This is a genomic window from Streptomyces sp. NPDC002754 (assembly GCF_053592315.1).
Genome location: NZ_JBSFVM010000001.1, coordinates 676,174 through 732,906, shown reverse-complemented (window position 1 = coordinate 732,906; position 56,733 = coordinate 676,174). Strand labels below are relative to the sequence as shown.

The 56,733-nt window shown below is 71.3% G+C and carries 50 protein-coding genes, 1 pseudogene and 1 riboswitch (2 of these 52 cut by a window edge); of the genes and pseudogenes, 25 read left to right on the top strand and 26 right to left on the bottom strand.

Annotation, left to right across the window (positions count from 1 at the left end):
* The 4 genes from ACWD2L_RS03550 to ACWD2L_RS03535 form a co-directional block, all read right to left on the bottom strand.
* Positions 1–275, bottom strand: partial view of an aspartate/glutamate racemase family protein gene (locus ACWD2L_RS03550; protein ID WP_351330931.1) — the 5' end (the start) only. 379 nt of this gene lie to the left of the window's left edge; only the first 275 of its 654 coding nucleotides appear in the window; it begins with the start codon at positions 273–275; its stop codon lies beyond the left edge, outside the window.
* Positions 276–319: 44 nt separating this feature from the next.
* On the bottom strand, positions 320–664 hold the full coding sequence (locus tag ACWD2L_RS03545; RefSeq protein WP_351330932.1) for a GNAT family N-acetyltransferase: 345 nt from the start codon (positions 662–664) through the stop codon (positions 320–322).
* A gap of 33 nt (positions 665–697) precedes the next feature.
* Positions 698–1,120: an aspartate 1-decarboxylase gene (gene panD, locus ACWD2L_RS03540; protein WP_351330933.1), complete on the bottom strand. Its 423-nt coding sequence runs from the start codon at positions 1,118–1,120 to the stop codon at positions 698–700.
* Between the two features lie 63 nt (positions 1,121–1,183).
* The gene (locus ACWD2L_RS03535; protein ID WP_351330934.1) at positions 1,184–2,116 is read right to left on the bottom strand and encodes a LysR family transcriptional regulator; all 933 of its coding nucleotides are present in this window, start codon (positions 2,114–2,116) and stop codon (positions 1,184–1,186) included.
* A 123-nt stretch (positions 2,117–2,239) separates the two neighbouring features.
* Here ACWD2L_RS03535 and ACWD2L_RS03530 point away from each other — a divergent pair, with 123 nt between their 5' ends.
* The 3 genes from ACWD2L_RS03530 to ACWD2L_RS03520 all read left to right on the top strand — a co-directional run bounded on the left by ACWD2L_RS03530 (position 2,240) and on the right by ACWD2L_RS03520 (position 5,686).
* Positions 2,240–2,851 carry a hypothetical protein gene (locus ACWD2L_RS03530; protein WP_351330935.1) on the top strand — a complete coding sequence of 204 codons (612 nt, stop codon included), beginning with the start codon at positions 2,240–2,242 and terminating at the stop codon, positions 2,849–2,851.
* Positions 2,852–2,861: 10 nt separating this feature from the next.
* On the top strand, positions 2,862–4,253 hold the full coding sequence (locus ACWD2L_RS03525; RefSeq protein ID WP_351330936.1) for an MFS transporter: 1,392 nt from the start codon (positions 2,862–2,864) through the stop codon (positions 4,251–4,253).
* A 170-nt stretch (positions 4,254–4,423) separates the two neighbouring features.
* Positions 4,424–5,686 carry a hypothetical protein gene (locus tag ACWD2L_RS03520; RefSeq protein WP_351330937.1) on the top strand — a complete coding sequence of 421 codons (1,263 nt, stop codon included), beginning with the start codon at positions 4,424–4,426 and terminating at the stop codon, positions 5,684–5,686.
* A 10-nt stretch (positions 5,687–5,696) separates the two neighbouring features.
* Here the strand turns inward: ACWD2L_RS03520 and ACWD2L_RS03515 are convergent, their stop codons facing one another.
* Entirely contained in the window at positions 5,697–6,560 is an 864-nt protein-coding gene (locus ACWD2L_RS03515; RefSeq protein WP_351330938.1) for a fumarylacetoacetate hydrolase family protein, read from the bottom strand.
* Positions 6,561–6,651: 91 nt separating this feature from the next.
* Between ACWD2L_RS03515 and ACWD2L_RS03510 the strand changes: the two genes are divergently transcribed.
* From ACWD2L_RS03510 to ACWD2L_RS03500, 3 genes are read left to right on the top strand one after another with little or no spacing between them, the layout of a single operon-like run.
* Positions 6,652–7,374 (top strand): FadR/GntR family transcriptional regulator, encoded by a 723-nt coding sequence (locus ACWD2L_RS03510; RefSeq protein WP_351330939.1) that lies wholly within the window; start codon positions 6,652–6,654, stop codon positions 7,372–7,374.
* Between the two features lie 24 nt (positions 7,375–7,398).
* Positions 7,399–8,649, top strand: coding sequence for a DUF3500 domain-containing protein (locus ACWD2L_RS03505; RefSeq protein WP_351330940.1), 1,251 nt, complete (start codon positions 7,399–7,401; stop codon positions 8,647–8,649).
* A gap of 16 nt (positions 8,650–8,665) precedes the next feature.
* Positions 8,666–9,865: an FAD-dependent monooxygenase gene (locus ACWD2L_RS03500; RefSeq protein WP_351330941.1), complete on the top strand. Its 1,200-nt coding sequence runs from the start codon at positions 8,666–8,668 to the stop codon at positions 9,863–9,865.
* A 220-nt stretch (positions 9,866–10,085) separates the two neighbouring features.
* On the opposite strand, the gene ACWD2L_RS03495 is transcribed toward ACWD2L_RS03500, so the two are convergent.
* From ACWD2L_RS03495 to ACWD2L_RS03485, 3 genes are all read right to left on the bottom strand, one after another.
* Positions 10,086–12,860: a helix-turn-helix transcriptional regulator gene (locus ACWD2L_RS03495; RefSeq protein WP_351330942.1), complete on the bottom strand. Its 2,775-nt coding sequence runs from the start codon at positions 12,858–12,860 to the stop codon at positions 10,086–10,088.
* Between the two features lie 213 nt (positions 12,861–13,073).
* Entirely contained in the window at positions 13,074–14,963 is a 1,890-nt protein-coding gene (locus ACWD2L_RS03490) for an ABC transporter ATP-binding protein (RefSeq protein ID WP_351330943.1), read from the bottom strand.
* 61 nt (positions 14,964–15,024) lie between these two features.
* Entirely contained in the window at positions 15,025–15,618 is a 594-nt protein-coding gene (locus ACWD2L_RS03485) for a TetR family transcriptional regulator (protein WP_351330944.1), read from the bottom strand.
* Positions 15,619–15,781: 163 nt separating this feature from the next.
* Between ACWD2L_RS03485 and ACWD2L_RS03480 the strand changes: the two genes are divergently transcribed.
* The 5 genes from ACWD2L_RS03480 to ACWD2L_RS03460 all read left to right on the top strand — a co-directional run bounded on the left by ACWD2L_RS03480 (position 15,782) and on the right by ACWD2L_RS03460 (position 21,090).
* On the top strand, positions 15,782–16,603 hold the full coding sequence (locus ACWD2L_RS03480) for an NAD(P)H-binding protein (protein WP_351330945.1): 822 nt from the start codon (positions 15,782–15,784) through the stop codon (positions 16,601–16,603).
* Positions 16,604–16,754: 151 nt separating this feature from the next.
* Positions 16,755–19,037, top strand: a complete 2,283-nt coding sequence (locus ACWD2L_RS03475; RefSeq protein ID WP_351330946.1) for a glycoside hydrolase family 3 N-terminal domain-containing protein — start codon at positions 16,755–16,757, stop codon at positions 19,035–19,037.
* Positions 19,038–19,053: 16 nt separating this feature from the next.
* Positions 19,054–19,821 carry a crotonase/enoyl-CoA hydratase family protein gene (locus ACWD2L_RS03470; RefSeq protein ID WP_351330947.1) on the top strand — a complete coding sequence of 256 codons (768 nt, stop codon included), beginning with the start codon at positions 19,054–19,056 and terminating at the stop codon, positions 19,819–19,821.
* A 133-nt stretch (positions 19,822–19,954) separates the two neighbouring features.
* A complete protein-coding gene (locus tag ACWD2L_RS03465) occupies positions 19,955–20,779 on the top strand; it encodes an SAM-dependent methyltransferase (RefSeq protein WP_351330948.1) in 825 nt (274 codons plus the stop codon).
* Positions 20,780–20,913: 134 nt separating this feature from the next.
* Positions 20,914–21,090, top strand: a complete 177-nt coding sequence (locus tag ACWD2L_RS03460; protein WP_351330949.1) for a hypothetical protein — start codon at positions 20,914–20,916, stop codon at positions 21,088–21,090.
* 138 nt (positions 21,091–21,228) lie between these two features.
* Here ACWD2L_RS03460 and ACWD2L_RS03455 read toward each other — a convergent pair whose 3' ends face one another.
* Positions 21,229–21,960: a hypothetical protein gene (locus tag ACWD2L_RS03455; RefSeq protein ID WP_351330950.1), complete on the bottom strand. Its 732-nt coding sequence runs from the start codon at positions 21,958–21,960 to the stop codon at positions 21,229–21,231.
* Between the two features lie 53 nt (positions 21,961–22,013).
* Positions 22,014–22,925 (bottom strand): YceI family protein, encoded by a 912-nt coding sequence (locus ACWD2L_RS03450; protein ID WP_351330951.1) that lies wholly within the window; start codon positions 22,923–22,925, stop codon positions 22,014–22,016.
* Between the two features lie 279 nt (positions 22,926–23,204).
* On the opposite strand from ACWD2L_RS03450, the gene ACWD2L_RS03445 reads away from it, so the two are divergent.
* The 3 genes and pseudogenes from ACWD2L_RS03445 to ACWD2L_RS03435 all read left to right on the top strand — a co-directional run.
* Complete coding sequence (locus ACWD2L_RS03445; protein WP_351330952.1) at positions 23,205–24,422, top strand: hypothetical protein; 1,218 nt, start codon at positions 23,205–23,207, stop codon at positions 24,420–24,422.
* Positions 24,419–25,579 carry a hypothetical protein gene (locus tag ACWD2L_RS03440; protein ID WP_351330953.1) on the top strand — a complete coding sequence of 387 codons (1,161 nt, stop codon included), beginning with the start codon at positions 24,419–24,421 and terminating at the stop codon, positions 25,577–25,579. Before ACWD2L_RS03445 ends, ACWD2L_RS03440 begins: the two co-directional genes overlap by 4 nt.
* A pseudogene (locus ACWD2L_RS03435) lies at positions 25,516–26,309 on the top strand (mechanosensitive ion channel family protein); the annotation flags it as partial. The gene ACWD2L_RS03440 and the pseudogene ACWD2L_RS03435, both read left to right, overlap by 64 nt.
* Positions 26,310–26,315: 6 nt before the next feature.
* On the opposite strand, the gene ACWD2L_RS03430 reads toward ACWD2L_RS03435, so the two are convergent.
* Positions 26,316–27,209: an aminoglycoside phosphotransferase family protein gene (locus ACWD2L_RS03430; protein WP_451187142.1), complete on the bottom strand. Its 894-nt coding sequence runs from the start codon at positions 27,207–27,209 to the stop codon at positions 26,316–26,318.
* Positions 27,210–27,284: 75 nt separating this feature from the next.
* On the bottom strand, positions 27,285–29,399 hold the full coding sequence (locus ACWD2L_RS03425) for a phosphocholine-specific phospholipase C (protein WP_351332597.1): 2,115 nt from the start codon (positions 29,397–29,399) through the stop codon (positions 27,285–27,287).
* A 166-nt stretch (positions 29,400–29,565) separates the two neighbouring features.
* On the opposite strand from ACWD2L_RS03425, the gene ACWD2L_RS03420 reads away from it, so the two are divergent.
* Together ACWD2L_RS03420 and ACWD2L_RS03415 are read left to right on the top strand one after the other, a co-directional pair.
* A complete protein-coding gene (locus tag ACWD2L_RS03420) occupies positions 29,566–30,315 on the top strand; it encodes a DeoR/GlpR family DNA-binding transcription regulator (protein ID WP_351332595.1) in 750 nt (249 codons plus the stop codon).
* Positions 30,312–31,655, top strand: a complete 1,344-nt coding sequence (locus ACWD2L_RS03415) for a 6-phospho-beta-glucosidase (RefSeq protein ID WP_351332593.1) — start codon at positions 30,312–30,314, stop codon at positions 31,653–31,655. The genes ACWD2L_RS03420 and ACWD2L_RS03415 overlap by 4 nt, the downstream gene beginning before the upstream one ends.
* On the opposite strand, the gene ACWD2L_RS03410 is transcribed toward ACWD2L_RS03415, so the two are convergent.
* From ACWD2L_RS03410 to ACWD2L_RS03380, 7 genes are all read right to left on the bottom strand, one after another.
* Complete coding sequence (locus tag ACWD2L_RS03410) at positions 31,643–33,034, bottom strand: amino acid permease (protein ID WP_351332605.1); 1,392 nt, start codon at positions 33,032–33,034, stop codon at positions 31,643–31,645. The two genes, ACWD2L_RS03415 and ACWD2L_RS03410, sit on opposite strands and share 13 nt — an antisense overlap.
* Positions 33,035–33,141: 107 nt before the next feature.
* Positions 33,142–34,143 (bottom strand): proline racemase family protein, encoded by a 1,002-nt coding sequence (locus ACWD2L_RS03405; RefSeq protein WP_351332590.1) that lies wholly within the window; start codon positions 34,141–34,143, stop codon positions 33,142–33,144.
* Positions 34,143–35,114, bottom strand: coding sequence for a dihydrodipicolinate synthase family protein (locus ACWD2L_RS03400; protein WP_351332587.1), 972 nt, complete (start codon positions 35,112–35,114; stop codon positions 34,143–34,145). Before ACWD2L_RS03400 ends, ACWD2L_RS03405 begins: the two co-directional genes overlap by 1 nt.
* The gene (locus ACWD2L_RS03395; protein WP_351332585.1) at positions 35,111–36,604 is read right to left on the bottom strand and encodes an FAD/NAD(P)-binding oxidoreductase; all 1,494 of its coding nucleotides are present in this window, start codon (positions 36,602–36,604) and stop codon (positions 35,111–35,113) included. Before ACWD2L_RS03395 ends, ACWD2L_RS03400 begins: the two co-directional genes overlap by 4 nt.
* Positions 36,605–36,676: 72 nt before the next feature.
* The gene (locus ACWD2L_RS03390; protein WP_351332583.1) at positions 36,677–37,009 is read right to left on the bottom strand and encodes a (2Fe-2S)-binding protein; all 333 of its coding nucleotides are present in this window, start codon (positions 37,007–37,009) and stop codon (positions 36,677–36,679) included.
* Entirely contained in the window at positions 37,006–38,199 is a 1,194-nt protein-coding gene (locus tag ACWD2L_RS03385) for an NAD(P)/FAD-dependent oxidoreductase (protein WP_351332580.1), read from the bottom strand. Before ACWD2L_RS03385 ends, ACWD2L_RS03390 begins: the two co-directional genes overlap by 4 nt.
* 103 nt (positions 38,200–38,302) lie before the next feature.
* Complete coding sequence (locus tag ACWD2L_RS03380) at positions 38,303–38,935, bottom strand: helix-turn-helix domain-containing protein (protein WP_351332578.1); 633 nt, start codon at positions 38,933–38,935, stop codon at positions 38,303–38,305.
* A gap of 241 nt (positions 38,936–39,176) precedes the next feature.
* Between ACWD2L_RS03380 and ACWD2L_RS03375 the strand changes: the two genes are divergently transcribed.
* From ACWD2L_RS03375 to ACWD2L_RS03365, 3 genes are all read left to right on the top strand, one after another.
* On the top strand, positions 39,177–39,344 hold the full coding sequence (locus ACWD2L_RS03375) for an ABC transporter ATP-binding protein (protein WP_351332575.1): 168 nt from the start codon (positions 39,177–39,179) through the stop codon (positions 39,342–39,344).
* Positions 39,341–40,783: an aminopeptidase P family protein gene (locus ACWD2L_RS03370; protein ID WP_351332572.1), complete on the top strand. Its 1,443-nt coding sequence runs from the start codon at positions 39,341–39,343 to the stop codon at positions 40,781–40,783. Before ACWD2L_RS03375 ends, ACWD2L_RS03370 begins: the two co-directional genes overlap by 4 nt.
* Positions 40,784–40,946: 163 nt before the next feature.
* Complete coding sequence (locus ACWD2L_RS03365; protein WP_351332569.1) at positions 40,947–42,371, top strand: MFS transporter; 1,425 nt, start codon at positions 40,947–40,949, stop codon at positions 42,369–42,371.
* Between the two features lie 21 nt (positions 42,372–42,392).
* Here ACWD2L_RS03365 and ACWD2L_RS03360 read toward each other — a convergent pair whose 3' ends face one another.
* Complete coding sequence (locus tag ACWD2L_RS03360; RefSeq protein ID WP_351332566.1) at positions 42,393–43,028, bottom strand: PAS domain-containing protein; 636 nt, start codon at positions 43,026–43,028, stop codon at positions 42,393–42,395.
* 182 nt (positions 43,029–43,210) lie between these two features.
* Between ACWD2L_RS03360 and ACWD2L_RS03355 the strand changes: the two genes are divergently transcribed.
* Together ACWD2L_RS03355 and ACWD2L_RS03350 are read left to right on the top strand one after the other, a co-directional pair.
* Positions 43,211–46,390, top strand: a complete 3,180-nt coding sequence (locus ACWD2L_RS03355; protein ID WP_351332563.1) for a cytochrome P450 — start codon at positions 43,211–43,213, stop codon at positions 46,388–46,390.
* Between the two features lie 54 nt (positions 46,391–46,444).
* Positions 46,445–46,666 (top strand): superinfection immunity protein, encoded by a 222-nt coding sequence (locus tag ACWD2L_RS03350; RefSeq protein WP_351332560.1) that lies wholly within the window; start codon positions 46,445–46,447, stop codon positions 46,664–46,666.
* On the opposite strand, the gene thiD is transcribed toward ACWD2L_RS03350, so the two are convergent.
* From thiD to ACWD2L_RS03330, 4 genes are all read right to left on the bottom strand, one after another.
* Positions 46,667–47,488, bottom strand: a complete 822-nt coding sequence (gene thiD / locus ACWD2L_RS03345; RefSeq protein WP_351332557.1) for a bifunctional hydroxymethylpyrimidine kinase/phosphomethylpyrimidine kinase — start codon at positions 47,486–47,488, stop codon at positions 46,667–46,669. It abuts the gene before it with no gap.
* Complete coding sequence (gene thiE / locus ACWD2L_RS03340) at positions 47,485–48,222, bottom strand: thiamine phosphate synthase (RefSeq protein ID WP_351332554.1); 738 nt, start codon at positions 48,220–48,222, stop codon at positions 47,485–47,487. Before thiE ends, thiD begins: the two co-directional genes overlap by 4 nt.
* Complete coding sequence (gene thiM / locus ACWD2L_RS03335) at positions 48,219–49,040, bottom strand: hydroxyethylthiazole kinase (RefSeq protein ID WP_351332551.1); 822 nt, start codon at positions 49,038–49,040, stop codon at positions 48,219–48,221. Before thiM ends, thiE begins: the two co-directional genes overlap by 4 nt.
* A 46-nt stretch (positions 49,041–49,086) precedes the next feature.
* Positions 49,087–50,487: a purine-cytosine permease family protein gene (locus tag ACWD2L_RS03330; RefSeq protein WP_351332548.1), complete on the bottom strand. Its 1,401-nt coding sequence runs from the start codon at positions 50,485–50,487 to the stop codon at positions 49,087–49,089.
* A riboswitch (TPP riboswitch) is annotated at positions 50,477–50,572 on the bottom strand. Its footprint overlaps the gene before it by 11 nt.
* Positions 50,573–50,948: 376 nt before the next feature.
* Here ACWD2L_RS03330 and ACWD2L_RS03325 point away from each other — a divergent pair.
* The 4 genes from ACWD2L_RS03325 to ACWD2L_RS03310 all read left to right on the top strand — a co-directional run bounded on the left by ACWD2L_RS03325 (position 50,949) and on the right by ACWD2L_RS03310 (position 55,900).
* Entirely contained in the window at positions 50,949–52,367 is a 1,419-nt protein-coding gene (locus ACWD2L_RS03325) for a family 2B encapsulin nanocompartment shell protein (protein ID WP_351332545.1), read from the top strand.
* A gap of 55 nt (positions 52,368–52,422) precedes the next feature.
* Positions 52,423–53,721, top strand: a complete 1,299-nt coding sequence (locus ACWD2L_RS03320; RefSeq protein ID WP_351332542.1) for a family 2 encapsulin nanocompartment cargo protein terpene cyclase — start codon at positions 52,423–52,425, stop codon at positions 53,719–53,721.
* A gap of 35 nt (positions 53,722–53,756) precedes the next feature.
* Complete coding sequence (locus ACWD2L_RS03315; protein ID WP_351332539.1) at positions 53,757–54,644, top strand: geranyl diphosphate 2-C-methyltransferase; 888 nt, start codon at positions 53,757–53,759, stop codon at positions 54,642–54,644.
* A gap of 158 nt (positions 54,645–54,802) precedes the next feature.
* The gene (locus tag ACWD2L_RS03310) at positions 54,803–55,900 is read left to right on the top strand and encodes a hypothetical protein (RefSeq protein ID WP_351332537.1); all 1,098 of its coding nucleotides are present in this window, start codon (positions 54,803–54,805) and stop codon (positions 55,898–55,900) included.
* Positions 55,901–55,982: 82 nt separating this feature from the next.
* On the opposite strand, the gene ACWD2L_RS03305 is transcribed toward ACWD2L_RS03310, so the two are convergent.
* Positions 55,983–56,330, bottom strand: coding sequence for a hypothetical protein (locus tag ACWD2L_RS03305; protein ID WP_351332534.1), 348 nt, complete (start codon positions 56,328–56,330; stop codon positions 55,983–55,985).
* A protein-coding gene (locus ACWD2L_RS03300) for an Asp23/Gls24 family envelope stress response protein (RefSeq protein WP_351332531.1) crosses the window boundary here: on the bottom strand, positions 56,327–56,733 show its 3' portion. Its footprint extends 217 nt past the window's final position; 407 of the gene's 624 nt are visible here — the last part of the coding sequence; the start codon falls outside the window, past its right edge — the gene reads right to left on this strand; the stop codon is at positions 56,327–56,329. Before ACWD2L_RS03300 ends, ACWD2L_RS03305 begins: the two co-directional genes overlap by 4 nt.

Here is a 56,733-nt window from a genome sequence, read left to right as displayed (position 1 = left end):
CGCAGTACGGGCACTCCGGCGTCCGCGGCGAGCCCTTCCGCTACGGCGCCGAGCGTGGAGCACGTGCACAGCACGGCGTCCGCCCCGTCGGCGACGGCCGCTTCGAGCAGCGCCCGGACCTCGTCGGTGACGGCGGCGGGCCCCTCGACGCCGGCCCGCACGAGCAGTTCCTCGCGTACGACGTGACGCAGTTCAAGGCCCGGGTGGTCGCTGTCGCGCAGGGCGTCGAAGACCGGCACGTGGACGGGCGAGGTGTGCACGAGCGTCAGGTTCATGGCCAGGACCCTACGCGCGGATGATCACCGCGCGCAGGGCCGTCTCACCACTTGTCCGGGTCGGCCTCGATGGCGGCCTTCGCGGCGAGCAGCAGGTCGGCGGAGGCCTCGGGCGCCTCGCCGGGGTGCCGCTCGGCCCACCGGACGACGAACGGGCACAATGGCGCGACGGCCACCGACTCGGCCGCGGCGATGGCGTACAGCTCGCGGGCGAGGGAGCCCGCGATCCCCTTGCCCTCGTTCTCCGGCTCCACGATGGTGTGCACCGGGACGAGCGCCCGCTCGGGTTCTTCCAGTACGAAGTACTGGATGTGGCCGACGACTTCGCCGCCTGAGCGGGCCCGCAGCAGCCCGTGCTCACGGTCGTCGCGGATCTCGATGTCACTCATGGGCTCTCTCCTGCGTCGTGGGCGGACCGGGTCTCATCCTGCGGGTACCGCGTGCGGGCCGCGTGTCACGTCCCCGCCGGGGATCGGCTCCGAGGCATCGGCGCCGAGCGCCGCGATCCGGTTGTCCCGGTCGACGTGCACGATCCTCGGCCGCAGGGCACGCGCCTCGGCGTCCTCGATCTGACAGTAACCGATGATGATCACGAGGTCGCCCGGGTGCACGAGGTGGGCTGCCGCCCCGTTGATCCCGATGACACCGGACCCGCGCTCGCCCTCGATGACGTACGTCTCCAGGCGGGCCCCGTTGTCGATGTCGACGATGTGCACGAGCTCGCCGGGCAGCAGATCGGCGGCGTCGAGCAGGTCGGCGTCGATGGTGACGGAGCCGACGTAGTGCAGGTCGGCGTGGGTGACGGTGGCGCGGTGGATCTTGGACTTGAGCATGGTGCGCAGCATGGAGGCACTCCTCAACTTCGGCTCCCTGCCCGCGGCCTGCGGGTCAAGGGCTGGTGAGCGAGTTTACAGCGGTGCGGCGGAGCGCCCGGTGGGCACCAGGTTCGACGCCGATGCCTTGATGAGGTCGAGGGCCTGCGCCACCACCGGGTGCCGCGCGCCGCCCTTGCGGGTGGCGGCGAGGATGCGGCGGGCGGGGGCGGGTTCGCCGGACAGGGGGATGCGGGCGACGGGCCATTCGGTGTCGATGCGGGCGAGGCGCGGCACCAGGATCACGCCCAGGCCGTGCGCCACCATCGCCGTACCGGTGTCCCACTCGTCGCACTGGTGACCCATGTCGGGCATGAACCCGGCGGCCATGCAGGCCGTGACCAGCAGGTCGTGGTACGTGGTGCCCGGTGTGCCCACGATCCACGTCTCGCGGGCGGCGTCCGCGAGGACCACCCGCTCGCGCGCCGCCAGCGGATGGTCGGCCGGGACGACCAGGTCGAGCGGGTCGTCGAGGAGCGGCTGCTGTTCGAAGCGCTCGTCGGTCAGGGGTGGCGAGTCGGCCGTCACGACGACCAGGCCGAGGTCGGCCTCGCCCGTGAGCAGCAGCTCGAAGCAGCGCGCCGGCTCCGCCTCCACCAGGCGGACCCCGAGCTGGGGGTGGCGCTCGTGCAGGGTCGCGGCGGTGGACGGCAGCAGATGCGTGGCGGCCGTGGAGAACCCGCAGAGCGTGAACGAGCCGGTCTGTACGTCGGCCATCGCGGCGAGGTCACTGCGCGCCCGCTCCCACTGCGCCTCCAGGACGGCCGCGTGCTGGAGCAGCGTACGGGCGGCGGCGGTCAGCTTGATGCCGCGGCCCGCGGGCTCGATGAGCACCACGCCGACCTGCTCGGCGAGCTGCCTCAGCTGGTACGAGACCGTGGACGGCTTGAGCCCCGTGGCCTCGGCGGCCGCGGTCACTCCGCCGTGCGCCTCGACCAGCTGCAGCACCTTGAGCTTGGGATCGATCATCCAACTATCCTGCACGGTCACATGCAAGATCGTGTAATTGTGTCGATGAGTTACGCCTGGCACTCTTCCCGGGTGCTGTCCAAGAGTCCTTTCCCGCGCCGGAATCGGATCGTCCCGACGGGAATGCGCGACCTGTTCGCCATGGTCTGGGCCGTCCGCTTTCTCGCCTGGGCCACGGCGGGCCTGTTTCTCGCCGTCGTTCCCGCTGTCCTGATCGTCTCGGGGCAGAGCGGCCCTGCCGTCGTCTGCGGTGTTCCGCTGTCCGTTCTCGTCTGCTCGACGCTCGCGCAGCCGCTGGCCGCCGAACTCGGCAGCCGCTGCGCGCAGTTCGCCGGTCTCACCGCCTTGCTGGTGAGCCTTTCCGCGCTGTCGCTGACGGTGGGAACGTCGACCTGGGCGACTCTGGGCGCCGCCGTGTTCGCCGGACTCGGGCACGGGCTCGGCCGCGCCGGAGCGAGCGCCGCCCTCGGTGTGCACACACCTGCCGCCACCTGTCTGGGCCTCGGCCTGCCGGTCCTCGCCACGGCGCTGCTCGCGCCCGCGAGCTCCGCGGCGACCACCACGACCGTGGTGGCCTCGGTGGTCGCGCTCCTCGTCTTCCCAGCGTCCGGTCTCGTCCTGGAGGCCGGTCGCACCGCACGCCGGCCGGGGCAGCACCTCCCCCACCCCCTCGTCCACTGGATCGACCCGAAGCCCCTGTGTGGGCGTCCCACCCGCAGTACCGCGCAATTCTGAGGAGTAGTACGTGCCAGCCGCGCACACCGTTTCCGAGCCTTCCGACACCACGGCGGGCCCGGCCGACGAGACATTGGTGACCGACCCCAAGGTGACCAGGAGAGCCGTCGGCGCCGCGGCCATCGGAAACATCACCGAGTGGTTCGACTTCGGCGTCTTCGCCAATCTGACCCCGGTGCTCACCGCGGTGTTCTTCACCGGCGCGAGCCAGACCGTCGGCACGATCGGCACCCTCGGCCTGTTCGCGGTCGCCTTCCTGGTGCGCCCCATCGGCGGCATGTTCTTCGGCCCGCTCGGCGACCGCATCGGCCGCACCAAGGTGCTGTCGATCACAGTCGTCATGATGGCCATCGGCACGTTCGTGATCGCGTTCATCCCCGGCTACGAGACGTGGGGCCCCGCCGCCCCGCTGCTGATGCTGCTCGCCCGCCTCGTGCAGGGCTTCTCGACCGGTGGCGAGTACGGCGGCGCGATGACGTTCATCGCCGAGTACGCCCCCGACAAGAAGCGCGGATTCCTCGGCAGCTGGCTGGAGTTCGGCACCCTGACCGGCTATCTCCTCGGCGGCGTCGCGGGCCTTGTCATCCAGCTGCCGGGCGTCATGTCGCACGAGGACCTGCTGTCCTGGGGCTGGCGCATCCCGTTCCTGATCTCCGGCCCCATCGGCATCGTCGGGCTCTACCTCCGCCTGAAGCTGGAGGACACCCCCGCGTTCAAGGCCGCCCTGGCCAAGCAGGAGCACCGTGAGGACAACCAGACCCTCAAGGAGATCCGCCGGGTCTTCACCGACCACTGGCGCCCGATGCTGATCTGCATGGGCCTCGTGCTCGTCTTCAACGTCACCAACTACATGCTCACGACGTACATGCTGGAGTACATCGACAAGTTCGCCCCGTCGGTGAGCACCACCTGGGCGCAGCTGTTGGAGATCTCGGTCCTCGCCGTCGGCATGCTGCTCATCACCTTCGTCGGCCGGCTCTCGGACCGCATCGGGCGCAAGCCGGTGCTGTACTTCGGTTGCGGCATGCTGATCGTGCTCGGTGTTCCTTCCGTGCTGCTGATTCAGCAGAACACCCTGACGTCGGTCTTCTTCGGCCTCGTGCTGATGTCGCTGATGCTGCTCTGCTTCAACAGCACCATCCCCTCCACGCTCCCGGCGCTGTTCCCGACGGACATCCGCTACGGCGGTCTGTCGATCGCGTTCAACATCTCGGTCTCGCTGTTCGGCGGCACGACCGCCGTCGTCAACGCCCTGCTGGTGCAGGCGACAGGCGATGTCAACGTGCCCGGCTACTACCTGATGGCGGCGGGCGCGATCGGCGCCGTGGCCGCCTACTTCGCGGCGGAGTCCGCAGGACGGCCGCTGCCGGGTTCGGCCCCGGCGGTGGAGGCCCGCGCCTGATCCGTCGTCCCACCACCCCGGTCACACCTGTTGGTTTTTGTGTGACCGGGGTTTTGGCGTTGTCCGGATGATGTCGCGGGGCTGTCACAGCGAATCAATTGCGCGCAGATCCGTGCCTACGGTGTCGGTGCAGTGGACAGCGATCCCCCCACACACAGAAACGGACAGCAGTGACTCGCCACACCACATCCCGCCGCATGCTCCTGGGCGTCACCGGTTCAGCCTTCCTCGCGGCGGCGTGTTCACCGTTCTCGAACGACCCCAAGCCCGCCGGCGCGAAGAGTTCGCCGTCGAAGTCGGCCTCGGAATCGGTCGAGGGGAAGGCCGCCGCGGGCAAGCTCCCGGGCGGCGCGCCCGATGGCGCCCTCGGCGTGAACTTCAATGAAGACCCCGCGGGCCTCGGCGCCCCCCAGCTGAAGGCGCTCTCGGCCACCTGGGTGCGCGGTTTCGTCCCGATGACGCCGGGCGACCTCGACGGGGACGTCACGCAGCAACGCGCCGTCAAGGCGCTCCTGGCCGCGCACGGTGACGGCCGCAAGACGATCCTCTCGCTCAAGTTCCCCTATCTTCTGGGGCCCACGAAGGGTCCGCTCCCCGCGCCGGGCAGCCCCGAACTGAAGGATCTGCTGGCCCTCGTGGACCGGGTGCTGGCCGCCGTGCTCGGCAAGGTCGACATCCTCACGATCGGCAACGAGCCCTTCCTGGAGACGCTGAAGGAAGAGCGCAACGAGACCCTCAACGTCTTCTACGAGGCGTTGGCCCGGCACGTCATCGCGTACCGCAAGCAGCACGGCGGCGCGGGCTCCGGCACCAGCCTCTACATGGGCGCGCTCAACAATCTCGACGACCCGGCGGCCCGCACGCCCGCGACCGAGCGGTGGCTGCGGTTCGTCAACAAGACGCCCGAGATCGACGGCGTCGACATCCACCCGCATGTCACGTCGCTGCAGAACGCGGCCAAGTACATCAACTACGTCGTGCCCACCCTGCGTTCGGACCAGAGGTTCCTCGCCACGGAGTTCTCCCTGGTGGAGTTCTGGAAGGGCCACATGCACGACCTGGTGTCCCCGACGTTCGCCAAGCGCTACCACCTGGACTCGCAACAGCAGGTCTGGCAGGTGATCGGGGACGCCATCGAGCAGCCGTTCACGCAGCAGAAGTGGAACGACTTCGTCTCCATGACCCAGTGGTTCGACAGCAGCAGGAACTACCTCACCGAGCAGATGAAGGCGTTCCGCGACACAGGGAAACTGGCGGTGGCGACCTACGGGGGCCTGCAGATCGAGTCGATGGCCTCAGGTTGGGACGGCGACAAGATGCCGTGGATCCTCAACCCTCTGTACGCCAACCGCACCGTGCGGCGGGGCGAGGGCGGCACCCTCGGCCGCAATGTGTCGTTCGAGCAGTTCCGCGCGCTGCAGAAGACCGGCTGAGCCCGGCCGGTCAGCACGCGGCGGTGGGGGCGTGGCGCGCTTCGTTGCCGACCACCGTGTTGCGCAGCGTTCCCAGCCGCTCCACCTCGACCTCCACGACGTCGCCGGGGTGCAGCAGCCACGGCGGCGTGCGCGCGTAGCCGACGCCGGAAGGGGTGCCGGTGGCCAGCAGGTCGCCGGGGCGAAGGGTGAAGGTGCGGGAGATGTGGGCGAGCGTGTCCCCCACCCCGTACACCATCTCGTCGGTCCCGCCGTCCTGGACGACCGTGCCGTTGACCCGGGTCACGACGCGCAACCCGGCCCGCAGGTCGCCGACTTCGGCCGCGGGGACCAGGGGGCCGAGCGGCCCCGAGCGGTCGGCGTTCTTGCCTAGGATCCACTGCGAGGTGAGCTTCTGGGCGCGGCGCGCGGTGAGATCGTTGAACGTCGAGTAGCCGACGACCGCGGCCAGCGCCTCCTCGGGGGTGGCGTCCACGAGCGGCGCCCCGACCCAGGCGACCACTTCGCCCTCCCAGTCCAGACCGTCCTCGCCGGACGGCACGGGGACCTCGGCGCCGTCGACGGTGAGCGACTGCGCCCACCGTGCGAACAGCGTGGGGTACGAGGGCAGTTCAGTGTCGCGGAAGGTGCCCTCCGCCACGTGCTTCAGGTAATTGAGGCCCACGCAGATGACGCGGGCGTCGGGCCGCACCGGGGGTACGAACGTCACGGACGAGGCATCGAGTACGGACCCCTCGGCGCCCCTCGCGAGATGGCCGGACGGGTCGGACCAGAACTCGTCCAGAGACGCAAGGACCGTGATCTCCCGTCCGTCGTCGGCGAGTTGAGCCATTTCTGTAGCGCTGCCGGCTCGCCGGATCCCCACGATGCGCATGCACTGCTCCCAGTCCGGAGGGTCCTCCGAGCCCGCCCGCCAAAGGTTCAATCCCTTTAAAGGTTCGGAGGTTTGTGCTTCGATGGCGACTATGCCTGACGAACCAGCGGCCCGACAAGCGGTCCTCGGCGGCCTCGGCTCCGCGCCCCGCCGCACGCGCGCCGAGCAGCTCGCCGCCGACCTCGACGCCCGGATCCGCTCACTTGGCCTGTCGGCAGGGGACCCGGTGGGCACCCTCGACTCCCTGCGGGAGGAGACGGGTTACGCGTATTCGACGGTCAGCGAGGCCGTGCGGGTCCTGCGCGACCGTGGTGTGCTCCAGATCCGGCCCGGCCGGGGCGGCGGCCTCTTCGTGGCCGCCCGCGGCCCGGTGGTGCGGCTCCGCCACACGCTGCTCGACGTACGGGACGAGCCGGAAACGGTCGCCGACGCCATCGAACTCCGCGACCACCTGGAGGAGTTGGTGGACATCGGCGCCGCCCGCTGCCGCACGGACGCGGACGTCACCGAGCTGCGCGCGCTGCTGGACGGGCTGCGTGCGGCGCCGGACTGGGACGGCTTCATGCGGTCCAACTGGGCGTTGCACGAACGGATCGCGGCGATCTGCCCCAACCGCATGGCCGCCGCCGTCTACACCGGGACGCTCGGCCACCTCAACTCCTCCGCCTCCTCCCGGCTCGACGAGGACACGGACGCCTCGCAGCGCTACCGGGCGGAGCGGTGCCGGGCGCACGAGGACCTCGTCGAGGCGATCGCCGTGGGCGACGAGGCCGCCGTGCGCGCCGCCGTGACCCTGCACAACACGACCGCGTAGCAGCCCGACCGGGAGGGACACCGCATGCCGTCCGCCGAGTACCGCGACCACCTCTTCCCGCCGGGTCACCCGCGCATCCAGGCGCTCAAGGGCCTCTACCCGTACGCCTATCGGGAGTTCGCGCGGGCCGAGGGCACCTTCACGGGTGAGCTGATCCGGGGCTGGCGTCCGCTCTACAAGAACGCTTTCACGGGCATCACCGAGGACGGCGCGGTACGCCAGGGGATCCACCCCCTGGAACCGGCGAAGCCCGGTGAGGAGGCACCCGTCGCCGAAATGACCCCCAGGGCACGGGAGTTGCTCGATCTGCTCGACCCGAAGAGCCGGGACCGGATCCGCCACCCGGTGGACGCCGTGGAGTGGCAGACGTGGTCCAACCCGGAGTTCCTTCAGTTCGACACCGGTCTGCGGCTCGAATTCCAGCCACCGGAGGTACGCGACGCGGCGCTCGCCCTCATACGGGCGTCCCTGAGCCCGGAGGGGTACGAGGAGGTCCGCACGATGATGCGGATCAACGGCTTCCTCGGGGAGGTCGTGGGCCTGGAGAACATCCTGGGCGAGTTCAGCTACAACTTCGCCCTGTACGGCACGCCGGACGAGCGCGCGCCGTGGGGCTGGCAATTGTTCGGCCATCACTGTGCGGTCAACTACCTTGTCGTGGAGGGGCGTTCGACGATCGGCCCGGCCTTCCTCGGAGCGGAGCCGAACCTGATCGACGCCGGCCCGCACGCCGGGGCGAACGCCTTCACCGAACGGATCGCGCTGGGCCGGCGGATCATGGCGGCACTCACCCCTGGGCAGCGCGCCGCGGCGACCGTGTACGAGCGGATGGTCGATCCGGCGATGCCCGAGGGCCGCGTGCACCCCGGCGACGAGCGGCACCTCGCGGGCGCCTTCCAGGACAACCGGGTGATCCCCTTCGAGGGCGTCCGCGCAAGTGACATGCCGGACGCGGCACGGGAGTTCGTGTGGGCGACCGTGGAAGAGTTCTACAAGCTGCTCCCCTCGGGGCCGCGCGCCGCCCGGATGCGGGAGGTTCGCGCACACCTCGACGACACGTGGTTCTGCTGGATCGGCGGACACGGACCGGCCGACGTCTTCTACTACCGCGTCCAGTCCCCCGTGGTCATCGCCGAACTCGACCACCACTGCGGGGTGTTCCTCGACCACGACTCCCCCAAGCCGTTCCACGTGCACACCGTGCTGCGTACGCCGCACGGCAATGACTACGGACGCAGCTGGGTGCGACAGTGGCAACTGGGGCGTCACCGGTGACCGAGGAGGACGCACGATGAGGGCCGGGATCAGGCAGCAGGCGGGACCGCGGATCGAGGTCGTGGGCGGCGGCATCGGGGGCATGGCGGCCGCCGCCTTCCTCCACCGCGCCGGACTGGCCGTGACCGTCCACGAGCAGGCGTCCGCGCTCACCGAGGTCGGAGCGGGCCTGGTGCTCGCACCCAACGCGGTGCGGCCGCTGCGCGCGATGGGCGTGATCGACTCCGCGCTGCGCCGGGCCGTGCCGCTCGACTGGGGCTGGGAGTTCCGCCGCTGGCAGGACGGCACGGTGCTGTCCGCCGAACGCCTCGACGGGGTGTGCGAGCGCCTCTACGGCGAGCGCACGTACACGGCGCACCGCGCCCACGTGCTCGACGCGCTCAGGTCGGCGGTGCCGGACGAGGCGGTGCGACTCGGCGCGCGCTGCACGGCCGTCGAGCCGCACGCCGACGGGGTGCGCCTGACCTTCGCCGACGGGTCCCGCACGGACGCCGACCTGGTCATCGGTGCGGACGGCATGCACTCGCTCGTCCGCGCGACGGTCGCCGCGCCGGAACGCCCCACCTTCGCGGGCCTGTGCGCCTTCCGCACGGTGGTACCCGCCGAGGCGGCACCCGCGTTCGCACTGCGCCGCGCGCAGACGCTGTGGCTCGGCCCGGGCCATCACTTCGTGCACTATCCGATCTCCGGCGGCGCGGGCGTGAACGTGGCGGCTTTCGCCCCGTCGACGGACGAGACCGCGGAGTCGTGGAGCGCGACGGCCACGATCGAGGAGTTCCACGCGGAGTTCGCCGACTGGGACGACCGGGTGACCGCGCTCATCAAGTCCGGCGCCATCCCCGGCCGTTGGGCCCTCTACGACCGCCCGCCGCTGCCCTCGTGGACCCTGGGCCGCATGACCCTGCTCGGCGACGCCGCGCATCCCATGTTCCCGTTCTACGGCCAGGGGGCGGCGCAGGCGCTGGAGGACGCGGCGGTCCTGGCCCGCTGCCTCACCGCCACCCCGGACGCCCCGGACGAGGCCCTCGCCCGCTACGAGTCGCGGCGCATCCCGCGCACCACCCGCCTCCAACAGGTGAGCCACGCCCGCGCCGAGGCCAACCACCTCCCGGACGGCCCGGAACAGCGGGCACGGGATGCGGCGCTCGGGGACGCGGATCCGTTGCTGCGCAGTGGGTGGATCTACGGCTACGACGCGTCGGCCGCACCCGCCTGACCTGCACCGTTTACCCGTCTACACCGATTGCCGTAGGCCCCTGGCCCCGATCCCAGGGTTTTCCCCGTGGTCCAGGGGTCCGGCCGGGTCCATCGTGGAGACACGAAAGCACACGGGGGCTTTCGACACGGGGGATCCGACGGGGGAACAACGGGGAACCCACGGGGGACAACGGGGGACGGGGGGTGCCCAGTTCGGGCACCCCCACTGTCTGTGCGCCTCAGAAAAACGTCAGGGGTGCGCCCGACTCACTGAGCAGGCGCACGAGTTGGGCCCGCCTTCGCACCCCGTCCAGCTTTCGGTAGATGTTGCCGAGGTGGAACTCGACCGTCTTGACGCTGAGGAAGAGCTGTTCCGCCGCTTCGTGGTTGGTGACTCCTCGGCCGACCGCCAAGGCCACGCGGAGTTCCTGTGGGGTCAGGCCGTCCAGGGGCGTGGGGCCCGAGTCGACGCGGTCACCGCCCGCGGCATGCAGTTCGGCGGCGGCGCGGCCCGCCCAGGCGCTCGCGCCGAGACGTTCGAAGGCGGCGAGGGCGCGCTGCAAGCGGCGCCGGGCCTCGCTGCGACGGCCGAGGCGGCGCAGCAGCTCGCCGCACGCGAAGTCGGTGCGACCCCGCTCGAAGGGGGCCTGGATGTCGGCGAGTTCGGCGATGGCTCGATCCATGTGCCGCTCTACGTAGGTCGGTTCGAGCATGCCGCGGCAGCGGGCGGCCGCCGCGGCGGTGATGGGGCGCCTGCCGCGGCCCGCCTCGTGGTCCAGGACGCGCAGCACCTCGTACGCCTCGTCGGTGCGGTGCAGATGGACGTAGGCCTCGGCGAGGTCGGCGGCCCAGGGGAGGTAGAGGCCGTCGCCGCGGCCGTTGGCGAGGGAGAAGGCGCGTACCTCCTCCAGGTGGGCCGCCGCCTCTTCGTAGTGGCCCAGGCCGAGTTCGAGGAGGCCGAGGGCGCCACGCGCGCGTGCCGCGTCCATGGGGAGTTCGGCGGCCGCGGCCAGGGAGCGGCACTGCTCCTCGTGGCTGCGGCAGTCCGATTCCCTTCCCAGGACCGCTTCCGTACGGGCCTGGGCGGCGAGTGCGCGGCACACCTCGATGACCCGTCCCGTGTCCTCGCCGAGGCGGGCGGATTCGTCGGCGTGGGCGAGCGAGGCGTTCCACTCGCCGCGCCAGAACTCGACGACGGAGAGGGTGCCGAGGAGGTGGGCGAGGAGGCCGACCGTGCTGGAGGAGCGGGCGGCGTGCACCGCGCGGTCGAGGAGCGCGTGGCCCTGGTCGAGTTCTTCGGTGGCCAGGTAGCACAGGCCCCCGACGCCCGACACCGGGTAGGGGAACGACAAGTCCGGTACGGCCAGCGGCTTTTCGAGGTCGTGGAGCAGGGCGCGACCGTCCTCCGCGTTGCCGCCGAGGAGTTCGACCAGCGCGTGCAGGAGGCGCACCGGCAGGGCCGCCGCCGGGTCGCCGAAGGCGTCCGCGAGCTGCATCGACTCGGCGGAGGTGGCGCGGGCCGCCGTGAGGTCGCCGATGGCGAGTTCGGTGAGGGTGATGCCGCCGAGCATGACGGCGGCGAGCACGGGGTCGACGCGGCGGGCCTGGTCGACGGCGGAGCGCAGCTGCTCGCGTGCGCGGGCGGGGCGGCCGCGCTGGATGTCCACGTAGCAGCGCAGTTGGCGCAGGTCCAGGCGGGTGCGTTCGTGTGCGGCGTGGTCGAGGGCGCGGTCCAGGAGGCCGGCGGCCTCGTCGAGGGAGCCGGCGGCCTGGGCGGCGCGGGCGGCGGCGAGCAGGCGGCGCGCCTTGCCCTCGTCGTCGGGGGTGAAGCGGGCGGCGTGGGCGTACAGGCGGGCGGCGAGCGGGAAGGTGAGGCTGGCGGGGCCGCCGGAGGCCGCCTTCGCGAGTGCGGCGGCGACGTCCTCGTCGGGGTCGGCGCCCGATTCGGACAGGTGCCAGGCGTAGCGTTCGAGTGCGGCGGGGGCGCGGGCGCCCTGGAGGGCACGGGCGACGGTGCGGTGGGCGCGCCAGCGGCGGACGGCGGTCGCGCCGTGGTAGACGCCGGAGCGGACGAGCGGGTGGCGGAAGACGTACGCGCCTTCCTCGACGGTCATCAGGCCGGCCCGCTCGGCCGGTTCGAGGTCCGCGTAGGTCAACTCGTGGGCGCGCAGCACCCGTTCGGTTCCGGCGAGGGGGCGGGGGCCGAGGACCGCGAGCAGCAGCATGGCGTCCCGGGTGGGGTCGGGGAGCCGGGTGATGGCGCTGTGGAAGGTGCGGGCGAGGATGTCGCCGATGGGCAGCGGGGCGCCGCTGTCGGGGCGGTGGCCGCCGTGGGCGAGCAGGGCGGGGAGTTCGACGAGCGCGAGGGGGTTGCCGCGGGCTTCGGACAGGAGCCACTGGATGTCGTGCGGCGGCAGCGGCTGGGCGGCCTCCTCGGCGACGAGTTCGCGCGCCGCGCCGGCGTCGAGACCCTGGAGGCTGAGGGACTCCACGGGTGCGAGGCGGGACGCGGTCTCGTCGTTGTCGCGGGTGCCGAAGAGGGCGACCACGCCCTCGCGGCCCAGGCGGCGGGTCGCGAAGGCGAGGGCGTCCAGGGAGTACGGGTCGAGCCACTGGGCGTCGTCGACGACGACCAGGACAGGGCCGGACTCGCTGATCGCGCCCAGCAGGCTGAGTGTTCCTGCGGCGACAGCGAAACGGTCCTGGGCGATGGCCGGGCCGAGGGCGAGGGCGCCGGTGAGAGCGGCGGCCTGCCGTTCCGGGATGCGGCCGAGGTGGTCGGTGACGGGGCGGAACAGGTCCGCGAGGCCCACGTACGGGAGTTCGTGCTCCGCCTCGATGCCCTGTGTGTGCAGTCGTGTGAGGTCGCGGGCGACGGATTCGGCGTAGCCGAGCAGGCTGGTCTTTCCGATGCCTGCCTCGCCGCGGACGACCAGGGCGGCGCTGTGTCCTGTGCGGGCGCCGTCGACGAGGTCCGCGAGCCGTGCGCATTCCGCTGTGCGACCCACCAGCATGCGGTCAGGGTAACCCGGGGTCACGTTGCGGTGGGAGTGGTCAACTGGCCGTTGCGGCGCGGGACTTGCCTGTTTCGCTGGACCGGTCCTACGCCTCGGGGCTCCGGCCCGGACCCCGCTGCTCAATCGCCGCAGGGGCTTAACAGGCCCACCCGCTTGATGGTGCCGCGCCGCCGCGGGCAAGGCGGCGGCGCGTGCTCATGAGGGTGGCCCTTACGCCGCCTCGGCGATCTCGGTTGCGCCGAACTGTGTTCGGTACAGCTCCGCGTAGCGGCCGCCCCGCGTCACCAGTTCCTCGTGCGTGCCGCGCTCCACCACTTGCCCCTCCTCCACCACGAGGATCTGGTCGGCCGAGCGGATCGTTGACAGGCGGTGGGCGATGACGACCGCCGTGCGGCCTTCGAGCGCCTCGGCGAGGGCCTCCTGGACCGCCGCCTCGGACGTGTTGTCGAGGTGCGCGGTGGCCTCGTCGAGGATCACGACGCGCTGGCGGGCGAGGAGCAGCCGGGCGATGGTCATGCGCTGGCGTTCGCCGCCTGAGAGCCGGTAGCCGCGCTCGCCGACGACCGTGTCGAGGCCGTCCGGCAGGTCACGGACGAGCGCGTCGAGGCGGGCGCGGGTCAGCACGTCCCACAGGTCGGCCTCGCTCGCCTCGGGGCGGGCGAGGAGCAGGTTCGCGCGGATGCTGTCGTGGAAGAGGTGACCGTCCTGCGTGACCATGCCGAGCGTGGCGCGCAGCGAGACCGCGCTGGCGTCGCGTACGTCGAGGCCGCCGATGCGGACGGCCCCGCCATCGGTGTCGTAGAGCCGCGGCAGCAGCGACGCGATGGTCGACTTGCCGGCTCCGGACGAGCCGACGAGCGCCACCGTCTGACCGGGTTCGGCCCGGAAGGAGACTCCGTGCAGCACCTCGGCGCCACCACGCGTGTCGAGGGAGGCGACCTCTTCGAGGGAGGCCAGCGACACCTTGTCGGCCGACGGGTAGCCGAAGCGTACGTCGTCGAACTCGACGGCGACCGGGCCCTCCGGGATCTCCTCGGCGTCGGGCTTCTCGTCGATGAGCGGCTTGAGGTCGAGCACCTCGAAGACCCGCTCGAAGCTGACGAGGGCGCTCATGACCTCGACGCGGGCTCCGGCGAGCGAGGTGAGCGGCGCGTACAGGCGGGTCAGCAGCAGCGCAAGGGAGACGACCGCGCCCGCCTTCAGGGTGCCGGTCAGCGCGAAGTACCCGCCGAGGCCGTACACCAGCGCGAGCGCGAGGGCCGAGACGAGGGTGAGCGCGGTGATGAACGCCGACTGCGCCATAGCGGTGCGGACGCCGATGTCACGCACCCGGCGCGCACGCTCCGCGAACTCGGCCGACTCGTCGCCGGGCCGCCCGAACAACTTGATCAGCGTGGCGCCCGGCGCGGAGAACCGCTCGGTCATCCGCGTCCCCATGGCCGCGTTGTGCGCGGCGGCCTCCCGCTGGAGGCGGGCCATGCGGGAGCCCATGCGGCGCGCGGGGAGCACGAAGACCGGCAGGAGCAGCAGCGCGAGCAGCGTGATCTGCCAGGACAGCGTCAGCATGACGGCCAGGGTCAGGATCAGCGTGACCACGTTCCCGACCACGCCCGAGAGCGTGTTGCTGAAGGCGCGCTGCGCGCCGATCACGTCGTTGTTGAGGCGGCTGACCAGGGCTCCGGTGCGGGTTCTGGTGAAGAAGGCGACGGGCATGCGCTGTACGTGGTCGAAGACGGCCGTCCGCAGGTCGAGGATGAGGCTCTCGCCGAGGTTGGCGGAGAGCCAGCGGGCCACAAGACCGATCCCGGCCTCAGCGAGCGCGATGACCGCGATGAGGAGGGCGAGGCGGATGACGTGGCCCTCGTCGTGGCCGCCGACGATCGCGTTGACGACCGTGCCCGCGAGCATCGGTGTCGCCACGGCGAGCAGAGCGGTCAGGATGCTCAGGAACACGAACTGGATGATGCGGCGCCGGTGCGGCCGGGCGAAGACGGCGATCCTGCGAAGGGTCGCGCGGGCGAAGGGGCGGCCTTTCGGGCCGCCGTCCTGGGCATTCATGACGCTGTGCAGCTGCGTCCAGGCTGTGGTCTCCATGCTCATGCCGAAGACGTTATGACCTCAACCAATCTTGAGGTCAAGAACGATCAGGATTCCACTGCGGTCAAGCGCGCAACAGGCGCAACACCCGCCCCAGTTGCTCGGTGTAGTCCCGCTGGAAGTCCGGATGCGTGGGGTCGCCGCCGAAGATGCGGCGCACCGTGTCCGGCATCAGGTGCGGGGCCATGACCAGCACCTGGGACAGCAGCATGACCATGGCCGGGCTGATCGTGTCGTCCAACTCGCCTTCGGCCTGCCTGCGCTCGATGTCGGCGAGGTCCTCCGTCGCGAGTTCGGGCACGTCCGGCCGTCCCGTCAGCTCCGACCACGCCTCCAGGCGTACGCCACGAGGGTCCGCGAAGTTGTTGCGCAGGTAGCGCAGGACGAGCTCGTCGTACGGGAGCTCGGGGTCCTGCAGCTCGGCCTCGCTCTTCAGCCACTCGCGGCCCAGCTCGGCATAGATCCCACTCTTGCCGCCGAAGTAGTAGTTGATCAGCTGCTTGTTGACGCCCGCGCGATCGGCGATCTCCTGCACCCGGGCCCCGGCGTAGCCCTTCTCGGCGAAGACGTCCTTCGCGGACTCCAGCAGTCGGGTCCGGGAGTCGCCGGATGCGGAGGCCGTGGCACTGGCGGCCCTGCGGCGGGCGGGCGGATTCATGGGAGCCAGGGTATCGCCGCAGGCCACCGCGTCAATCAACCGGATGGTTGACAGATTCATCCAGGTGGTTGAATCTAAGATCCGCGCTTCCGGCCCGGCGTCCTCACGTCAACCGGGATCCGCACCTTCCCGCCGGGATCCGCACCTCGAAACGGAGACAACCTTGATTCTGATCACCGGAGCCACCGGCACCGTGGGCCGCCCCCTCGTGGCGGAGCTCGCCGCCGGCGGCCACCCCGTCCGCGCCCTCACCCGCACACCGCACACCGCCCGCTTCCCGGCGGGTGTCGAACCCTGCGACAGCGCCCGCCCCGAACTGGACGGTGTCACGGCCCTGTTCGCGAACCCGGCAGCCCTGTGGCACGGCGAGCGGCCCCTGCTCGACGCCGCGAAGGCGGCCGGGGTGACACGGATCGTCACCCTGTCCTCCTCGTCCGTCCTGTCCGGTGACAGCCGGCACGCCGTGGCCAATCGCCACCGCGAGCTCGAAGCCGCCGCCGAGTCCGTCGCCCCCGAGTTCGTCCATCTGCGGCCCGACGCCTTCGCCGCCAACGCCCGGCAGTGGATCGGCCAGATCAGGTCCGGCGACACCGTCGCGGGTCCGTACGCCGGGGCCGTCACCGCTCCCGTCCACGAGGACGACATCGCCGCCGTCGCCGCCCGCGCCCTGACAGGAGCGATTCCGTCCGGCGAGGCGCCGATGCTGACCGGGCCCCAGGCGCTGAGCTTCACGGAACAGGTCCGCATCCTCGGTGCGGTTCTCGGGCGCCCGCTGCGCTACGAGGAGATCTCCCACTCGGCCGCCCGTGACGCCATGCTGTCCAGCCCCTGGATGACCGAGGAGATGGCCGACTCCCTGCTGCGCTACTTCGCGTCGTGCGTGGAGAACCCGACCCCGGTCTCCCCGGACCTTGAGCGCGTCCTGGGGCGCCGCGGCCTGACCTTCGAGCACTGGGCGGCGCAGCGCGTGGGCGAGTTCCGCTAGAGCGGGCCACCGTCGGCGCCCCGAGAGTCCGAACCCCAGGCCGACACCCCCGTCGTACCTCTTGACCCTCGCGTAACCGGAACGTAACTTCGCTTCAATTCTTGTGCCCATTACACGAGTTGTGGGCCCCGCACGATCGGGAAGCGAAGGCATGCCGGAGCTGCGCAGACGTACCCTGCTGTCCGCCATCGGTGTCACCGCCGCCGCGGGCGCCGCCACCACCAGCCAGAGCGCCACCGCATACGCCGCCGCGACGGCCCCCGCCGCACCGCACAAGGCGTACGAGGCCAAGGTCCAGAGCCTCCTCGCACGTATGACTCTCGAAGAGAAGCTGGGCCAGCTGCAGCAGCTCCCCTGGTCCTACGACCTCAATCCGGGCTCCGGCACCACCAAGGCGGTCGAGGACGCGGCGCGGGCCGGGCGGGTCGGTTCGGTGTTCAGCATCTTCGGCGCGAAGACCACCAACGAGCTGCAGCACATCGCCGTCGACGAGTCCCGGCTCGGCATCCCGCTGCTGCTCGGCCTCGATGTCATCCACGGCTTCTGGACCAACTTCCCGATCCCGCTCGCCCAGGCGTCCAGCTTCGACCCGGACGTGGCCCGCTCGGACGCCGAGGTGTCGGCCAAGGAGGCCCGTTCCAACGGTGTGCACTGGACGTTCGCGCCGATGATGGACGTCACGCACGAGCCGCGCTGGGGCCGCATCGCCGAGGGCACCGGCGAGGACCCGTATCTGACGGCGCGGTTCGCGGCGGCCAAGGTGAAGGGGTACCAGGGTTCGGGCTACGGCTCCAAGGACACCGTCGCCGCGTGCGCGAAGCACTTCGTGGCGTACGGCGGGGCGGAAGGCGGCCGGGACTACAACACGGTCGACGTGTCCGAGTCGCGTCTGCGCAACCTCTATCTCCCGCCGTTCAAGGCGGCGTTGGACGCGGGCGTCGCCACGGTGATGGCCTCCTTCAACACCATCAGCGGCGTCCCGGCGCACGGCAACGCGCACACGCTCACCGACATCCTCAAGAAGGAGTGGGGGTTCGAGGGTCTCGTCGTCAGCGACTACACGGGCGTTCAGGAGCTGATCGCGCACGGCTTCGCCGAGGACGGCGCGGACGCGGCCAGGCTCGCCCTCAACGCCGGTGTCGACATGGAGATGACCAGCACCAACCTCCTCACCAACGGCAAAAAGCTGGTGCGTTCCGGGAAGATCAAGGAGCGCCGGATCGACGACGCGGTGGCCCGCGTGCTCCGCCTCAAGTACGAGCTCGGCCTGTTCGACGACCCGTACGTGGAGGAGTCCAAGGCGATCGACGAACCGTCGGCGGACGCCCGCAAGGCGGCGCGCACGGCGGCGTCCCGCTCGATGGTCCTGCTGAAGAACGAGCGGGCCGCGCTCCCGCTGAAGAAGTCGCTCACGTCCCTCGCCGTCGTCGGGCCGTTCGGCGACTCCTCGGATCTGCTGGGTACGTGGGTGGTGCCCGCGTCGGCCGAGAAGTTCCCCTCGGTGAAGGTGCTCGACGCGGTGAAGAAGGCCGCGCCGGACGCCAAGGTCACCTACGCGCGCGGGGTCGACCCGGAGGGCAAGGACACCGGCGGCATCGCGGACGCGGTGTCCGCGGCCAAGTCGGCGGACGTCACGGTCGTGGTCGTCGGCGAGCCGCCGTCGATGAGCGGCGAGGCCGCGGCCCGCAGCGACATCTCGCTGCCGGGCGCGCAGGAGAAGCTGATCGCCGCGATCGCGGAGACGGGCAAGCCGTTCGTGGTGGTCCTGGTGGGCGGCCGGCCGTTCACCGTCGGCGACTGGCTGGACAGCGCCCCGGCCGTCCTGGAGGCCTGGCACCCGGGCATCGAGGCGGGCAACGCGATCGCGGACGTCCTGTTCGGCGCGGTGAACCCCGGCGGCAAGCTCCCGATCTCGTTCCCGCGCACGACCGGCCAGATCCCGATCCACTACAACCACGAGTCGACGGGCCGCCCGTACGACAAGGACAACAAGTACACGTCGAAGTACCTGGACCTGCCGCCCACACCGCAGTTCCCCTTCGGGTACGGCCTCAGCTATACGTCGTTCACCTTCGGCACACCGAAGCTGAGCCGCTCCTCGATCGCGGCGGGGGCGCTGCGCAAGGGCGACACCTTCGAAGTGTCGGTCGAGGTCCGCAACACCGGCTCGCGTTCCGGCGACGAGGTCGCGCAGCTGTACGTACGCGATGTGGCGGCATCCCTGACCCAACCGGTGCGCAGGCTAAGGGGGTTCAAGCGGGTCACGCTGGACGCAGGCGCGTCGACGACGGTCCGGTTCCAGCTCGGCGCGGAGGACCTCGGCTTCTGGACGAACGACTCCAGCGGCGAATTCCGCGTCGAGGAGGGCACGTTCGAACTGTACGTGGGAAACAGCTCGACGGCGGATGCCAAGCTGAAGCTCACGGTCAGCTAGCCGAGAGGGTGCCCCCATGTCTCCCGTCCGCGTCGAACGCGCAGGCCACGTCACTACGGTCGCCCTGTCCCGCCCCGAGGCCCGCAATGCGGTCGACGGTCCGACGGCGACCCAACTGGCCGAGGCCTTCCGCGCGTTCGAGGCGGACGACGAGGCGCGGGTCGCCGTACTGTGGGGCGAGGGCGGCACGTTCTGCGCCGGAGCCGACCTCAAGGCGATCGGCACGGAGCGCGGGAATCGGGTGGCAGATGGCGGGGACGGACCGATGGGCCCGACCCGCCTGCGCCTGACGAAGCCCGTCATCGCGGCCGTGGCGGGGCACGCGGTGGCGGGCGGCCTCGAACTCGCCCTCTGGTGCGATCTACGGGTGGCGGAGGAGGACGCGGTGTTCGGTGTCTTCTGCCGCCGCTGGGGAGTTCCGCTCATCGACGGCGGCACGGTCCGCCTCCCCCGCCTCATCGGCGAGAGCCGCGCGAGCGACCTGATCCTGACCGGCCGCCCCGTCCAGGCACGGGAGGCGTACGAGATCGGCCTCGCGAACCGCCTCGCGCCGCCCGGCGGTTCCCGCGCGGCGGCGGAGGCGCTCGCCGCACAGATCGCCGCGTTCCCGCAGGCCTGCATGCGCAGCGACAGGGCGTCCCTGCGGGAGCAGCACGGCCGGGACGAGGTGGCGGCGATGGGGACCGAACTCCGTTACGGCATGGATGTAGTGGGCGGGGCGCTCGAAGGGGCGGGCCGGTTCGCGGCGGGGGCGGGGCGGCACGGGTCGTTCGAGAACGACTGACCGCGCTCCTGTCCCAGATTCCACTCCGCCCCGGCGTCCTCTTCCATTGCGGCCACACACTTCGCACACATACGGCAGGATGCTCGTGCACACGATCGAACATGACCGGACGACCAGGGAGTTGCAGCCACCCATGCCCTCGACGCCCGACACATCCCCCACGCCACCGCGCATCGACACCAGCAGGCCGCACCCGGCGCGGGTGTACGACTGGTACCTCGGCGGCAAGGACAACTACCCGGTGGACGAGGAGCTCGGCCGGCAGATCACCACGCTGGAGCCGACGGCCAAGTACGCGGCGCGGCACAACCGTTGGTTCATGCACCGCGCGACGCGGATGCTCGCGGCGCGCGGCGGCGTCACCCAGTTCCTCGACATCGGCACCGGCATCCCGACCGAGCCGAACCTGCACCGCATCGCGCAACTCGCGGCGCCCGAGGCGAGCGTCGTGTACGTCGACAACGACCCGATCGTGCTGCGGCACGCGGAGGCGCTGCTGCGCGGCACTCCGGAAGGGGTCACGCGCTACGTCCAGGCCGACGCCCGCGAACCGGACCGGATCCTCGAACTGGCCAGGGACATACTGGACTTCGAGCGCCCGATCGCGGTGTCGCTGATCGCGCTGCTGCACTTCATCCCGGACGACCAGGGCGCGTATGACATCGTGCGCACCTTCGTGGACGCCCTGCCCTCAGGCAGCCACCTGGTCCTGTCCCATGTGGCCGCGGACTACGACCCGTCGCGCACTCAGCAGGCGATCGACACGTACGCGGCGGGCGGCGTCACCCTGGCGCCGCGCACGCACGAGGAGATGACGAAGTTCTTCACAGGGGCCGGGCTCGAGCTCGTGGACCCCGGTGTGGTCTGGCTCCCCGACTGGCACCCGGAGTTGGCCGTCGACGAGGACCGGGACGGATCTCCGGTGCCGATGTACGGGGCGGTGGGCCGCAAAGGCTGAAGTGGCGTACGGGGACGGGTGACTTGAGTGGGACATGAGTCATCACACCGACAGGCATGACCAAACTCACACATGGCGATGACCACGTGACGGACCGCAGCGAACAGGCGCACGTATCCCCTACGCTCGTTCACATGTCCGCCATCCCAGCCTCACGCGCCGTACGGTCCGCCGACGTGGTCAACGAGCAGATTCGTGGCCTGTGGGCACGCACGGGTGGGCACCTGAACCCCGAGGACCGCGCCGAGTACGAGTCGCTGGTCACGGAGTGGGCGACCGCGATCGGCGGTGGGGTCGCGCAGCGCGCGTGACCCCACCCCTCGGCCGCTCCCGCGGTCAGGACTGCGGACGGGAGCCGTGATTCGCCGCATGCTTGCGGCGCGCCTTCTTCTTCCGACGACGCTTCGAGGACATGGGACCTCCCAGGAAGGAATAGGGCATTTCGCCCATTAGCCTTCCATAGGGGGCTTCCGGCCGCGAATGGACGTATGTGCGTCGGGCGGCGGGTCGGCGGCCGGGGCCGCGTCCTCCGGGTAGCTGGCCTGGTGGGCGGCGGTGCGGATGTGCAGCGCCGCCTGACGGGCCCGTCGGGACTCGATCCGGTGTTCGTCGGAGGCAGGCGCGCCGTCTTGAGCGAGACGTTCGTGATGCCGGGCCACCATGTCGTGCGCGTCCGCCAGCTTGGCCGCGGCGGTGAGGTACCGCGCGTGAAGCTGCCGCACGTAGATGTCCAGGTTGGCCTGCCGCGACGTCGCCCCGGTCTCGAGCAACCGGTCCGAGGTGGCGATCTCCTGCTGCATCGCCCAGCCCTCGCGGGCATCGTGGGCCTGCACGCGAGCCATACTGGCGTCGGCACGCGCCAGCCGGGCCTCGCTGGCCGCGAGCAGGGCCCGCGCCCTGTCGCTCGCCTCCCGAGAGCGCTGCAGTGCGGTGGGCGTCTCCTCGCCGGCGAGGAGGGACCGCCGGTCCGAGCGCTCCTCCCGAGCGTTCAGGTCCCGCTCCCGCTCGTCGGCGCCGACCTCACGCTGATCCGCGGTGGCCTCACGCTCGTCGGCGGCCGCCTCGCGCTCATCAGCGGCCGCCTCGCGCTCATCAGCCTGGCGGTCGCGCTCGGCACCGGCGTCCGCCCACGGGCCGATGACGTCGCTGAAGGTTGAACGATCTGGAGGGTCGGTTCCCACATGTCCAGTATTCAGACGCTGCAGGCCGCATTCAAGGTGTGCCCAGCAGTTACCTACTCCGGCGGCGTAGGCGTGTCCGCGCTGCGGTACATGGCCTGGAGGTCCATTTCGAGCTTGACCGTGGGGCCGACGACGGCGATGCCCTTGGCGAGCATCGTGCGCCAGTTCAACGTGTAGTCCTCGCGGTGCAGCTCCGCCGTGGCGAGGGCCGCGCAGCGCAGTTCCTCGGCGTAGCCGCCGTTGACGACACCGAGGTAGCCGGTCTGGAGGTCGACCGTGCGGCTCACTCCGTGCATGGTGAGGGCGCCCTGGACGGTCCACTTGGAGCCGCCGCGGTAGATGAAGCGGTCCGAGCTGAAGTGGATGTACGGGTAGTTCTCGATGTCCAGGAAGTCGGCGGAGCGCAGGTGGTTGTCGCGGGTGTTGTTGCCCGTGGTGATCGACCCCGCGTCGATGCGGACCTCGACGCGCGAGTCCGCCATGTCGGGGGCTATCTGGATCCCGCCCTCGAAGCGCGTGAAGCGGCCGTGGACGTGGGCCATACCGACGTGCTTGGCGATGAAGCGGATCGCGGTGTGCGGCGGATCGAACATCCAGGTGCCGGGCTGCGGCAGCTCAGGCGAGCGGCCCACGTGCAGCTGGACGCCGGTGAGCGGCAGCGTCTCACCCGCGACGACCTCGACCGTCTGCTGGAACGGCTCCAGGCCCTCGGCCGCGATCAGGATGCTGTAGCGGCCGGGCTGCAGCGTGACGAAGACCAGGCCAAAGGGGTCGGTCGTGGCCTTCACGGACACGCGCCCAGTCTGCGACTGGGTCACCGTGACGTCGGCGCCCGGCATGGGCTGGCCGAACGGGTCGGTCACCTCGCAGTGCACGCCGCCCGCGCCCTGCGGAACGGAGTGGAAGGGCCCGCCACCGCGCCCTGCGGAACCTGCGCCCTTACGGCGGAACAATGCGAGGGGCATGAGCGGCCTTTCCTGGACATCTGAACGAGCGCGCCCACCTTGCCATGCGCCCCGCCTGCCCAAATGGGGCGGAGTCGCGTATTCCGGCAGGCGCGAACCCGCCAATTCACAAGACCCACACCTTTCCGGCGCCAACTGCCCCCTGGACGTCATCCTCTTCCTCTCCCTCCTCGCGCGTGTTCACCGGTTCTCCGCAAAGCGTTGACGAAGCAGGAAGGGCTCTGGCAGGGTCGCCAACCGGGCGCCGCCCCCACGTGGGACCGAGGAGATCCCCACCCGATGAAGTCAAGGCACACCTCCGCCCGCCGGGGCACACCTCACGATCCCGCCCTGCGTCGCTTCGCCGAGACACACTGGGCCAGGGAGCCGGTGGTCGTCTCCGACGCACCCGCGCCGGCCCTCGACCCGGCCGACGCCCACGCACTGCTCCTCATGGCGGCCGCACACCCCGAACCCCCGCCCCTGCGCCTGGCCACGGCCGACGGCCTCCTGTCGGAGCCGGGCCCACTGCTGCCCGGCCGGGCCGACCGGAACCTCGCCGGCTACGTCGCACGCCTCGCCTCCGCACCCGGACTCGGCGGCGATGGCTGGCTGTTGACCGCCACCGACCCCCTGCACCGGGACTTCTCGGCGTGGTCGCGGGTCCGGGACGCGCTGGCCGGGCTCTGGCGGTACGTCGGGTGGCCCGCCGTCCCGGTGACCGCGGAGCTGGCCGTCGGCGACCGGCACCACGCCGTCGCCGAGGCGGGCGACCCCGGCGCCGCGTCCCTCACCTGGGTCATCGACGGCGAGCTGACCGTACGGGTACGCCCCGAGCACACCGGAACCGAGCACGAACTCCGCGCGGCGGCAGGCGACTTGGTGCACTGGCCCGCCGGGAGCCGACACCTCGACCACCGCACGGGGCCGTGCACGACGCTGCGGGTGAGCGTGCCCGCCCGCGCGACCTCGGCCCTGCCGCTGGTCACGGAGGCCGTCCACGGGCTGCTGCGAAGACACGGTCCGCTCCCGGACATCCCTGTGACGCTCCCCCATCCGCTGCCCGCGAGAGCCGACGGGCGGCTGACACTTCCCGCCCAACTCTCCGACACCGCCCGCCCGTTCACGGAGACGCTCGCCGATCCGGGCGTCGAGCGGGCCCTGCTCGCGCGCTGGGCCGGGCTGCGCTCCGCAGCGGGGCTGGATCCGGTGCCCGCGCCACGGCCCGCCGTTCCTCTCACCTCCCGGCACCGATTAATGTGCGTCAGCGAGATCATCAGGGTCGCCATCGGTGCGGATGACGCACTGTGGGCGGCGAACGGGCATGTGTGGCCGGTGCGGGGCCGTGCGGCCGACCGTGTGCTCCGCCGCCTGCGCACGACACACCGGGACACCACCGTGGCCGACCTGGCCCGTTCCTCGGGGCTTACCGACGACTCTCCTCATCTGCACGGTGTACTCCGCGAGTTGTGCCGTTCACGGGCCGTCGCGATCGCGCCACCGGAGCCGCACCCGTGACGGCGGGCGCCGCCACCCCGGTCGACGTCCTCGGACCCGTCGGCCGGTCGATCGACTGGCAACGCCTCGCGGAGGACCACTGGGACCGCCGGCCCGTACTGCTGCGCCCTGGCCGCGCCGTCCCTTTCGACCCCCACGAGGTCTTCGAGGGAGCCGTCGCCGCCGGACACCACGCCACGGCGGACGCCGACGAACGGGTCCTGTTCGCCGCGGGGCCGCGCCGTCTCACCGACCCCGGCGATCTGCTGCCCCGGCCGGAGGACGGCTCCTTCGCCGCCTACGACCGCCGCCTCGAACGGCAGTTGGGCGGCACACCCTTCACCCTCGCCGTCCGGGAGCTGCACGCGGGGCACCATCCGCTGTGGGCCAGGGAGCGGGCCTTCCTCTCCGGCCTGTGGAACGAGGTCGACCTGCCCCTGGCCCCCGTCGGCACGACGCTGTGCCACGGAACGTCCGAGCCACCGCGCCCCTCGCCCTCCTCCCACCACCGCGCAGCAACGTTCCTCTACGTCCTCCACGGCCGCCACCGGATCCTCCTCACGGGGCCGGGGAAGCGGCGCTGGACCGCCGCGACCGCGCCCGGCGACCTCCTCTACTGGCCCGCCGACCACGAACACACCATCCACGCGCCCCGCTCCCCCGCCACGACCGTGCACATCTCCGTCCCGCGCACACCCTCGCCGCTCATCGACCCGTCCTCCCCGCACGGGACGTGGGCCACGGTCGACACCCTCGTACCGGCCGCCGAGCCACCCGACGACCTGCCCGGCACCCTCCCGCCGCCCCTCGCCGCGGCGCTCCACCACGTCCGCCAAGAGGCCCGCCCCGCGCCACTGCACCGGCGCCTGGCCCACGAGGCGCTGCAGCAGGCCACGGACGGCGGGCTGCGCCCGGTGCCGCCGCCCACCCGGCCCGGCTACTTCACCGACGACGACGCGGTGCGGGCCACCGAGCGCGTGGTGTGGATGCCTGCCGGCGGGCAACGCCTCGTCGCGGCGTGCGGACACGTCACGCGAACCGGCCTGACGGCGCGCGAACTGGGCGCCCTGCTCGGCCGCTTGAACGGCGGCGAACCGCTGCCCGTAGGCGAACTGACGCCGCCCGCACGCCGGTTACTGGCGCGCCTGTCCGCGTTCCGCGCCGTGGAACGGCTGTAGGGCTACTTCCCTTACTGCCTCTGGTTCACCGATCCCGAACTCTCCGGCGGCGGCGCTGCCAGCGGAATGTGAACATGGCGCTCACGGCGCTGCTCATCGTCGTAGCGACGCCGACGGCGGCGCGGGTGGTCACGAGTCATGTGCGGGCGGTCGCGCAGTCCCGTGCGGCCGTGGCGGGTTCGGCGACCATCTTCGTGAACATCACGCGGGTCGTGGTGCTCGCGATGGGGTTCCTGGTCGTGCTGCAGACGCTCGGGATCTCCATCGCGCCGCAGCGGCGCTCGCCCTTCAGGACACCCTCGCCAACCTGTTCGTGGGCGTGCACATCCTGGCCTCGAAGACCGTGCACCCGGGTGACTACATCCGTCTCAGCAGCGGCCAGGAGGGCTATGTCGTCGACCTGGAGGACGTGGAGCGGGTGACGGTCGAGGTCGTCACGGAGGTGATGAAGGAGGTCGAGGGCGCCATGCCGGAACACGAGCCGCTCGTGCGCTTCCACACGTTCGGCGACTCCCGGATCAGCTTCAACGTGATCCTGGGTGTCGGCGAGTTCAGCGACCAGTACCGGATCAAGCACGAGTTCATCAAGCGGCTGCACGCGCGCTTCCGCGCGGAGGGCATCAGCATTCCGTCCCCGGCGCGGACGGTGGCGCTGACGGCGGGTAGCCCGTCGGTCGTCATCCCGCATCAGAGGGACGCGCGGGAGGCGCCCGTCGTCCCTTCCCTCTAGGACCTGTCAGGTGCGGGCGGCGTCAGCGAGGATCTGGCCGACCACGCGCGACGCCGTGCGCACCATGAACGGGTTCGAGTCCCGGTAGTACGCCAGCTCGTGCACCGCGATGGTCAGCGCCCAGCCGCGCCCCCGCACCCACGCGTCCTCGTCGACCGCCACCGCGTTGCGGAAGGTCCCCCGCTCCGGGCCGCCCAGGACGTACCACGCGGTGATCAGATCGACGGCCGGGTCCCCCGTGCCCATGCACCCGAAGTCGATGACCGCGCCGAGCCGCCCGCCGGACACCAGAAGGTTGCCGGGCTGGAGGTCGCCGTGCAGCCACACGTCGCGGCCCGCGCCGGGGGTGCGTACCGCCTCGTCCCAGGCCGTGAGGGCCGCCGCGGAGTCGATCGTCCCGGCCAGACGGCGGATCACCTCGCGGGTGCCGACGGCGCGTTCGGCGAGCGGCCGACCGCGGTACGCCTCCGGGGCCCCGGAGGTGTCGATCGAGCGGATCGCCGTGACGAACCCCGCCAGATCCTCCGCCAGCGCCTCGGGGTCGTCGAGTCGCCCCACGGCCGGGTTCTCGCCGGGCAGCCAGCGGTGCACCGCCCACGGCCAGGGGAAGCCGTGGCCCGGCTTCCCCTCGGCCACCTGCTCCGGCACGGGCACCAGCAGGCGGGCCGCCAGGTACGGCAACCACCGTCGCGTGCGCGCCAGTTCGGGTTGAACGCCGGCCAGGCGCGGCAGCCGCACCACCCACTCCTCGCCGAGCCGGTACAGAACGTTCTGCGTGCCGTGCGAGTCGACGTACTTCAGGGGCAGGCCCGCCCACCGCGGGAACTGCTCGTCGACGAGCGCCCGGACGAGGTCCTCGTCGATGTCCGGCTCGTCCTGGTGCAGCTTGCGTACGCCCATGGTCACCTTTCGCGGGGTCGGCCTTCCTGGCCGGCCCGAGGGTAGCCACACACGCACGCCCCCTGCGACGGCTTTTCACCCGGAGACAGAAGGCCGTCCGTTCTCGATGTGGCCCATGAGGCGGCGCGCGAAGTCGGGCTCGTTCTCGCAGCGCACGATCAGGTCGTACCAGCCGTGGGTCTTCGCGGCGGGGTGCGTCACGGTGGTGCGGTCGCCGGGCGCGACGCGGACCCGCCGGGTCAGATGGGCGGCGTCGGCCGCGCGGACGTAGGCCTGCGGGCGGACGGTGAACACCTTGGCCTCGGTGCCGTGGTTGGCCAGCGTGATGCGCAGTTCGCGGGTCTTGGCGCGCACGGTCGAGGTGACCTCGGCGGTGGATGCGGCGAGGCCCGCGAACTCGCGGCGGAAGCCGGCGGGTCCTGTGACGGTGAACCGGTAGCGGTCCTTGGCCGGTGTCACGGTCAGGGAGCGGGTGCCGGAGACGTCACGGTGCTGCGGTACCTCGAACTCGCCCTCGTACGGGTAGAGCGCGAAGTGAGCGCTGGAGGCACCGGTGTTGGAGAGAGTGACCTCGATGCACCCCTCATCGATCCGCGCGTACGCGTCGCTCTGGTAGGGCAGTGGGCGCGCGGGACGGGTGCCGGGCTCCTGCACCGGCATCTTCTGCTCGGCCGGCGGGCTCGGCTTCCAGCGGGCGGCGGCCGGCGGCACCGGTCCCGGATTGTGCACGGTGGGCTGCTTCTCGGCGGTGTCGAAGTCGAACGCCGAGGTCAGGTCGCCGCATATCCGGCGGCGCCACGGCGTGATGTTCGGGACCTCGATGCCGGTCCACTTCTCCAGGAAGCGGTTGACGGAGGTGTGGTCGAACAGCTCGGAGCACACGTAACCGCCCACCGACCACGGCGAGACGACGAGCATCGGCACGCGCATGCCGAGCCCGGTCGGCTGCCCCTGCCACCACTCGTCGGGCTCGCCGGGCTCGGGGACGGGCGGCGGGACGTGGTCGAAGAAGCCGTCGTTCTCGTCGTAGTTGATGAGCACCACGGTCTTGCGCCACACGTCGGGGTGCGAGGCCAGCGCGTCGAGCACCTTGTACGGGACGCTGGCGCTCGCGGCGGGCACGGAGACGCTGGGGTGCTCGGAGTCGACCGCGGACGGCACGAGGTAGGAGACCGCGGGCAGCTTCCCGGCGGCGACGTCGGCGGCGAAGCGCTCGGCCAGGGTGCCGGTGGGCACGCGGCGCAGAGCACGCTCGAAGAGGCTGCGCTCGGCCTTGGTGAGCGCGGCGACGCCCTCGTCCAGGAGCCCGAGAAGGCGTTTTCGCTCGGCGGTGTCCCCGGCGTCGTCCGCCTTGCGGACGAGCGCGTAGAACGACTCCATGTACGTGTGCCCGCCGGTCTTGGCGAGCGCCTTGCGGGCGACCGCCTTGAAGGTGGCGTAGAACTCGATCTGGTTGTCGGTGAAGTTCTCCCACTCGGTGTACGTCTGCCAACTGCGGCCCTCCTTCTCCAGGAGTTCGGGATACGTGGGCCAGTCGTAGCCCTTGTGGGTGCCCTCGTCGTAGGCGTCATTGCCGATGGCGCGCCCGCCGCCCGGCTCGTCGCCGGAGTTGCCGCTCCACAGGTAGTTGCGGTTGGGGCTGGTGGAGCTGTGCATGGAGGAGTGGTAGGCGTCGCAGACGGTGAAGGTGTCGGCGAGCTCGTACTGGAGCGGGATGTCGGAGCGGTCGTAATACGCCATGGTCGCCGCGGTCTTGGCGGAGACCCACTGGTTCATCCAGCCGTTGTTCCAGGCCTTGTGGCCGCCGTTCCAGTCGTGGTTGAGGGCGTCAATGTACTGCAGGTCGTGCTGCTGTGCCTCGGCGGCCGCGCGCACGGAGAACGGCAGGACTCTCTTCGCGCCGTCCGGTTGCTCGAACACGGGCCTGCCGTCGGCGAGTTGGACGGCGTTGGCGTCGCCGAAGCCGCGTACGCCGCGCAGCATGCCGAAGTAGTGGTCGAAGGACCGGTTCTCCTGCATGAGGATCACCACGTGCTCGATGGCGTCGAGCCCGCCGGACGGCGGCTCGGCAGCCAGGGCCCGCTGCAGGGAGGGCGGCAGCAGGGAGCCCGCCGCCGCGGCGCCGAGCGCGCCCGCGCCGAGGGCGAGGGCGCGACGCCTGGACACGGGGCTGGAGAAGGGGTGGGTCATGTCGGCGGCTCCTGGGTTCGGTGGTGACGGGCGGTACGCAGGGACGCTACGAGTGCAGACAGTACGGATGGTGAGCACCGGATGAACTCATGTCGGCACCACACAATCAAGCTCTGGACAAATGTGAGCATGGAATTGCTTGAATTTGACGAGTAGTGTGCGCCGCATGCTGGCAGAGCGACGACATCACCTGATCCTGCGTGCGCTGCGCTCCGGTGGGCCCGTGTCCGTCGCCGAGCTCGCCGAGCAGCTAACCGCGAGCCCGGCGACGATCCGCCGCGACCTGGTGAAACTGGAGGAGGACGGGCTCCTCACCCGCGTGCACGGCGGCGCCGTCATGGAGGAGGGCGACCAGCCGTTCTCCGAGGTCGCGCAGGTACGGGTCCCCGAGAAGGACACCATCGCCGAGCACGCGGCGTCCCTGATATCGGACGGCCAGTCGGTCCTCCTCGACATCGGGACGACCGCGTACCGCCTCGCCCGCCAGCTCCACGGCCGCCGGCTCACCGTCATCACCAGCAACCTGGTGGTGTACGAGGAGCTGGCCGATGACACCGGCATCGACCTGGTGCTGCTCGGCGGGATGCTGCGCCGCGAGTACCGCTCCCTCGTCGGCTTCCTCACCGAGGACAACCTGCGCCAGCTGCACGCCGACTGGCTGTTCCTCGGTACCAGCGGCGTCCGCCCGAGCGGGCAGGTGATGGACACCACCGTGGTGGAGGTCCCGGTCAAGCGGGCCATGATCGCGGCCGCCGACCGGACGGTGCTCCTCGCCGACTCCTCCAAGTTCCCCGGCACCGGCATGGCCAAGGTGTGCGGCCCCGACTCCCTCGACGTTCTCGTGACCAACTCCTCCGCCCCGGCGCCGACTTGTGCGGCGCTGACGGAGGCCGGCGTGAAAGTAGTGCACGTATGAAACTGACGATTCTCGGCGGCGGCGGATTCCGGGTGCCGCTGGTGTACGGGGCCCTGCTCACCGATCACGCGGAGGGCCGCGTCACCGAGGTCGCCCTGTACGACCTCGACGGGCAGCGCCTCGACGCGATCGCGCGGGTCCTCGCCGAGCAGGCCGAAGGGGTGCCGGACGCGCCGTCCGTGACCGTCACCACCGACCTCGACGAGGCGGTGCGGGGCACGGACTTCGTGTTCTCGGCGATCCGAGTGGGCGGCCTCGAAGGGCGCGCGGCGGACGAGCGGATCGCGCTCGCCGAGGACGTACTGGGCCAGGAGACGGTCGGCGCGGGCGGCCTCGCGTACGGGCTTCGCACCCTGCCGGTCGTCGAGGAGGTCGCGCGGCGAGTCGCCCAACTCGCCCCGGACGCCTGGTTCATCAACTTCACGAACCCGGCGGGCCTGGTCACGGAGGCGCTCGCCGATCACCTGGGCGACCGGGTCATCGGCATCTGCGACTCCCCCGTCGGCCTCGGCAAGCGCGTGGCACGCGCGCTCGGCGCCGACCCACAGAACGCGTGGGTCGACTACGTCGGCCTCAACCACCTTGGCTGGCTGCGCGGGTTGAAGGTGAACGGCCGCGACGAGCTCCCCCGCCTCCTCGCCGACGACGCGCTCCTCGGCTCCTTCGAGGAGGGCAAGCTGTTCGGCACGGAGTGGCTGCGTGAGCTGGGCTCGATCCCCAACGAGTACCTGCACTACTACTACTTCAACCGTGAGGCCGTACGCGCCTACCAGGAAGCGGAGTTGACGCGCGGCGCGTTCCTGCACGTGCAGCAGTCCCGCTTCTACGACCGGATGCGCGACCCGGCGGCCCCGCCGCTCAAGACGTGGGACGCGACGCGGGCCGAGCGCGAGGCCACGTACATGGCGGAGAACCGGGAGGCGGCGGGAGCGGGCGAGCGCGACGAGGCCTCCCTCACCGAGTCCGGCGGCTACGAGAAGGTGGCGCTCGACCTGATGCGGGCCATCGCCCGCGACGAGCGCGCCACGCTGATCCTCAACGTCCGCAACCGCGGGGCTCTTTCGGGCCTCGACGCCGACGCGGTGATCGAGGTCCCGTGCCTGGTCGACGCCAACGGGGCACACCCTGTAGCCGTCGACCCGCTGCCGGGACACGCCATGGGCCTCGTGACGTTGGTGAAGGCGGTCGAGCGTGAGGTCCTCGCCGCCGCCCGCTCCGGCTCGCGGGCGACGGCGGTGAAGGCGTTCGCGCTGCATCCGCTGGTGGACTCGGCGAACGTGGCGCGCCGCCTGGTCGACGCGTACAGGCAGGCGCACCCGGGCCTCGGCTACCTGCGCTGACGCGCCTCCCGGTGCTCGGCCGAGTGCCGGTACCCGTACGCCGCGTAGACCCCGACCCCGATCAGCATCCACACCGCGAACCGGACCCAGGTCACCCAGTCCAGGTTGCTGATCAGCCACACGGAGAACGCGACGCCGATCGCCGGGACCCAGGGCACCAGCGGCGTACGGAAGGTGCGCGGCAGATCGGGCCGCGTCTTCCGCAGCACCACCACCGCGATGGCGACCACGATGAACGCCATCAGGATGCCGATGTTGGTGAGGTCCGCGGCCTCCCGGATGGGCAGGAACCCGGCGATCAGCGCGGAGCCGATGCCGACGGGCCAGATCACCCGCGTGGGCACGTGCCTGCGCGGGTGGTTGCGCGCGAAGTAGCGCGGCAGCAGCCCGTCGCGGGCCATCGAGTACCAGACCCGGGACACCGCCAGCATGTTGGCGAACGCCGATGTGGTGATGCCGATGACGGCGCCGACGGCCACGACGAGCCCGAGCCCACCGAGCCCAACTGCCCCCAGGGCACTGGAGAACGGGCTCGCCACATCAATATCCCGGTAATTCTGCATCCCGAGCAGCACGACACACACCACGAGATAGATGAACGCGGCGATGCCGAGCGAGATGACGATGGCCTTCGGCAGCACCTTCTTCGCCTCGGCGCTCTCCTCGGCGGCCGCGCTCATGGCGTCGTACCCGTAGACGGCGAAGAACGCGGTGGCGGCTCCGGTGAACGCGCCGCCCACTCCGTAGGGCAGAAAAGGCGTGTAGTTCCCGGACTTGATGTGAAAGGCCCCCGCGACGACCACGAGCGCGACGATCCCCAGCTTCACGACGACAAGGATGGTCTCGAACCGCGCCGACTCCTTCGTCCCACGGGACAGCACGAAGGCAAGCAACAGACACAACAGAAGCGCGAAGAGATCGACCCGATGCCCGGATCCGGTGCCGGGGGCGCCGAGCATCCAGGTCGGCACATCAATGCCCACATGCTCCAGGATGTACGAGAAGTACCCGGACACCGCAATCGCGACCACAGCAACAATGGCGGTGTACTCGAGCAGCAGGTCCCAGCCGATCGCCCAGCCGACGAACTCGCCGAGCGCGGCGTAGGAATAGGTGTAGGCGGAGCCCGCCTTCGGGATGGTGCCGGCGAATTCGGCGTAGCAGAGGGCGGCCGCGCCGCTGGCCACGATGGCGATGAGGAACGAGAGCATCACGCCGGGCCCGGCGTCCTCGTTGGCCACGACGCCGGCCAGCGAGAAGACTCCCGCGCCGACGAGACCACCGAGGCTGAGGGCGACCAGCTGCCACAGTCCCATGGTGCGGCGCAGTCCGCCGCTGGTCTCCTCCTCCGAGTCGTCGACGGGCTTGAGGCGGAAGATGCCGGCGCGGGAGAGGAGTCCCCCGTCGGGCCCGGCCGGGTCGCGGGGCGGGTTGGTTGTCGTACGGGACACGGTGGCTCCTGGGAGGTGTGCGCGGCCCTGGGGTGTCAGAGCACGAAGCCGTGCGGGAAGGGGTCGCTCGGGTCGAGGAGGTAGTTGGCCGTGCCGGTGATCCAGGCGCGCCCGGAGAACTCCGGTACGACAGCCGGGAGTTCACCGACGGTCGCCGTGTCGACGAGGCGGCCGGTGAACCGCGTGCCGATGAACGACTCGTTCACGAACTCGGTGTGCAGCGGGAGTTCACCGCGCGCGTGCAGCTGCGCCATCCGCGCCGATGTGCCGGTTCCGCACGGCGAGCGGTCGAACCAGCCGGGCTGGATCGCCATGGCATTGCGCGAGTGCCGGGCGGTGGAGTCGGGTGCGAGGAACTGCACGTGCTTGCAGCCGCCGATGACCGGGTCCAGCGGATGCCGCGGCCGGTTGTGCTCGTTGATGGCGTCGGAGACGGCGAGCCCGGCCTTGAGGATGTCGTCCTTGCGTGCCCGGTCGAAGGGCAGACCGAGCTGATCGAGCTCGGTGATGGCGTAGAAGTTCCCGCCGTACGCCATGTCGTAGCGGACCTCGCCGTAGCCGGGAACCTTCACGGTGGCGTCCAGCTCCAGCGCGAAGGCGTCCACATTGCGCAGGGTGACCTGCTCGGCCACACCCTCACGCACGGCGACGCGCGCCTCGACGAGCCCGGCGGGTGTGTCGAGCCTGACAACGGTCTCCGGCTCGCTCACCTCCACCATCCCTGTCTCCACGAGCACGGTGGCGACACCGATGGTGCCGTGCCCGCACATCGGCAGGAAGCCGCTGACCTCGATGTACAGGACACCCCAGTCCGCGTCCGGGCGGGTCGGCGGCTGCAGGATGGCGCCGCTCATCGCGGCGTGCCCGCGCGGCTCGTCGACGAGGAACCGGCGAAGCTCATCGAGGTGTTCCAGGGCGTACGTACGCCGCCCGGCCATGGTGTCACCGGGGATGGGGCCCACGCCGCCGGTGACGACGCGGGTGGGCATGCCCTCGGTGTGCGAGTCGACGGCGCTCAGCGTGCGCACAGACCGCATCAGAGGACTCCCTGCTGCTGCGAGGAGCTCTCCAGCGAGGTGTTCTCCAACGAGGAGATCGCGCGGGCCATGTCGGCCTCGACCTGCTCGCGCATCCCGGGCAGCAGCGCACCACGCGGCGGTCGGCAGGGCCCGCCGAACCGGCCGACCTGCTCCATCCCCAACTTGATGGCCTGCACGAACTCGGTGCGCGAGTCCCAGCGAAAGGCGGCGACCAGCGGCTCGTACAGCGCCCGCGCCTCCTCCAGCTTGCCCGCGAGCGCCAGGTCGTACAACCGGGCGGACTCGGCGGGGAACACGTTCGGGAACCCGGCGAACCACCCGGTGGCCCCCATCAACAGACTTTCGAGCACCACATCGTCAGCACCACTGATGATCTCCAGCTCCGGCGCCTTCTCCTTGACCTCCAGCACCCGCCGCACATCACCGGAGAACTCCTTCACGGCGACGACGTTGTCGATCTGCGCGATCTCAGCGAGCAGGTCCGGCGTGAGATCCACCTTCGTGTCGAAGGGATTGTTGTAGACCATGACGGGAAGCCCGACGGAGGCGACGGCCTCGAAGTGGTGGACAACATCACGCGAGTTGGCCCGATACAGAGTGGGCGGCAGACACAGCACACCATCGGCACCGTCCTCGGCCGCGACCTCGGCCCAGTGCTTCGCCTGATGGGACCCGACGCCATGCACACCGACCACGACGACACCGTCGTCCCCGACCGTCTCGATGGCGGTACGGGCCACCTTCCGCCGCTCCTCGTCCGTCAGGGACGAGTACTCGCCGAGGGACCCGTTCGGGCCGACACCACGGCAGCCGTTGTCGATGAGCCATCGGCAGTGCTCGGCGTACCGGTCGTAGTCGACGGCGAGCCCGGCGGGGGCGGAGGCGTCCTCGTAGTAGGGCAGGGCGGTGGCGACGACGACGCCACCGAGACCGATGGAGCCCTTCTTCTGCTGCTTCTTGCCACTCATGAACTGCTCTCCTCTGTACGGGAGTTGCTGGGAAACGTGGAAGTGGTCTCGGGGTTGGCGGCCAGGTCTCCGAGCCGGATCGGGCGGGCGATGGGCCGCCGGTGCTCGCTGGCCGGGGGCAGTCCTTCGATACGGAGGTCATCGGTCGGCCCGCGCAGGCGCGCACCGATCTCGGCGACGGTGGGTCCGCACATCCGGGCCTGGCAGGGCCCGAGTCCGGCGCGGGTGGCGAGCTTGGCGGCGCGGGGTGCGGCGGTGGACTCGTCGGTGGCGGCGCGGCACACGGTGGCATAGTCCGTCTCCTCGCACCGGCACACCACGGTCTCGGGCCGCAGCCAGCCGGACCAGCCCGCCCCGATGGGGTGTGCGCGGGCCAGGCGGGCGGCGAAGGCACGGCCCTGGTCACGGCTCGTCCGCAGCCGGCGCACGGTGGCGGTGTTGCGGTCGCCTCCGGCGGCGAGCCACCCGGCGAGCGCGCCTTCCACGCGGGCGGCGGGCGCGCCGGCGATGCCGGTGATCTCCCCGGCCGCGTACACGTCGGGGCAGGTGGTGCGCTGGTCACCGTCGACGTCGACGAACTCCCCCGCCGGGGTGGCGCGCAGCGCACACCCTGCGGCGAGCGGCAGTTCCAGCTGCGGACTGAACCCGTGCGAGACACACACGGCGTCCACAGCAACAGTGCGCTCACTGCCGGGCACGACGGACCAGTCGGCACGCAGCCGAGCGGTGACGACCTCCTCCACACCCCCGTCGCCGCGCGCCTCCACGACCGTACGTCCGGTGCGATACGCAACCCGGTGCCGGGCCAACAGCCCGCTGTACTCGGCAAGTTCGGCCGCCTTCCCGGCCTGCGCGGCCAGCTCCCAGGGCCGCCGCCCCCAGCCCCGCGCAAGGGTGGCAGGGGTGTTGGCCTCCAGCACCTCACGCACCGTCGACCCGGCCTCGATGAGCGACGCGGCCACCGGCAGCAGGAACGGCCCGCTCCCGGCCACGACCACCCGGTCACCGACCGCCACCCGCTCCCCCTTCGCCAGCGCCTGCGCCGCGCCCGCTGTGTACACGCCGGGCAACTCCCAGCCGGGGAAGGGCAGTACGCGGTCGTGGGCGCCGACCGCGAGCACCAGCGCGTCGGGGTCGAGCGTGTGCCGGTCCCGGCCGCCACCGTCGACCGGACCGCGCAGCACATGCACGCGCGGCGGCCCCGGCTCGGCCGGATCGGGGCGCTCCAGGGCCCACACGGCGGTCTCGGACCACCAAGCGCAGCGCGGATGGGCGAGGACCCGGCGGCGACGTTCGTCGAAGGCGCGCCAGTGGTGGTGGAGGCGCTGCGGCCGGGCGGCGGCGTAGGCCTCGGGGAGCATCCGGTGGTACTGACCGCCGGGCTGCTCGGCCTCGTCGATCAGGGTGACCCGCGCACCCGCGCCGAGCGCGGCATCCGCGGCGGCGAGCCCGGCCGGTCCCGCGCCTACGACCACTACGTGGCGGGTCATGTGGCCTCCGTGGGGGTGGGGTTGGGTGAGTGGGTGCGGGGACTGTGACGTAGAAGCACGACGTAGCCGTCGTTACACGTCACAGTCCCCCTCCGTCCCCGCGATCCGGCGATCCTGCGTCCGCACCTCGTCCCCGTCCCGCGCGCGCCTGCGGCACGCCCGGACGTCGCGCTCGGGGCCGACCGTGACCAGGCAGTCGAAGCAGGCGCCGATGCCGCAGAAGACACCACGGGGTGCGCCCGAGCGGCCGGTGCGCCAGGAGCGGCGGCCGGAGGCGAGCAGGATGCCCGCGATGGACTGGCCCTCGATCCCGGCGACGGGCTCGCCGTCGACGGTGATCGTGAGCGGTGTCTCGCGCCGCCGGCCGACGGCGTCGTCCGCCGCCGGGATGCGTCGTGGGCTCATGCCGCCCTGCCTTTCTCCGTGTGTCCCAGGACGGCGGGCCGGTCCACCCGGAACGGCGTCGCGTCGATCTCGGTGGGCCGGTCCATGAGCAGGTCCCGCACGAGGCGTGCGGTGCCGACCGACAGGCCGATGCCCGCGCCTTCATGGCCGCCCGCGTGCCACAGCCCGGCGAGGCGCGGGTCGGGCCCGATGACGGGCAAGTGGTCGGGTACGTAGGGGCGGAAGCCGCCGTAGGCGCGCATGACCGACACGTTTGCCAGGGACGGGAAGAGGCGCAGCGCCTTGGCGGCGATCGCGGAGAGGGCGTCGGGGCGGAGCCGGTCGTCGAAGCCGACGCGGCGCCGTGACGAGCCGATGAGGACGCTGCCCGCGCGGGTGGATTCGACGACGGCGGAGGTCTGCAGGTCCTCGGCGCTGCTGCCGACGGCGCCCACGTAGTCGGCGTCGTACACCTTGTGGAAGACGGTGGGCGGCAGGGGTGTGGTGACGAGGACGTCGCCGCGGCGGGGGCGTACGTCGATGGGGGCGCCGAGGCGGGTGGACAGTTCGCCCGACCAGGGGCCCGCAGCGTTGATGAAGATGTCCGCCTCGATGAGGTCGCCGTCAGCCGTACGGACGGCGGTGAGGCGGTCGGAGCGGGTGACCGCGCCGTGTATCTCGCAGTGGGTGCGCAACCTCGCTCCCGCGCCTAGCGCGTCGGAGAGGAGGGCGGCGGCCGCGCCGGCGGGCTGGACCTGGGCGTCGTCGGGGTAGTGGATGGCCGCCGTGTGCTCGCGGGTGACGTACGGCTCGGCGGCGGCGAGGGAGGCGGCGTCCAGGGTCTCCGCCCTTACGCCTGCGGCGCGTTGGGATGCGACGAACTCGGCGAGTTCGCGGGCGCCGTCGTCGGTGGTGGCGACGACGATGCCGCCCTTGGGGTCCCACTCAGTCAGTTCGCTTACGCCCGCCGCCCGTTCGGACATCTCGGCGATGATCTGCGGCCACAGGAGTCCCGACAGTTGCGCCAACTCCAGCTCGGGGCCGGGCCCTTTGTCGGATACGAGGATGTTGCCCTCGCCGTGCGCGGTGGTCGCGGCGGCCGGGCGGCCGCGGTCGACGACCGTGGTGGCGCAGCCCGCGAGGGCCAACTCCCGCGCACAGGCGGCTCCGACGATTCCGGCCCCGAGAATGACCGCCCGCGTTCCGTACATCGAACCGCCTCCGTTCGTTTCATCGAACAGCTCGGAGGCTAGGACGGCCCTTCAGTGGGTGTCAACGGGTTCGGAAGGGGTGATCAAAAAATGCTTGTAACGGTCACTCGGTCTCGGGGTCCTGCTCGGGTTCGGAGGCGGCCGGCTTCGGGTGCGGGATCCCCAAGTGGGCGTGCTCGTGCGGCCGGTACTGGAGCAGCAGCACCGAGTGCACGTCGCCGTCGAGCGCGGTGTAGGAGTGCGGGAGCGTGGCGTCGAAGCCCACGTAGTCGCCGGGGTGGAGCTCGACCTCGTCGCCGTCCACGCGGACCTGGAGCCTGCCGGTCTGCACGATGGTGTGCTCCGTGCCGACGTGGCCCAGCGAATCCTGCCTGCTGTCGGCCCGTACGACCTGGTCGTACACCTCGAGGACCAGGTCACCGAAGTCCATCCGGCGCAGCGGCCGCAGGTCGACGCCCGCACCGCTGAGCACCTCGACCTCCTTGGCGCGCACGACGGTCAGGCCGCCCGGCGCCCGCGTCTCCAGGAGGTCGGAGACAGGCACCTCAAGGGCGCGCGAGAGGCTGAACACCGTCTCGATCGTGGGGTTTCCAGTGCCCGATTCGAGCTGGGAGAGCGTCGCCTTGCCAATCTTGGAGCGTCGCGAGAGCTCCGAGATCGACAGGCCCCGCTGCGTCCTTGCACGGCGGAGATTGGCCGCCACCATGTCGCGGACCGACCCCTTGGATACGTCCATAGCCTCTCCCTGACTCCCTTGACAGCGTTCGCTTTGACGAACACTATGCCGCACAGTGCGTTTACTGACCCGAACGGTTTCTCGTTCGTTTCCCGGCTACAGCGTCCAGAGCGGCCAGTCCGTCTGGGACATTCCGTCTGGGACATGGCGATCCCGCGCCTGCCCGTGAGCGCGACCGTCGCCGTCGGGGCGGCCATGCCGGGGCTGCTCGGCGGGGCGATCATCACCGAGTGTGGCGGTCATGCACCAGGGACGTATCGTCGAGTCCGGCCGCGCCGCGGACGTCTTCGACCGGCCGCGGGACGCGTACACCCGCACCTTGCTCGGGGCGATCCCGCGCATCAACCCGGAGTGGGACCGCCGTCGGCGAGCCGCTCCCCGGACCACCCAAGGAGTGGAGTCGGCATGACCGAGACGACCCCCGCCACCTCCGTGCCCAGGTCGAGCACCCCGGATCCCCGGATGCCGCGCCTGGCCGAACTGCCCGACTTCACCGCGTACATGGGTCAGGGCTGGGCCGAGGCCGACCGTACGCCACCGACCGTGCCGGGCGTCGCCGAGGCGGCCGCCGGGCACCGTGCGCGGCTCAGTGCCGAGTTCGCCGGGCGGCCGCTCGTGGTCGCCGCCGGACGGGCCCCGGCGCGCAGCAATGACACCGCGTACGACTTCCGGCCCGACAGCGACTTCTACTGGCTGACCGGGTGCACGGTCGAGGGCGCCGTCCTGGTGCTGCGTCCCGCGCCCGGAGGTCACGACGCGGTGCTGTATCTGCCGCCGCCGGCCCGCCCCGGCGAGCCCGGTTTCTTCGCGGACGCGGCGCACGGTGAGCTGTGGGTGGGCCCGGCCCCCGGCGTGGACGACTGGCGGGAGGCGTTGCGCGTGGACACGGCGCCGCTGGGCTCCCTGGACGCGGCGCTGGCCGCGTGTGCGACACAGAGCCCGCTGCTCACCGGGCCGCTGGACGCCGACACGGCCCGCCGCCACGGGATCGCGCTCTCCCCCGACCTCGGCCGCACGCTCTCCGAGCTGCGCATGGTCAAGGACGCGTGGGAGATCGGCCAACTGCGGGAGGCCGTGGACCGTACGGTCGAGGGCTTCGCCGCGGTGGTCCGCGAGTTCCCGGCGGCCATACGCGGCGGCGGCGAGCGCTGGCTGCAGGGCACCTTCGACCGCTACGCCCGCACCTACGGCAACGGTCCCGGCTACGCCACGATCGTGGGCAGCGGCCGCAACGCCGCGACGCTGCACTGGGTGCGCTGCGACGGGCCCGTGGCCGAGGACGCGGCGGTGCTCCTGGACATGGGTGTCGAGACACGCAGCTACTACACGGCCGATGTCACCCGCACTTTCCCGGCCTCCGGCCGCTTCACCTCCACCCAGCGTTCCGTGCACGACCTGGTGGAGCGCGCGCACCGGGCCGGTCTCGCCGCCGTGGGCCCGGGCCGCGACTGGGCCGACTTCCACACGGCGTCGATGGAGGTCGTGGCGCGCGGCCTGGACGACTGGGGGCTGCTGCCGGTCTCCGTGGACGAGGCCCTCTCCCCCAAGGGCCAGCACCATCGCCGCTATCTGGTGTGCGGCGTCGGCCACCACCTCGGCCTCGACGTGCACGACTGCGCCCGCGCCGACTACGCCGCGTACCAGGGCGCCCGCATGACGCCCGGCATGGTGCTCACGGTGGAGCCGGGTCTGTACTTCCACGCCCATGACACGACCGTGCCTCCGGAGCTGCGCGGCATCGGGGCGCGCATCGAGGACGACATTCTGGTGACCGAGGCGGGGTCGGAGGTTCTGTCGGCCGAACTGCCCCTGGACGCGGCGGGGTTGGAGCGCTGGATGGCGGCGTAAGCGGACCACCCCGCACTTATGTGTCTCATATATCGAACACCGATTACCGGTGAGTGAGACACATGAAAGGGTTGTGATCCTCGTACCGTCCGATCGGTACGAGGGTCGCCGGCGTCGTTCGCCGGTGGACGCACACCGCGACGCCCCTGGGATTGACCCGAAGATGTCCGCTTCTGCCACCGGCCCGGCCCCTGACACGTCCGCCGCGCCGTCACCCGCCTCCGGCCCGAATCCGGCCGCGCCGGTCAACCCGCGTTCGCGGGTCCTGATCGCCAGCCTCATCGGGACGACGATCGAGTTCTACGACTTCTACGTCTACGCGACGGCCGCCGTACTCGTCTTCCCCGCGCTGTTCTTCCCCAACAGCGACCCGACCACCGCGCTCCTGTCGTCGTTCGCCGTGTTCGGCGCCGCGATGGTGGCCCGGCCGATCGGCGCGGCCTTCTTCGGGCACCTCGGTGACCGGCTCGGCCGCAAGAAGACGCTGGTCGTCTCGCTGCTCACGATGGGCATCGCCACCTTCCTGATCGGCGTACTGCCGACGTACGGGTCGATCGGCTGGTCCGCCACCGCGCTCCTCGTGCTGATGCGGCTCGCGCAGGGCTTCGCGCTCGGCGGCGAGTGGAGCGGCGCGGCGCTGGTCGCCACGGAGAACGCGCCGCCGGGCAAGCGGGCGCTGTGGGGCACGTTCCCGCAGCTGGGCGCGCCGCTCGGGTTCATCATCGGCAACGGCCTCTTCCTGGTCATCGCCGCGCTCCTGCCGTCCGCGGCGGGCGCCGATCCCTCGCAGCCGTCGCAGGCGTTCCTGTCGTGGGGCTGGCGGATTCCGTTCCTGTTCTCGGCCGTGATGGTCGCCATCGGCCTGTGGGTGCGGCTGCGTCTGGTCGAGGCGGAGGTCTTCACCAAGACGAAGGAGACCAAGGCGGTCCGCAAGCTGCCGCTGGCGACGGTGTTCCGTCACCACTGGAAGCAGCTGCTCATCGGCACCTTCGCGATGCTGGCGACGTACGTGCTCTTCTACCTGATGACGACGTTCTCGCTGAGCTACGGCCGCACCGCGAAGGACGCCGCCGTGCCCGGGCTCGGGTACAGCTACACCACCTTCGTACTGATGCTGATCTTCGGCGTGGTCTTCTTCGCCGCGTTCACGCTCATCTCCGGTCCGCTGGCGGACAAGTACGGCCGTCGCAAGACGCTGGCCTGGATCACCGCGGGCATCTTCGTGTTCGGCCTGGTGTGGGTGCCTCTGATCGGGCTCGGCACGCTCGGTGTGGTGCTGTGGCTGGTCCTCGGCTTCACGCTGATGGGCCTGACCTTCGGCCCGATGGGCGCGCTGCTCCCGGAGATGTTCCCGACGTCCGTGCGCTACACGGGCTCCGGCATCTCGTACAACGTCAGCTCCGTCCTCGGCGCGGCCGTCGCCCCGTTCATCGCGGTGGCGCTGTGGGAGGCCGCCGACGGCTCTCCGTGGCTGGTCGGCGTCTACCTGTCGGCGATGGCCGTCCTCACCTTCGTCGCGCTGCTGTGCGGCAAGGAGACGAAGAACGTGGACCTGGGCGCACTGGAGACGAGCGAACGCCCCGCGTAACGCTCCCGAGTGCCGCCCCGGCTACGGCGACGCCGGCCGGGGCGGCCACACACCCGCCACCAGCACGCCCTCCGCGTACGCGCGAGCCACCAGTTCCGTACGGTTCGACGCGCCCCAGCGGCGCGACAGTTGACGCAGGTGGTAGGTGACACCGTCCGTCGTCAGGCCGGTCTCGCGGGCCGCGCGGGCCGTGGTGGCACCCGCGGCCAGCAGGGCCAGGATCCGCGCCTCCTGCGGCTGCGTCGGCGCGGCAGCGGACGCCGCCCGGTCGGACACATCGGGCGCGTCGAGGACCCGTACCGTCACCAGCAGGTCGGGCACGCGGTTGGCCGTCTCGCTCACCGTGTCGACGATCAACTCGCCCCGGCGACACACCCCGTCGCCCCCGCACCAGTCCACCACCACCGTGTAGCGCGAGCGGCGGCGCGCCTTCTGCGCCTGCGCGATCCGGTCGACCTGCGCTGCGTCGACCGGATCGAACAGGTCGAGGATCGGGCGGCCCTTCAGGCGGCCCGCGGTGGTGCCCCACTCCAGGGCGAACGCGGCGTTCACCAGCCGTACGGTGCCGTGCGGATCGCACACCGCGACCGGCATCGGGATCCGGTCGAACAGCACCATCGCGCGATTGCGCCACACGACCGCGTCCCCGGTGTCCATCTGTGCGTCGCCTCCCGCCTGACGTACGTATCGCCTCGCGGCAATGCCATGGACGGCGCCCCGGCACAAGCCCGATACACCGTCAGCCACTACACAATCATGTAGTGAACAGGACCTGACCAGCAGGGTGAGCGGATCAAGCTGGAAGCCGCAGGCTCTCCTTCCGCGAAAGGCCCCCCACCATGCCGGACTCCCCCACACCCGACGACAGCGCCTACGCCGCCGCCGGAGTCCCCGTCGTCGACGTCACCGCCACCGGGCTCGGCCCCGGACCGCTGCAGCAGATCATGAGCCTGATGCGGGAGCACGGCCCGCAGTTGGTGCGGCGGATGCACGGCCGGGACGCCTTGTTCGTCTCCGACCTCGACCTCGTCACCGAACTCGCCGACGAGACCCGCTTCGCCAAGGGCATCGGGCCCGCGCTGCGCAACGTCCGCGAATTCGCCGCCGACGGCCTGTTCACCGCCTACAACGACGAGCCGAACTGGGCGCGCGCCCACGACATCCTGATGCCGGCCTTCGCGCTCGGCTCCATGCGTACGTACCACCCGGTGATGTACAAGGTGGCGCGCCGCCTCGTCGAGTCCTGGGATGTGGCCGCCGGTGAAGGCAGCCCGGTCGACGTGCCCGGCGACATGACCCGGATGACGCTCGACACCATCGGACTGGCCGGGTTCGGCTACGACTTCGCGTCCTTCGACAGCAGTGAGCCGCACCCGTTCGTCGAGGCGATGGTGCGCTGCCTGGAGTGGAGCATGAAGCGCCTGGCGCGGGTGCCCGGCCGCGACTACGAGGCCTCGGACGCGGCGTTCCGCACCGACGCCGACTATCTCGCCCAGGTCGTCGACGACGTGATCAGCGCGCGCGTCGAGAGCGGCGAGCGGCACACCGACGACCTGCTCGGCCTGATGCTGACGGCGCGGCACCCGCAGGACGGCTCCACGCTGGACACCGCCAACATCCGCAACCAGGTCATCACGTTCCTGATCGCCGGGCACGAGACGACGTCGGGCGCCATGTCCTTCGCCCTGTACTACCTCGCCAAGAACCCGGCCGTCCTCGATCTCGTACGCCGCGAGGTGGACGCCCTGTGGGGTGACACCACGGACCCGGAGCCGGACTTCGACGAGGTCGGCCGGCTCACGTACACCCGGCAGGTCCTCAACGAGGCGCTGCGCCTGTGGCCGACGGCCGCCGCGTTCAGCCGGGAGGCCCGCGAGGACACGCTGCTCGGTGGCCGGATTCCGCTGCGCGCCGGGCAGAGTGTGTCCGTGCTGGCGCCGATGCTGCACCGGGAGCCGGTGTGGGGCGACAACCCGGAGCTTTTCGACCCGAACCGGTTCACGCCGGAGGCGGAGGCGGCGCGTTCCCCGCACGCCTTCAAGCCGTTCGGGACGGGTGAACGGGCCTGTATCGGGCGGCAGTTCGCGCTGCACGAGGCGACGATGCTGCTCGCGATGCTCGTGCACCGCTACCGCCTGGTCGACCACGCCGACTACGACCTGACGGTGAAGGAGACGCTCACCCTGAAGCCGGACGGCTTCACCCTCGCCCTCGCGCCGCGCACCCCGGCGGACCGTCTCCACGCACCCCTGCCCGGCGCGTCGGCCGCGACCGAACAGCCCGGCGCGCACAACGACACCCTGCCGGTACGCGTACTCCCCGGCACCCGCGCCCTGTTCCTGCACGGCAGCAACTACGGCACCTGCACGGGGCTTGCCGCCCAACTCGCCGACGAGGCCGCCGCGCTCGGCTGCGAGAGCGAGGTCGCCCCGCTGGACGCGTACGCGGAGGGCCTCCCGACGGACCGCCCCGTGGTGATCGTCGCCGCGTCGTACAACGGCCGGCCGACGGATGACGCCGGACGGTTCGCCGCCCGACTCCTCGACATCGGCACACCCACCGAGGGTGTCACGTACGCCGTGCTCGGCGTCGGTGACCGCAACTGGGCCGCCACGTACCAGCACTTCCCCACCCGCATCGACGAACGTCTGGCCACGCTCGGCGCCGAGCGGCTCTGCGAGCGGGCCGCCGCCGACGCCTCCGGCGACCTGGGCGGCACCGTCCGCACCTTCACCGCCGACCTGTGCACCGCCCTCCTGGAGCGGTACGGCGACCCGGAGGCCACCGCCGCGAACACCCCCACCGAACCCACCACCGCGTACGAGATCCGCGAGATCACCGGCGGGCCGCTGGACACGGCGGCGGCCCGGCACGGGCTCGCCCCCCTCACCGTCACCGAGGCGCACGACCTGACGGCGCCCGGCCACCCGCGCGTGAAGCGGTTCGTGCGGCTCGCGCTGCCCGACGGTGTGTCGTACGCGACCGGCGACCACCTCGCCGTGCTGCCCGCGCACGAGGACGGGCTCGTCGACCGCGCCCTGAAGGTCCTCGCCCTCGACCCCGACACGCTGATCGACATCCGTGACGCCCGTCCGCGCCGTGCAGCCCTCCCCCTCGACCGGCCGGTGACCGTACGCGAACTCCTCACGTTCCACGTCGAGTTGCAGCACCGCCCGAGCCCCGACGAAGTGGCCGCGCTCGCCGCCGCCAACCCCTGCCCACCGGAGGCCGCGGCGCTGCGGGAGCTGTCGGCCGACGACCCGCGCACCTTCCTTGAGCTGGTCGAGGACCACCCGGCGCTGCGCGACGCCCTGACCTGGGACCTGCTGCTCGGCCTGCTGCCGCCGCTGCGCCCGCGCCACTACTCCGTCTCCTCCAGCCCGGCCCAACTCCCCGGCCACGTAGACCTGATGGTGTCGATCCTCGACGCACCCGCGGCCTCCGGAACCGGCCGCTACCGTGGCACGGGCTCACACCACCTGGCGTCCCTCCGCCCCGGCGACACCGTCCTCGGCCGGATCCAGCCGTGCCGCGACGCCTTCCGCATCGGACCGGACGCCACCGAGCCGGTCATCATGATCGCCGCGGGAACGGGCCTGGCTCCGTTCCGCGGGGTGATCGCCGAACGATCGGCACACAACACCCAACTGCCGCCCGCACTGCTCTACTTCGGCTGCGACCACCCGGACCTGGACTTTATGCACGCCGACGAACTGCGCGCCGCCGACACCGCGGGAGCCGTCTCGCTGCGCCCGGTGTTCAGCGACGCTCCGGTCGAGGGACACGCCTTCGTCCAGCACCGCATCGCCGCCGAAAGCGCCGAGATCGGCCGCCTCCTCGACGCGGGGGCGCGGGTGTACGTGTGCGGGGACGGCGCCCGCATGGCACCCGGCGTACGCGCCGCGTTCCGCGCACTGCACCGCGAGCGCACGCCGGACGCCGACGAGGCCGCGGCGGAGCGGTGGCTCAACGCGCTGATGGCAGAGGGACGTTACGTAGAGGACGTGTACGGGGGCTGAGCCCGAACACCGCTTCGTGGCTGTGCTGACGAAGGGACTGGATAGGGTGACACGGTGTTTGCAAAAATAGGAACCCTTGAAGTCCTGATCCTGGCGCTGATCGCGCTGATCGTCCTCGTCGTCCCGTCGTTCATTGCCCATCGCCGGAGAGTTCAGCGCCTGGGGTTGGTCATCGGGATCAATGTGATCGGCGCCTTCACCGGAGTGTTCTGGTTCGTCGCCCTGGTCATGGCACTGACGATGGCCACCCGCGAACCCGAGCTCACCGGGAAGTGATCACGCCGCCCGGAACCGCCACCCATGGTCGACCGGGCCGATCCCGGCCCCCAGCGCGAACCCCGCCGCGATCGCCCCGGTGACGTACTCCTTCGCCCGGCGCACCGCCTCCGGCACACCATGCGCCTGGGCCAGGCCGACCGCGACGGCCGAGGCGAGGGTGCAGCCGGTGCCGTGGGTGTGGGCGTTGTTGTGGCGCGGCGAGCGCAGCCAGTGCTCGTGCGCGCCGTCCGTGAGCAGGTCGACGGCCTCTCCGGGCAGGTGACCGCCCTTGATGAGCACCCAGCGGGGTCCATAGGCGAGCAGCCGCTCGGCCGCGCGCCGCATGTCGGCCTCGGCGGTGTCGGCCTCGACGGCGATGCCGGTGAGTTCGGTGACCTCGTCGAGGTTGGGTGTCACCACCGTCGCCACCGGCAGCAACCGGTCCCGTACGGCATCGATCGCGTCGCCGGCGAGCAGCCGGTCGCCGTGCTTGGAGACACTGACGGGGTCGACGACGACGGGGGCCTGCGCGTCGGCCAGCAGCTCGGCGACCGTGACGACCATGTCGGGGTCGCCGAGCATGCCGGTCTTGAGCGCCTGCACACCGATGTCGTCGACGACGCTGCGGTACTGGGTGCGCACCGCGTCCAGCGGGAGGTTCCAAGCACCTTGCACACCAAGGGAGTTCTGGGCCGTCACGGCGGTGAGCACACTCATGCCGTGTGCGCCGAGCGCGAGCATGGTCTTGAGGTCGGCCTGGATCCCGGCGCCTCCGCCGGAGTCCGAACCGGCGATGGTCAGCACGCGGGGCGGCGCGACCGCGGGCGGCGTCTCGGTCATGCGGAGACATCCTTTCGGATACGGGGACGGGTGCGGGAGTGCGTGCTGCTGGGGTGCGGGCTGTCGGCCCAGGCGTCGGCGTAGGAACGGGCGGCGGCGCGGGGGTCTTCGGCGGCGCAGATGCCGGACACGATCGCGGCCCCGGCCGCCCCCGCGGCCCGCAGGTGCGGCAGGTCGTCGGGGGTGACACCACCGATGGCCACGGCGGGCAGCCCGCTCAGCCGGGCCAGCGCGGCGAAGCCGTCTCGGCCGAGCGGCTCCGGCGCGTCGGCCTTGGTGCGGGTGGCGTGCAGGGCGCCGATACCGACGTGGTCGACGCGGGCGGTGGACATCGCGGCGGTGTGCAGCTCGGCAGTGGTGGCCGCGCTCAGGCCCAACACGGCGTCGTCACCGATGAGTTGACGTACGGAGGCGGTGGGAAGGTCCGACTGGCCCACGTGGACGCCGGTGACCCGTGCGCCGCTCGCTCGCGCGGCGAGGAACACGTCGACCCGGTCGTTGACGATCAGCGCGACATGCTCGGGGAGCACCTCGGCGACGTCCAGGACGGTCCGCAGGAACTCCCGTCCGCCCGCGCGCTTCTCCCGGATCTGCACGGCGGTGACTCCCCCGGCCACAGCCTGCGCGACGGTCTCGGCCACGGTGCGACCGCGGGCCGCACACTGGTCCGCGTCGGTGACCAGGTAGACCGACAGGTCGACACCGGCATCCGTCGGTCGAGGACGTGCCGTCATGACACCTCCGCCCACGTCGCGACGTCGTCAGGGGTGAGCTCAGCGAGCGCGTCCAGGAACCCGACGGCGAAGCTGCCGGGACCGGCCGCGGTCCGCGCCGCGAACTCGGCGGCGACGGTGTACGCGGTGGCGGCGGCCACCGTCGTCGCGAACCGGTCCTCGTCCACCGCGGCGAACGCGGCCATCACCGCCCCCAGGGCGCAGCCGCCGCCGGTCACCCGGGTCAGCAGGGCGTCCCCGTTGGCGATCCGGGCGCTGCGCGTGCCGTCGGTGACGTAGTCCACGGGCCCGGACACGGCGACCACACTGCCCGCCGTGCGCGCGAGCTGCGCTGCCGCGTCCTCGGCGTCGTCGACACCGTGGGAGGAGTCCACGCCCCGGCCGCCGCCACCCGCGCCCGCGAGCGCGATGATCTCGGAAGCGTTGCCCCTGATCACGGTCGGCCGCAGCGCGAGCAGGTCGGCGGCGAGCGCGGTGCGCACCGGCAGGGCGCCGATGGCCACCGGGTCGAGCACCCAGGGCGTGCCCGCGTCGGCCGCGGCCCGCGCCGCCTCGGGCATCGCGGCGCGCTGCTCGGCGCGCGGAGTCCCGAGGTTGACCAGCACGCCCGAGGCGACGCGGGCGAAGGGCCCGGCCTCGTCCGGGATGTCGACCATGGCGGGCGCGGCGCCCACCGCGAGCAGCACGTTGGCGGTGAACCCCGTGACCACCGCGTTGGTCAGGCACTGCACGAGGGGTGATGTGTGCTGTACGCGCCCGAGTGCCTGCGCCGCGAAGGCGACGAGGTCCTCGGGGCGGTCGGGGGACGTCTGGGGCATGGGGTGACTCCAAGCAAAGGAGGTGCGAGGTACGAGGGCTCGTGGGTCAGTCGAGTCGCCGCAGCCGCAACGGCGCGTACACGGCGCCGGCCACGAGGAACGCCACGTAGTACGACACGTCCGCGCCGTGCAGCGCTTCCGCCACCGGACCCACGTACAGGCTGGTGTCCATGAACGGGACCGCCGCGGCAAAGGCCGCCGCGAAGGCCAGCACGGCGGGCCACGCGGGTTGGCGCCGTTCGCGCTCGGCGGCGAGGTCGAGCGGCGCGCCGGCGCGCGCCCTGGCCCGCGCGCGCCAGTCGACGAGGACGATCGCCACGAAGCCGGGGATCCAGTACCCGACGAACAGCAGCACATTCTGGAACCGGGCTGTGGTGTCCGCCGCGTGCATCCACAGCACGAGCGGGAAGCCGAGCGCGGCGGCGAGGGCGGCGGCCACCGGGCGCGGGATGCGTACGCCGATGGTCTGCAGGGCGAGCGAGCCGCTGTAGTCGTTCATCGCGTTGCTGCACAGCGCGGCCAGCGCCACGGCGAGCAGCCCGAACGCGCCGACCGCTCCGCCGCCGAGGATCTTGTCGACCCCGGCCGCCGTCTGGTCGGTGAGCACGGAGGCACCCCACAGGCCGAGCGCCTGGACGGCCACGAACGACACCAGCAGGCCGAGCAACGTGTACCAGAACATGCGGGTACGGGAGGTGGCCGCGGGCAGATAGCGGCTGAAGTCGCTGGCGTACGGCGCCCAGGACAGGCTGAGGCTCAGCGCGATCGTGCTGGTCAGGACGAACGCACCGACGCGGTCGGCTCCGTGCACGGAGCCGTGGGCGGCCGGCTGCACACCGTCCAGCAGCCGCCAGGCGATCAGCGCGAACGCGGCGCCGAGCACGAAGGTCATGACGATCTGCAACCGGTGGATGGCCTCGTAACCGAAGACACCGAGCAGGCCCTGGGCGAGCAGCATGACGAGGACGCCGGCCCAGAACGGCCAGCCGAACAGCCGGGCCAGCGCGTCACCGCCGAACAGGCCGATCAGTGCGTCCCACGCGATGGACGACAGCCACTGCAGCACGCCCGGCAGCACGACACCCCGCCCGAACGCGAGCCCGGCGAGCGGCAGTTGTCCTGCCCCGGTCCGGCTCCCCCATGTCCCGAGGTACGCGGTCGGTACCGCGCCGACCAGGGTGCCGAGCACGACGGCGGCGAGTGCCGTGGCGAAGTCGAGTCCGAGGGCGATGCCGACGGTGCCGGTGAAGACGCCGGTCATGGTCAGGTTCGGGGCGAACCACACGGTGAACAGGCGCCCGGCCCCGCCGTAGCGGTTGCCCTCGGGCACCGGTTCGATGCCGTGACCCTCGATGCCGAGGTCGCCGGGTGCCGCGGGCATCCGCCCGTCGAAGGCGCCGCTCTCGCGGTCGGCAGGCAGGCCACTGGAAACATGCACCACAGGCATGAGACATCCCTCCGCCAGTACGAACTGGTTCAGGTTCGACGGGTGTGTTCTCAGCCCTCTGGTGGGGGCACCCCGTGTCCGGTTACAGCGGCCAGCGTAACGCGGTGACGTTTCGCCTACCTCGTGGGGTGCGGAGTCGGCAACGACGAGCTCTGCGGCGAGTGGCCGACTTCTGTCGGTTTGGCGCCGCTATGACGCGTGTGCACCGCGTGGGCCAGGGCCCACGCCCGTCGGGAGGCACGAAGAAATCGGGCCGAGTTCCATCCTTCCCCGGCAAACACCCCGCGAGCTTGATCATCGCATCGAGCGAATGTCGCCGACTTTCCTTGGTCCGGCAGCCGAGGCGGACCTTACGGTGATGCTGGATCTGGACGCATTACCGCCGAATTCATCAACTCTCTTTCATCCGTCCCGTTATTACCGACATGCGCGCTTTCGCGCGATCAAGGGGAGCTCATCCGATGACAGTTGACTCGACCACCCCGGACACCGCGGCGGCCCTGCCACGGCAGACCAGCCTCGGTACGGCGGCCGCCCGCAATCTCGCCACCACCACCAAGTCCGCCCCGCAGATGCAGGAGATCACCTCGCGGTGGCTGCTGCGAATGCTGCCCTGGGTGGAGACCAAGGGCGGCGTCTACCGGGTGAACCGCCGCCTGACCTACACCGTCGGCGACGGGACCATCGAGTTCATCCAGGACGGCGGCAACGTCCGCGTCATCCCCCGCGAACTCGGCGAACTGGCCCTGCTGCGCGGCTTCGACGACGTCGAAGTACTGACCGCCATCGCCGACCGGTGCGAGCAGCGCGACTTCCGGGCCGGCGAGACGCTGGTCGAGCGCGGGGCGCCCGCGGACCGGCTCCACCTGATCGCCCATGGGCGCGTCAGTCAGTTCTCCGAGGGCGGCTACGGCGACGAGGTCGCGCTCGACGTACTCGCCGACGGCGACCGCTTCGGGGACGATGCGCTCCTTGACGAGGACGCCCGCTGGGAGCAGACCGCGGTCGCCGAGACGGCGGGCACCCTGCTCACCCTCTCGCGCGCCGACTTCGCGGCCGTACTGTCCGCTGCGCCGCCCCTGCAGGCGCACGTCGACGAGTTCAAGTCGCTCGCGGGCCGGGGCCAGAACCACCGCGGCGAGGCCGAGATCCCGATGTCGGCGGGGCACGTGGGCGAGCACGAACTGCCCGGCGCGTTCGTCGACTACGAAGCGCGGCCGCGCGAGTACGAACTCTCGGCCGCCCAGACGATCCTTCGGGTCCACACCAGGGTCGCCGATCTCTACAACGAGCCGATGAACCAGACCAAGGAGCAACTGAGGCTCACCGTCGAGGCGTTGCGCGAGCGCCAGGAGCACGAGCTCGTCAACAACCGGGAGTTCGGTCTGCTCCACAACGCCGACTTCAAGCAGCGCCTCCAGCCGCACTCGGGGCCGCCCACGCCGGACGACCTGGACGAGCTGCTCTGTCGCCGCCGCGGCTCCAAGTTCTTCCTGGCGCACCCCCGCACGATCGCTGCGATGGGGCGCGAGTTCAACGCGCGCGGCCTGTATCCCGACCACGTCGACCTCGGTGGCCAGCAGGTCCCGGCCTGGCGCGGGGTGCCGATCCTGCCGTGCAACAAGATCCCGGTCACCAAGGAGCGCACCAGCTCGATCCTCTGCATGCGTACCGGCGAGGACAACCAGGGTGTCATCGGCCTGCACCAGACCGGTCTGCCCGACGAGTACGAGCCGGGCCTCTCGGTCCGGTTCATGGGTGTCGACGAGCAGGCCATCACCAAGTACCTCGTCAGCACCTACTACTCCGCCGCGATCCTCGTGCCGGACGCGGTCGGTGTGCTGGAGAACGTGCAGATCGGCCGCTGGCCCAGCACGTAGCGGGGCAGAACCACGGCCGCCCCCACCCCACCGAGGAGCCCTCAAGGAGACATGGATGCCCCCGCCCGAGCCGACACCTCCGCAGTCGAGCCTGCCGGAAGCGATCTCCCGCTTCGGGGCGCAGGTCCTGGCCGACGCCGCGGCCCGCGCCCGCGACATCGGCGCCGTTACGGGGTGCCCGCCGCGGGCGGTTGCCACGCCGACCGCCGGGACGTCGGCGGGTGAAGTACCGGCTGAGCACGCCGACTTGGAGCGGCTGCTGCGCGGGCCCAGCGGTCTCGGCACGGCGGGGCTGCGGCTCACTCCGCGGGAGGAACCGGCATCGTCGGCCCCGAAGCCCGGCTCGGACCCGGCTCCTGCGCCAAGTACCGCGAAAGGGCGGCCCGTTCCCGGCCTGTACCACCATCCGGCGCCCGACCCCGATCCCGTACGGGTCGCGGAGGTCAGCCGCCGGATCAAGGAGTGGGCGCTGGACGAGGTCGACCTGTACCCCGACGACTGGGAGGAGGAGTTCGACGGGTTCTCCGTGGGCAGCTACATGGTCGGCTGCCACCCCGACGCACCCACCGTCGACCACGTCATGATCGCCACCCGCCTGATGATGGCGGAGAACGCGCTGGACGACTGCTACTGCGAGGACCACGGCGGCTCGCCCGTCGGCCTCGGCTCACGGCTGCTGCTCGCACACACCACCCTCGACCCGCTGTACACGACGCGGGAGTACCAGCCGCAGTGGGCGGACTCGCTGTACTCGGACGCGCCCCGGCGCGCGTACCGCTCCGCCATGGAGTACTTCGTCCAGGCGAGCAGCGCGTCCCAGGCCGACCGCTACCGGCACGACATGGCCCGCCTGCACATGGGTTACCTCGCCGAGGCCGCCTGGTCCGAACACGACCACGTACCGGAGGTGTGGGAGTACCTGGCGATGCGCCAGTTCAACAACTTCCGCCCCTGCCCGACCATCACCGACACCGTCGGCGGCTACGAACTGCCGGCGGACCTGCACGCCCTGCCGGACATGCAGAAGGTCATCGCACTCGCGGGGAACGCGACGACGATCGTCAACGACCTGTACTCGTACATGAAGGAACTCGACGCTCCCGGCCGTCACTTGAACCTGCCGGTCGTGATCGCGGAACGCGAGGACCTGTCCGACAAGGATGCCTACCTCAAGTCGGTCGAGGTCCACAACGAACTCATGCACGCCTTCGAGACAGAGGCCGCGGCCCTGGCCGCCGCCTGCCCGCTCCCCAACGTCCAACGCTTCCTGCGGGGCGTAGCGGCGTGGGTCGACGGCAACCACCAATGGCACCAGAACAACACCTACCGCTACCGCCTGCCCGACTTCTGGTAAGCGACCCGACTTCTGGTAAGAGATAGGACTCATCAGTGACCAGCACCGAACTCACCGCCACGGCCCAGAGCACCTCCCCGTACATCCCCTCGCCGGCCACCCCCTACCAGGGGGACATCGCCCGCTACTGGGACGGCGAGGCCCGGCCGGTCAATCTGCGGCTCGGCGATGTCGACGGTCTGTACCACCACCACTACGGCATCGGCGCGGTCGACCACTCCGCGCTCGGTGACGGAGCGGGTGACGTGAACGAGAAGAAGCTGATCGCCGAGTTGCACCGGCTGGAGTCGGCGCAGGCCGCGTACCTGCTCGGGAACCTCGGCGACATCGGACGCGACGACACCCTCGTGGACGCCGGCTGCGGCCGCGGCGGCTCGATGGTGATGGCGCACCAGCGTTTCGGGAGCAAGGTCGAGGGGGTCACACTCTCGGCCAAGCAGGCCGACTTCGCGAACGGGCGGGCGGCGGAACTCGGCATCGAGGACCACGTCAGGGCTCGTGTCTGCAACATGCTGGACACCCCGTTCGAGACCGGGCAGATCTCGGGGTCGTGGAACAACGAGTCGACCATGTACGTCGACCTGCACGACCTGTTCGCCGAACACTCCCGCATCCTGGAGGTCGGCGGCCGCTACGTGACCATCACCGGCTGCTGGAACCCGCGGTACGGCCAGCCGTCGAAGTGGGTGTCCCAGATCAACGCGCACTTCGAGTGCAACATCCACTCGCGCCGGGAGTACCTGCGCGCGATGGCCGACAACCGTTTGGTGCCCCAGACCGTCATCGACCTCACCCCCGACACCCTCCCGTACTGGGAGCTGCGGGCCACGTCGTCGCTCGTCACGGGGATCGAGGACGCGTTCATCAACTCGTACCGGGACGGCTCGTTCCAGTACCTGCTGATCGCAGCGGACCGCGTCTGACCGTCCGCTGACCACCGGGGAGGGGCCGTTCCTGAACGGCCTCTCCCCGCTTCGGCGTCGCCCGGCGTTCGCGCGTGTGCCATGATCCGTCGATGGTGGCCGGCCCTGGGGAGGGACTGGCCGCCACGGAAACCACATGGCACAAGGGGAGTTCAGAAGTGAATTCGGGTGGGGATCACGGCGGTTCGCCGCTGTCCGACGACGATTGGGAGCGCTTCCTCCAGGAGTCGGAGGACGGCGTACGGGACGCACCGAAGGAACCGTCGGCGCGCGCCCGCATGGTGACGCGCCGCTTGCAGGAGCGGGACGCCCGGCCCGAGCCGTGGCGTTCGCACCAGCCGCCCCGGCCGCACCGCCGCACGGGCTGGTACGCGCTCGGCCTGGTGGCTGCGCTCGCCGCGGTGGTCGTGGCGCTCAACCCGGGGCGGGTGACGGGCTGGTTCGGCGGCGACGCCGACGCGGCGACACCACTGGCCGGGGAGACCGCCCGGCCCACGGCGCCGCCGCCGGACGATGCGGCCGCGAGCCCCACGCTGGACGAGCCGTTCAGGGGCTCGCCCGCCGCGCGCTGGGCCTCCGGATCGGCCGGGATCACTGTGCCCGCGGCCCGGGCCACCGGCTGGATGAGTACGGCGCAGGTGGCTCGCTCCCTCGAACGCTCCCGGGACTTCCTCACCGCGTCCAGCCTTGACCCCGAGGTGCTGCGCGGCGATCACCCCGCCGAGGCCATCGCCCTCATCAACCCCCGCCAGCCGAAGGAACGCACCTTCCTGGACAGGTCGCTGACCGCCCCGAGCGAGAAGTACAACCCACTCGTGCTGTTCAGCCGCTTCGACACCTCGAAGGTGCAGCTGGTCGGCCATGAGGTCAAGACCCGCGGCCGCATCACGTACCGCACGGGCGAGAAGGGCGCGCTCGAGGTCACCACGGACGTCACGTACGTGTATCCGGTCGTGTCCGCGGAGGCGGGCAGCGACCGTGTCACGCGCGTCATCGTCCGCCGCGAAGTGGTGATGAACTGGCCCGACCCGTCGAAGGTGATCACCGAACCGGGCACCTTCTCGGTCATCTCGAACCGCGTGAACACCACCAACGGCGGCTGCGAGACCTACAACGGCTATCTCACCCCGTCCTTCACCGCCGACGGCGACACCGGCGACGGCCCCGCGGTGGACCCGTACGACCGGAGCACCGCGATGGACGAGCGGATGAGCGGCGCCGGGGACGACAAGTGCGGTACTGCGACGCGGTCCTGAACCGTCGCGGACCGTCGTGAACCGGGCCGCAGCCGTGCTGGGTGCTTCCCTTCTCAGCGGCTTCCACTGGTGCTGGTCCCAGTCAGATCAGTCCCGTCACGGTGACGCTGACCTGGGCCCGCACGCTCTGGTCCGGTACGGCTGCGGTCAGCTGTTCCTCTGCCGTCCGGCGGGCGGCGCGGGCCACGTCCACCGTGCGGAAGCGGGCGAGCGCGACGAGCTGGATCTCGATGTGCCAGGGGCCGTCGGCACTCTGTGGAGGGGTGAGCCGCAATCCGGAAGGACCTCCGCCGGCGGGTGGCGCCGGGTGGGCGAGCGCGGAACGCAGGCGCCCGGCGAGATCGGGCTTGAGGAAGGCCACACCGGGCACATCGGCCACGGCGCGGGCGATGTCGTCGGTGAGGTGGTCCGGGGGGCTGGTCCTGGTCATCGGGCTCGGCCTTCCTGGTCATCGGTCGTGCTGTCGATGAGGTCGGTGACACGGATGTCCACGGCCGAGATGGGCATGCCGAGGTCGCGGTCCGCCGCTTCCCACACCTGCATACGGACGTCCTCCGCGAGGTCGGGCAGTGAGGCGTCGAACGGTGCGTGGATCTCGAGTCTGACCTCGACCCGATCCGGTGCGCCCGGCCAGGGCAGGGGCCGAAGGCGGCAGGACCCGGCCCGCACTCCGGACACGGTCTCCGCGGCCGCTCGCAGGGCCCGCGCGACGACCGCCTCCATGACGGACAGGTCCTCGTCGGGCTCCCCCAGGGGCAGCGGGCGGCCGGGACGCAGTTCGAGTCGTACGACGTCCATGACGCGGCGTGTCAGCGCGGCCGCGTCCTGGCCGG

Coding starts and splice junctions, on each gene's coding strand:
- ACWD2L_RS03485 (WP_351330944.1), bottom strand. CDS start 15,618: ATGAATCCGCCCGCCCGCCGCAGGGCCGCCAGTGCCACGGCCTCCGCA.
- ACWD2L_RS03500 (WP_351330941.1), top strand. CDS start 8,666: ATGAGGGCCGGGATCAGGCAGCAGGCGGGACCGCGGATCGAGGTCGTG.
- ACWD2L_RS03365 (WP_351332569.1), top strand. CDS start 40,947: ATGTCCGCTTCTGCCACCGGCCCGGCCCCTGACACGTCCGCCGCGCCG.
- ACWD2L_RS03510 (WP_351330939.1), top strand. CDS start 6,652: ATGCCTGACGAACCAGCGGCCCGACAAGCGGTCCTCGGCGGCCTCGGC.
- ACWD2L_RS03465 (WP_351330948.1), top strand. CDS start 19,955: ATGCCCTCGACGCCCGACACATCCCCCACGCCACCGCGCATCGACACC.
- ACWD2L_RS03425 (WP_351332597.1), bottom strand. CDS start 29,399: ATGACCCACCCCTTCTCCAGCCCCGTGTCCAGGCGTCGCGCCCTCGCC.
- ACWD2L_RS03330 (WP_351332548.1), bottom strand. CDS start 50,487: ATGCCTGTGGTGCATGTTTCCAGTGGCCTGCCTGCCGACCGCGAGAGC.
- ACWD2L_RS03370 (WP_351332572.1), top strand. CDS start 39,341: ATGACCGAGACGACCCCCGCCACCTCCGTGCCCAGGTCGAGCACCCCG.
- panD (WP_351330933.1), bottom strand. CDS start 1,120: ATGCTGCGCACCATGCTCAAGTCCAAGATCCACCGCGCCACCGTCACC.
- ACWD2L_RS03375 (WP_351332575.1), top strand. CDS start 39,177: ATGCACCAGGGACGTATCGTCGAGTCCGGCCGCGCCGCGGACGTCTTC.
- ACWD2L_RS03505 (WP_351330940.1), top strand. CDS start 7,399: ATGCCGTCCGCCGAGTACCGCGACCACCTCTTCCCGCCGGGTCACCCG.
- ACWD2L_RS03470 (WP_351330947.1), top strand. CDS start 19,054: ATGTCTCCCGTCCGCGTCGAACGCGCAGGCCACGTCACTACGGTCGCC.
- ACWD2L_RS03420 (WP_351332595.1), top strand. CDS start 29,566: ATGCTGGCAGAGCGACGACATCACCTGATCCTGCGTGCGCTGCGCTCC.
- ACWD2L_RS03385 (WP_351332580.1), bottom strand. CDS start 38,199: ATGTACGGAACGCGGGCGGTCATTCTCGGGGCCGGAATCGTCGGAGCC.
- ACWD2L_RS03545 (WP_351330932.1), bottom strand. CDS start 664: ATGAGTGACATCGAGATCCGCGACGACCGTGAGCACGGGCTGCTGCGG.
- ACWD2L_RS03360 (WP_351332566.1), bottom strand. CDS start 43,028: ATGGACACCGGGGACGCGGTCGTGTGGCGCAATCGCGCGATGGTGCTG.
- ACWD2L_RS03450 (WP_351330951.1), bottom strand. CDS start 22,925: ATGCCCCTCGCATTGTTCCGCCGTAAGGGCGCAGGTTCCGCAGGGCGC.
- ACWD2L_RS03460 (WP_351330949.1), top strand. CDS start 20,914: ATGTCCGCCATCCCAGCCTCACGCGCCGTACGGTCCGCCGACGTGGTC.
- thiD (WP_351332557.1), bottom strand. CDS start 47,488: ATGACCGAGACGCCGCCCGCGGTCGCGCCGCCCCGCGTGCTGACCATC.
- ACWD2L_RS03495 (WP_351330942.1), bottom strand. CDS start 12,860: ATGCTGGTGGGTCGCACAGCGGAATGCGCACGGCTCGCGGACCTCGTC.
- ACWD2L_RS03445 (WP_351330952.1), top strand. CDS start 23,205: ATGAAGTCAAGGCACACCTCCGCCCGCCGGGGCACACCTCACGATCCC.
- ACWD2L_RS03490 (WP_351330943.1), bottom strand. CDS start 14,963: ATGAGCATGGAGACCACAGCCTGGACGCAGCTGCACAGCGTCATGAAT.
- ACWD2L_RS03475 (WP_351330946.1), top strand. CDS start 16,755: ATGCCGGAGCTGCGCAGACGTACCCTGCTGTCCGCCATCGGTGTCACC.
- ACWD2L_RS03325 (WP_351332545.1), top strand. CDS start 50,949: ATGACAGTTGACTCGACCACCCCGGACACCGCGGCGGCCCTGCCACGG.
- ACWD2L_RS03395 (WP_351332585.1), bottom strand. CDS start 36,604: ATGACCCGCCACGTAGTGGTCGTAGGCGCGGGACCGGCCGGGCTCGCC.
- ACWD2L_RS03415 (WP_351332593.1), top strand. CDS start 30,312: ATGAAACTGACGATTCTCGGCGGCGGCGGATTCCGGGTGCCGCTGGTG.
- ACWD2L_RS03535 (WP_351330934.1), bottom strand. CDS start 2,116: ATGATCGATCCCAAGCTCAAGGTGCTGCAGCTGGTCGAGGCGCACGGC.
- ACWD2L_RS03400 (WP_351332587.1), bottom strand. CDS start 35,114: ATGAGTGGCAAGAAGCAGCAGAAGAAGGGCTCCATCGGTCTCGGTGGC.
- thiE (WP_351332554.1), bottom strand. CDS start 48,222: ATGACGGCACGTCCTCGACCGACGGATGCCGGTGTCGACCTGTCGGTC.
- ACWD2L_RS03430 (WP_451187142.1), bottom strand. CDS start 27,209: ATGGGCGTACGCAAGCTGCACCAGGACGAGCCGGACATCGACGAGGAC.
- ACWD2L_RS03515 (WP_351330938.1), bottom strand. CDS start 6,560: ATGCGCATCGTGGGGATCCGGCGAGCCGGCAGCGCTACAGAAATGGCT.
- ACWD2L_RS03405 (WP_351332590.1), bottom strand. CDS start 34,143: ATGCGGTCTGTGCGCACGCTGAGCGCCGTCGACTCGCACACCGAGGGC.
- ACWD2L_RS03380 (WP_351332578.1), bottom strand. CDS start 38,935: ATGGACGTATCCAAGGGGTCGGTCCGCGACATGGTGGCGGCCAATCTC.
- ACWD2L_RS03530 (WP_351330935.1), top strand. CDS start 2,240: ATGCGCGACCTGTTCGCCATGGTCTGGGCCGTCCGCTTTCTCGCCTGG.
- ACWD2L_RS03390 (WP_351332583.1), bottom strand. CDS start 37,009: ATGAGCCCACGACGCATCCCGGCGGCGGACGACGCCGTCGGCCGGCGG.
- thiM (WP_351332551.1), bottom strand. CDS start 49,040: ATGCCCCAGACGTCCCCCGACCGCCCCGAGGACCTCGTCGCCTTCGCG.
- ACWD2L_RS03355 (WP_351332563.1), top strand. CDS start 43,211: ATGCCGGACTCCCCCACACCCGACGACAGCGCCTACGCCGCCGCCGGA.
- ACWD2L_RS03320 (WP_351332542.1), top strand. CDS start 52,423: ATGCCCCCGCCCGAGCCGACACCTCCGCAGTCGAGCCTGCCGGAAGCG.
- ACWD2L_RS03305 (WP_351332534.1), bottom strand. CDS start 56,330: ATGACCAGGACCAGCCCCCCGGACCACCTCACCGACGACATCGCCCGC.